This is a genomic window from Bdellovibrionota bacterium (assembly GCA_040386775.1).
Classification (GTDB): Bacteria; Bdellovibrionota; Bdellovibrionia; order Bdellovibrionales; family JAEYZS01; genus JAEYZS01.
Genome location: JAZKEU010000021.1, coordinates 1 through 44775 on the forward strand (window position 1 = coordinate 1; position 44775 = coordinate 44775).

The following is a 44775-nucleotide window of genomic DNA, read 5'->3' on the forward strand; positions in this document are numbered from 1 at the left end:
TGCTCTTTTGGATCTAAAAACATAATTTCTCCAAAGGTGAGCCGCACCTTTTCCAAACGTTTGCGTCATTTGACGCAAATCTGTGGAAAAGGTGCGGCTCACCTTTATCTTGCGTAGTCTACGGCTCTTACTTCGCGAACTACGGTTACTTTGATTTGTCCTGGGTAGTTCATTTCTCTTTCGATTTTGCGGGCGATGTCGCGGCTGAGCAACAACGACTGTTCATCGGTTACTTTTCCGCCTTCCACAAGAACTCGGATCTCACGGCCTGCTTGAAGAGCAAATGTTCGGATGACGCCATCAAAGCTATTACCAATGCTTTCTAGATCTTCTAGTCTTCTCACATAAGTTTCGTTGGTTTGTTTACGAGCACCTGGTCTTGCGGATGACAATGCATCAGCCGCTTGTACTAAATGTGCAATCACAGTCTTTGGCTGTTCATCTTCATGATGGGCTCTGATTGCGTGTACGATTCTTTCAGCTTCACCATGTTTTTTTGCAAATTCTGCACCGATGATTGCGTGGGATCCTTCGATAGAATGATCTAGAGCCTTACCGATATCGTGTAATAAACCTGCGCGTTGTGCGGCTTTTATATCAGCACCGATTTCTGCCGCCATCATTCCTGCAAGGAATCCAACCTCGATAGAATGTGTGTAGTTATTTTGTGTGTATGAAGTTCTGTATTTTAAACTTCCTAAAAGTTTTAAAATCTCTGGATGAACCCCTACTACCCCCAATTCAAAACAAGCTTTCTCACCGTCTTCTTTGATGGATTTAAATAATTGTTCTTTTGTTTTTTGCACAACTTCTTCAATACGAGCCGGATGTACTCTGCCGTCTTCTAGTAATGTTTCGATTGTACGTCTTGCGATTTCTCTTCTTACTGGGTCAAAAGATGAAATGACCACGGCTTCTGGAGTCTCATCAACGATCAGATCCACACCACAAGCGGCCTCAAGAGCTCTGATGTTACGGCCTTCTTTACCGATAATTCTTCCCTTCATCTCGTCTGTTGGTAGCGCCAGAACGTTGACCGTTCTTTCTGCTGCGTATTCACCAGAGTATCTGGCCATAGCAAGAGAGATGATTTTTTTAGCTTTTTTCTCTGCTTCTAATTTTGCTTCGTTCTCAATCACTTGAGCTTTTTTAGCGGCATCGATTTCAGCTTCGTGTCTCACCGAGTTTACTAATTCTTCCTTAGCTTCGCTGGCAGAGTATTTTGAAACTGTTTCCAATTTGTGTTGAAGGTCTTTAAGGTTGTCTTCAAGTCTAACTTCTTTTTCTTTTAATTTTTTTTCTAAAGTATCAACTTCTTGAGCGCGGCTTTGAGTTTGGCTCAATTTTTCTTTGTACTCTTTCTCCACGGTACTCAGTTTTTGATCCATGTTTCTTTCTTTGTCTTTGAGAGATCTTTCCGTATTGGCGATTTGATCTTTTTGACGTTTCAAATCGGTTTCAGTGTTTTTTCTCATTTGGATTTCTAGATCTTTGGCTTTTTGCTTAGCGGCACCTTCGATTCTTTGAGCTTCGAATTGCGCTTTACTTAAAAGACGATCTGCTTCCGACTTTGCCTTCTTATTTTTGTTGCCTTCAGCGATACGACGACCGATCACAAATATTGCGAAACCAACGATCATACCAACGAAAACATAAATTGCTTCCATCATAAAACTTTCCTTTCTTGAGTCTTTACACCCGACATCTTACTTTCATTGATAGTAAAAATGTCCTTTTCCGTAACAATAACGTCGACTGGGATATCGTGTTCTGAACTGGGTAAAGATTCGGTAATTTGAACAGAGTAGGCCACTCCAACTTTAATGCCTGAATAATTCTTAAGAGTTTTGTCGTAAAAGGCTTTCCCGGAGCCTAGACGCTGTCCCTTAAGATCAAATGCGATTCCTGGCAAAAGAATACCCTCGATATCCGAGAGTTCGATTCTTTTGGTCTGCCGGATTACTTCCTGTGAAGGCTCCTCAATCTGATATTGATTGAGAGACCATTTTTGATTTTCGTTTGAGTAAAAACTCAACACTTCGCCATCCACAACAGGGTAACACCATGAGATGTCGACCTTAAGAGAAACTGCTGCTGGATTGGCTTCTGATTTAAAAGCACGGTAAGTCGCCCAATATTTATTGGACTTCTTAGGCAGTACTTTTAATAAATTTTCGGCTATTAGATTGCCCGCTAGACCATGAGATGGGTCTTTAGATTGCGCACAGAATTCTTCACGCTTAGCTTTGAAGAGCTGTCTCAGATTATTCTTATTTTCAATACTTTCAAAATTTTTCAAAATTATCTAACCTTTGCCCGGCCTAAAATATTTTAGGTTTCAGGGGCAAACACGGCTAGTCGACTTGAACTAAGTAATCTTAGTGATCGAGTCCTAGCTGTGGTGTACGGCTAGACTCTAAGTTGGCGAGGATTTCCTGAGCTTTAATTTCAACATCCGAAAGTTCATTCAATGCTTTTTTCTTAAACACGAGCTGTTCTTCGGCTAAATTTAAACATGCCAGTATGGCTGCTGTTTGTAATGAATCTGTTTTAGTTAAAGTTAAAGATTGCTGAATTTTATTATTAACAAATTGAACAAGCTGTTGAACGGTCTCTTCCGAATGAGAAGATTTTAAACGTAAAGAGATACCACCGATTTCAACTTCATAAACATTATGTTGTGCTTTATTTTCAATTGCCAAAGCTTTCATACTCCCGCACCAATTATCAATTGTTTCCTTACGTTTTATAAGCAACAAAAGATTAGGGTCTAACCTAATAATAATTCTCGCAAATTTCCGAATTTTCGTCAATTGAAAAGCTATCGATAGAAGCTAATTCTTTGCTTGGTCCGATATCGCGTAGGCATGGTTCACCAAAAGTCCAGTTATCCGCCTGAAATCACTCAATAGATCCATATGAATAGAGCTCGTGTTGATACTCTCTTGAAGTCCCTTTTTAAGACGCTCGATGTGAGATTCTTTGAATTGTTTTTCAAGCTTTCTTAACTCTCTTTTTTTAGTGATAACGCGGTTAGCAAGGTCCCGGTCTTGAAGATGGAAGCATGTCAAAGACATCGTAGCGATCTCCATCACCACTTTATGCATTTCATTGATCTCTCTCCAACCCTCTTCACTGAATTGAAGCTTTAATGCATGTTTTTTGCGCGCTAGTTCCATGATCGAATTGTCGATCACATCGCCCGCACTTTCCAAATCACTGATATAAGTAATAAGGTTCATGTTTTCTTCGCCCAGCTCACCCGATGGTGTTGAAAGTTTGGCCAAAAAGAGTTTGATTTCTCTTTGAAGCATATCCACTTGATTATCACGGTTACGAATACTTTCAATCAGCTCGGGGTCCTCTTGCTTAAATAGATCCTTACATTCTTTTAGCATACTGATGACGATATCGCCCATTCTTAGAGCTTCTCTTCTCGCTTGTGCAAAAGCCAATTCTGTATGCTGGTAAGTTTCCAAATTCAAATACTCTGGACCGAACTCTTTTTCTTGCGCTGTTCTTGGAAAAAGCTTTTCGATGATTTTGGCACCTTGATCTATCAACGGATAGAACATGATTGCAGATATAATATTTAAAATTGTGTGCGCATTCGCAACATCACGTACAATAGAATCAGACGTTGGCATATATTGCGAAATCACGGCATCCGTTAAAATATAATAAATTGTAAATGGAATGATCTTATAGAAAAAGTGTGCCCACGCCACCTGTCTACCGACGTAATTTGACCCTATAGAGGCAATGAGGGCCGTCGCCGTGGTCCCAATATTTGCACCGTAAATCATATAAAGAATTTCTGTAAAACTAAAAATTCCTGAGCTACCCAAGCTCATCGCAAAACCCAACGTCACGGCACTACTTTGGAAGACTGCCGAGAGGACTGCTGATAAAGCTAAAATATAAAAAACGTTTTGCTTAAGATTAGTAAATACTTCCATCATGAAGTCGTACTTCTTAATAATCTCTGTTCCCTGCCCCATCATATCGAGACCTATAAACAAAAGACCAAAGCCAACAACAACACCAGCCAAGCTTTTTGGAATGCGTTTTTTAGATGCAAAATAAAAAATAAAACCGAAAATAAAAATAGGAAGTCCATACTCTGAAATATGAAATGACATGATCTGAACAGTGAACGTCGTACCGATAGCCGTGCCCACGATCAAACCCATCACTTGCGACAATGTCACCACTTGAGCTGAGCCCAATCCCACAAGCATGCTGGTTACTGCGCCTGAGCTTTGTAAGAAGATCGTGAGCGCAACACCTACGAAAATTGCTAAATACTTTCTGCCTGAGATTTTTTTGAAAAGATCTTGAATACGATTTGCTGCTAATTTTTGCAGTTGCTCGCTCACGAGACTCAGACCATACATAAAGAATGCAAGGCCTCCGAATATTAAAGCAACCGCTGAATGATTTTCCCAATTCATTCTTTCAGTCTTGCATTGTTTGGGACGTTGATCAAGGTCCTCGTTTGCTTTTAAAAGATTAAATTTCTTTTAGCGGGATACGCCTTCCGGGCTTCTCCTCTCAGGCATGAGTACATGCCTTCGCCCCATCCATGGGGACGGAAAATCCCGCTAAAAGAAATTTAATCTTCTAAATGCTTGCGACGATCTTAGAAAAAATAAAATACGGAAAAATAAAACTTATAAATTGTAGATTGATTGGGGGTTAATTTTTTAGGAGTTGGGTTTGAGTGATTTCTTTTTCGGCGTATACGTTCGGTACTAAGAGGAGGTCGGTTTTTCTATTTAGACCTTCTATGCTGAATTTTACGTAATATGATTCGTTGGCTTTTACTGGAAATTTTATTTTTAGCCCTTTCCAAGGAAGAGGTCTGCCGAAGGCGCTGTCTTTGTAATAAACTGTGGCTTCGCCTGGATCTATCTGCTGAACATAATATCCACCTAAAGATAATTTACCGATTTTGTTGTCGTTAATATAAAACCATGGGACATCGGGATTGAGCGAATCTGCTTGAGTATATGTTCTATATAAATATACAGTCGCTTTGTCTGAATTTGGTTTTTCTAAAATAAATGGTGTCGTTTTCTTAGGATACGCACAACTCGATAAAACTAAAATTAATAACCAGTATTTCAAGATTTTGCTCCAGTTAATTAAGCCGCGAGAAAGCGAATTATAGATCTCCGCTTTTTATGCAGTCTAAGTTACATACATAAACGATTGTATGTTTTGATTTTTCTAGTCAATTCTCTGATCTCGGATTGATTCATTGGTTTGTATGTCACAAGGCCATCTTCAGTTTCAACTATCAAGGTATTACCATGCTCTATCATTTCAGGTGTTAGGTTAGCCTTTTCCTTGGCATTGAGTTCGTAAGCTTTGCATGAACTAGAATTTAATTTGCCTGTGGTTAAGCTGTAATTCTCAATGTGTATGGCGCTCTCATCATCTGATACTATCAATCCAATGATATTTTTATTATTTTTTAGGGCATAAAAATCTAAATTTACTGCCCATAATAATACTCTCAATCCAAACTGCCCAGGGATGCTATCCAGTTTCCAAGCCTTATATGCAGAGTCTTTGGACGTTTGATTTTCGGTTGTAGCTGCTTTTACATTTAAACTTGTGATAATAATCGCAAATAAAACTAATAACTTCATACTTTTCTCCTAGAAGTCCGGAGCTTATTTGATAATAATGTCCAAGTATAGATGTCAGAATTTTTGACAGGTACATTTTACCTGATCGGAATTTTCTCAACCCTCATGTTTTCAAATAATAGAATTAATAAATTCTTCCGAGTTGAAAGTTCTTAGGTCTTCGACCTTTTCTCCAACACCGATAAGTTTTATATTGAGATTTAAGTCGCTAACAACACCTAAAGCTACTCCGCCTTTTGCGGTGCCGTCCATTTTTGTGATGATGACTCCTGTCACGCCGATGGCTTCGTTAAATTCTTTGGCCTGGATCAATGCGTTTTGCCCTGAATTTGCATCTAAGACCAGTAGAACTTCATGTGGAGTTCCCGGTACAGCTTTCTCCATGACTCTTTTAATTTTCTTCAATTCTTCCATAAGATGACTTTGCGTGTGCAGCCTCCCCGCCGTGTCGACGATCAAAACGTCCACTTCTGCTTCGGATGCGGCCTTTACCGCGTCAAAAGCAACGCCACTGGGATTGTCTACGCCTTCGGGCGAAAAAAATAGTACGGAGCTTCTATCGGCCCAAACCTTCAATTGTTCTTTCGCCGCCGCTCGAAAGGTATCGCCCGCCGCAATCATCACTTTTAAACCTTGCGATGCAAGTTTGTTGGAAAGCTTTCCGATGGTTGTTGTTTTACCCGCACCGTTCACCCCAATAATCATCCATACTTCTGGTTTATGTTTTAATTCTGTATTGGTAATCATGGAAAGTTCTGAAGAATTTTTTTTAAAAATATCTTTCATTTCGCTTTTCAAAAGAGATCGCAAACTCTCCGAATTGAGTTGCTCACCCTTGGCTTTGTTTTGAATCTGCAAAAGAAGCTTGTGCACGGTCTTAGGACCTAAATCTGAAGTGTAGAGAACCTCCTCAATACTCTCCATCTCATGGGATTCAAGACTGTTGTTGGGTCCTAGGGCCTGCGATAGACGGCCCCAAAAACCCTTCTTGGTATTGGCTAAAGCCTCTTCAAGACTCACCAGCTTTTCGCGTGGCTTTAAAACTACTTCTTCGGGTTTAGATTTTGGAATTTCAGAAGGAGTTGAGGTTTTTCTATTCTTGAGAGCCGCGAACAATCCTGCGCCTAGCACTGAAAGAAGTACTAAGCCAACAACGCCCAACTCAACGAGACCCCAACCTAAACTGTTGACCAAATCCATCATACAAACCTCTCAAGTCCTCAGGGGACATTTAGAATGGCCAATCTAAAAAAATATTTAAACTTTGTCACGCCGCTATTTTTATATAACCGGTGATTGCAAGAATTCGTCATAATTGCTATGTATATAGCCTCACACATCAATAAGGTATCAGTAAAAGGTTGCATGAAAGTCATTGAGCATATCCAAAAAGCTAGAGATCCGATTTTTTCGTACGAAATTATTCCACCCAATCGTGGCAGATCAGTAAAAGATATCATCGATATCGTAGAAAAATTAGCCGCCTACAACCCTCCTTGGATTGATGTAACTGCACATGCATCTAGTGCCTACTACCATGAAACTGGTGATGGAAAACTTGAAAGAAGAACCATCAAGAAGAGACCCGGAACTCTCGGTATTTGTGGAATTATTCAAAATAGATTTAAAATTGATACAGTAGCGCACATTTTGTGTTTAGGTTTTACCAAAGAAGAAACTGAAGATGCGCTCATCGAATTGAATTATCTCGGCATCGAAAACGTTTTGGCTTTAAGAGGCGACACGCTCAACTATGATAAACAACCTGCAAAAAACAGAACGGCCAATCAGTACGCCTCTGAGCTTGTGTCACAGTTGAGCAATTTAAAAAAAGGAATCTTCTTAGAGGAAATTAGCGAGAGTAGTGCTTTGGATTATTGCGTGGGCGTTGCAGGATATCCGGAAAAGCATTTTGAAGCGGCAAATTTAAAAACAGACATTATGCATTTGAAACAAAAAGTCGATCAAGGCGCGGACTACGTCATGACGCAAATGTTTTTTGACAATCAAAAATTCTTTGATTTCGTCAGTCACTGTCGCGCGGCGGGAATTACTGTTCCGATTATTCCTGGTTTAAAAATATTAAAATCGGCAGCGCAATTAAAAACTCTTCCCAAAAATTTCTACATGGATATCCCTGCGGAACTTTCGGATGAAGTTTTAAAAAATCCAGATCACGCAGTTGAAATTGGAAAACGTTGGGCCATGAGACAAACAGAAGATCTCTTAAGAGCCAATATTCCCTACGTGCACTACTACGTAATGAATGATGTGGATTCCGTAACTGAAGTCGTTAAAAAATTTAAATAGACCTTTAGAGAATAAACCAGTGAGAATAAACCAGAGGAAATACAATCCGTGAAGAAGTCTTCTTTACTTTTAGAGCTTGAACAGACATTGAAAAACAGAATCATGATTCTTGATGGAGCCATGGGAACTGTGATTCAAACGTATAAGCTGAATGAAGAAGATTTCAGAAAAGGTCATTTCGAAAATCATCCCAAAGATTTAAAAGGCAACAATGATCTTCTGGTTCTCACAAGGCCTGACATCATCAAACAAATTCATTTGGATTATCTAAAAGCTGGCGCAGACATCATTGAAACCAACACTTTCAACGGAACAAGAATCGCTCAAGCTGATTACAATCTTGAATACATAGCTCCGGAATTAAACCGCGCTGCTGCTCGTCTTGCTAAGGAAGCTTGCATTGAGTTCATGAGAGACAACCCTGACCGAAAATGTTATGTTGCAGGAGCAATGGGACCTACAAATAAAACGGCTTCCATTTCTCCCGATGTCAACAATCCTGGTTACCGAGCGATCTCATTTGATGAGCTCGTGGCAAATTATTACGAAGAGGCAATCTGTCTACTTGAAGGTGGTGCCGATATTTTACTTCCTGAAACAACGTTTGATACTTTGAATGTTAAGGCTGCACTTTTTGCAATTCAAAAAATTGAAGAAGAAAGAAAAGAAAAATTACCCGTGATGATTTCGGTGACGATCACCGATCAATCTGGAAGAACTCTTTCCGGACAAACAGTGGAAGGCTTCTGGAATTCCGTGAGACACATGAAACCACTTTCTGTCGGAATCAACTGTGCTTTAGGTGCTGAAGAAATGCGTCCTTATATGCAGGATCTTTCGAACATCTCCGAAGTGTATGTGAGCTGTTATCCCAATGCTGGTTTACCAAATCCATTATCAATTACAGGTTACGATGAAACTCCTGAATCTCTCAGTGGAACATTATTGGAATTTGCTGAGAGCGGATTCCTAAATGTTGTGGGTGGCTGCTGTGGTACGACTCCCCCACATATTGAGGCAATCAGTAGACGCCTTAAGAATATTAAACCTCGCGCGCGAAAAGACTTAGAATCTAGAACTCGTTTATCAGGACTAGAATCACTCAATCTAAAATCAGATGGTGATAGACCATTCATTATGGTTGGGGAAAGAACCAACGTCACCGGTTCTCCAAAGTTTGCCTCTCTCATTAAAGAAGGCAAATACGATGAAGCACTCACAGTTGCTAGGCAACAAGTTGAGAACGGCGCAAACATCATCGATATAAATTTTGATGAAGCGATGATTGATGGACCAAAAGCAATGAAGGACTTCGTAAACCTTGTGGCTTCTGAACCTGACATTTGTAAAGTCCCCATCATGATCGATTCTTCCAAGTGGGAAGTGATTGAAGAAGGACTTAAGTGTCTTCAAGGAAAAGGAATCGTCAATTCCATTTCACTTAAAGAAGGCGAAGAAGAGTTTCTAAGACAAGCCAATATAGTTCGCAAATATGGTGCGGCAGCTGTCGTTATGGCCTTTGATGAAAAAGGCCAAGCCGTTGAAACGGAAGATAAAGTTAGAATCTGTTCACGTGCCTATAAACTTCTTACAGAAAAAGCGGGATTTGAACCAGAAGATATTATCTTTGACCCTAATATTTTAACCGTCGCCACGGGAATGAGCGAGCATGATAACTATGCCGTAAACTTTATCAACGCGATTCCGGAAATCAAAAAAGCCTGTCCCGGAGCCTTGATCTCTGGCGGTGTTTCCAATCTTTCATTTTCTTTTAGAGGAAATAATAAAGTCAGAGAAGCCATGCATACAGTCTTCCTCTATCAGGCCATTTCTAAAGGCCTCGACATGGGAATCGTCAATGCCGGAATGCTGGAAGTATTTGAAGAAATCGATCCGATCCTTCGCGAAAAATGTGAAAATGTAATTTTAAATAAACATGCTGGGGCCTCGGAAGAATTGATCGACTTGGCTGAAAGCTATAAAAACCAAGCTGGTCAAAAAAATATTCAAAATTTAGAATGGAGAGAAAACTCTCTAGAAGAAAGAATTTCTCATTCTCTGGTCAAGGGTATTGAAACTTTCATCGATGAGGATACAGCCGAAGCTCTGGCCAAGTACAAACGTCCTCTCGATGTCATCGAAGGTCCCCTTATGGGTGGAATGAAAGTCGTGGGCACACTCTTTGGCACCGGGAAGATGTTCCTCCCTCAAGTGGTTAAGAGTGCGCGTGTTATGAAAAAGGCCGTGAAATATCTTGAACCTTACATGGAAGAAGAAAAAAAGAAGTTCTTAAAAGAAGGCCAAGTTTCCAGTCAAAATACATTCTTGATTGCCACCGTTAAAGGCGATGTGCATGACATTGGAAAAAATATTGTATCGGTAGTGCTTGCTTGCAACGGTTATAAAGTGATTGATCTCGGAGTGATGGTTTCATGCCAAGATATCGTAGATAAAGCCAGAGAACTCAATGTGGATCTCGTAGGACTCAGTGGCTTGATTACTCCCTCTCTTGATGAAATGGCAAATAACTTAAAAGAATTCGAAAGAATAGGACTCAACAAACCCGTGCTTGTGGGCGGTGCAACCACTTCGAAAGTTCATACCGCAGTCAAGTTAGATCCCCACTACTCTCAGGCCGTTTGCCATGTCGGTGATGCCTCTCTGGTGGTAGAAGTTTGCAATCAGCTCATCAGTGATAAAAATAAAAAAGCTTATATTGAAAAGACCAAAGCGAATTACAAAGAAATCAGAGAAGCCTATTTGAGCTCTCTAGACGAAAAAAATAAATTTATGCCTATCCAAGAAGCCCGCACCAAGGGCTTTAAAACTGATTGGGATAAAGTTGATATCGAACAGCCTGAGTTCAAGGGTGTTCGTGAATTCAGTTTTACTGTGAAGGACATCGAACCTTATATCGATTGGTCTCCTTTCTTTTGGACTTGGGGATTAAAAGGTGTTTATCCACAAATTTTAGAAAAATATGATGGAGAAGCTAAAAAAGTATTCGATGAAGCTCAAATATTTTTAAAAAAATTCACTTTCGAAAATACCATTCGTCCAAAAGCCATAGTGGGAATTTTTGATGCCTACTCCACGAATAAAGATTCGGTGATTATCCACGAAAATGGCAAAGAAATCGATACGCTGACCTTCATGAGACAACAGAGAGAAAAAGAAGCAGTCTCTGGCGTCTATCACTGTCTGTCTGATTTTATTGCACCGGATATTTCTAAAAAAGATTCTATGGGTATGTTTGTTGTGACCGCCGGCAAAGAAATTGATGAGATGGCTAAATCTTATGAAGATCAAGGCGATGACTATACTTCGATCTTAATCAAAGCTCTCGGCGATAGAATTGTCGAAGGCCTAGCAGAGCTTTTACATAAAAAAGTGAGAGAGGCTTATGGTTTTGGTAGAAATGAAAATCTAACAACTCAAGATCTCATCAAAGAAAAATACCGAGGAATTCGCCCAGCACCCGGTTATCCTGCTTGCCCAGATCATACAGAAAAATCCAAAATTTGGAAACACCTAAACGCCTTCGAAAGAACTGGCGCAACTTTGACCTCTCACTATGCGATGAGCCCAGGCAGTACGATCTCTGGATATTATTTCAACCATCCAGAATCAAAATATTTCCACGTTGGAAAAATCGGTAAAGACCAAATCGCCGATCTCGCTAAAAGAAAAAATATGTCAGAACAAGAATTAGAAAAATTCCTAGCCTCAAATCTCCTCTAACCAAAAAAGTACCCCCTAGTTTTCTGTACTGTCGATGCGTCATTTGTTGCGGGAATGTTGCATGAAGGAGTGACGTTTTTAAGTAGAGCTGGCCATTTTAGAGCCTGAATTTATTGTTATACCTAACCTTAGAACTTTAGATTGAGGAATTGTCTTTGCATACAGTAAGGATATGAACATGAAAAAGTACCAACTTATGACTTTATTTATTATTGGCCTGATCATCTTTGCCGAGGTCAGTTCCGCTAAAGCCTTTCGCCCCAATAATAATAGCGTAGATTTTTCTGTCGGTAATTCTTGGGACAGAAGACCACCCAATGACAATGATCTCAGTAATCCTTTAATTCTGAACTTAGTATCTAGAACCGCAAGAATTTATAGCAACACCGGCGCCAACGGAAAAAGTATTCCTGTTGGCTCAGGAGTATATTTAGGAAAATATCAGAACCAATACATCATGATGACCAACAATCATGTCATTCCTGATCAAAAATTTTGTGTTACGGTGGATTCCGTAAAATTTGAAAATCAGAAAAATTTAAAATGTGGTGAAATTATTTTTACCGATTATAAAATAGATATCACAGTATTTACTTTACAGAGCAATACCAACGAAGAGCACTTAGAAAATTTACCGCCTATGGAGTTTGAGACCCAAAAAAAATACTCGGCTGGTCAATCATTAATTACCGCAGGCTTCGGATCTTTTAAAAATAACCAAGGAAGTATAACCATTGATAACAGTCCAAATTGCATATTGATGAGAGGGTCTGATAAACTTTTGAATTTAATATTAAATAATTCTAAAACCTCTCTGCCGGGACTTGCTCATGCTTGCGAACAGTCTGAAGGAGATTCTGGTTCTGTAATTATTGATTCTCTGACTTCAAAAATCGTTGGACTGAACTTCTTTGTAGCTACAGAGCGAAATGTAAAGGTCCAAAGCGATAGTATTATTCAAAATAATGTCCTAAATCCCTCCGCGGAAATTCTAGGAAGCATATCTTATGCAATTCCCTCAGCACTAATCAAAAAGAGTTTAGATAATTCTTTAGTAGATCCTAAACAAAAGCATAAAGATATACTCTATGCTCTTTTAAGTTTATTTGATTAAATAATTTAGAACTACAAACCAATCGATTCACATGACCAAGTGGTACCATTACAAATTGGCACTTTTTTACAGTTTAAACTATTTCCACCACAGGCAAATATCACGCAATTGGGTTTGGTCGCCGCACTACATCCACCAGATCCAGATCTATTTGCAATGCATGGTGCATCTGTACCGCCACTAGAACCTAGGCACGCCCAACTCCAAGGACCTGTGCCTGTAACCGCAGATACCGCTCCTACAGAACACAAGTTTAGCGTCGGTGCAGACCCAACAGTTGTTCCGTTTGCCGTTCCACAAAGACCATTGACTGGCGGAACACCCGTACATGCAACACTCGATGATGGTGTACCAATTGTTCCAGTGCATGAATTTAAGACAGGACAATATCTAGGACCGCAATTTGAATTCGCAGGAGTAGTTGTATTCACAGGACAAGGTGGAGTTGCGCAAGTCGTATTGCATTTTCCGGAAGCATTACAGTATGAGCCCGCTTCACAAGAATTTCCGCCAACTTTGAATGCACCATATTCAAAACATGAATTGGCTGTATCGGTCGCAGAAGTATAAGGAACACCCATAAGAGTAGTGCTGTATGCTGTCGGATTTGTCGCTTGCGATCTCCCACATGGATCCATCGCTAGCATGCAATAATTATTTCCTGGCGCTTGCAAACAACCAGAGTGCTGCATCGGATCCCAACCTATAGTTGCATTTGGGCACGCACCAATTGTTGGCGTGAATCCGCCATTCACATTCGGACACAGAGAAACAACTCCGCAAGCTTTTGTAGCAGCTGTTGGATATGTGACTTGATTTTCAAAATCAGGATTTGTACCAAACACTTGGTTTCCAGCGTTAGCAATACCAATCGCGGTATTCCCATCTTTACACCAATCTTGACTGCGTGTTGCTCCTGCCCCACCACAATCATTTACAATATTCATATCAAAATCATAAGCACCATCTATAGCCGAGGCTGGAAGTTGAACAGCGCAATTACCACCCGTACAAACACAGGCAGGATTTTGAACAGTACCATTCGGTAATCTTAGAGTCGCTGTACAAGAATCTGTTACAAAACCTGAATATGCTCCTGCAGGTACAGCATATGTCACAGGAACAGAAAATCTAGGAGCGCCACTTTCACACTGATACTGATTTGCACCGAAAGGGTTAAGTGCTGTCGCATATTTCGCCTGTGAGGTGATCGTATTGTCTCGCCCAAGTTGCGTAGCAAGAGTGGTGGGAGCTATACGAAGTGTAGTTTCTGTAATGCTTCCAACGACTGGCGCAGGTGGAATTACAACAAAGTGAGGATCCGATGCAGCCGCGCAACTGTTTGGATTTGTACTGCAGAATGAAGGACCAATATTTCCTCCAGTATCCACGGCTCTCACATCAACAACGTAAGCTCTGCCCTCAGTCAAACTTGAAAGAGTGATCGTGGCATTCGTTGTGACTTCTGATCTTTCGTCGTTGTATGTTGGAGTGTATTCAATTCTTACCGTACCCGCATTTGCACCGTTATGATCATAAACGCTAGCGGTTTCACACGGCTCCCAATGATTTGGGTTGTTTGTAAACCAATTCTTTTCGCCGATCTTACATAAGAAAGAAGACCCAGGCTCTGATTCTAAACAGTTATTTACGCAAGCTGTGTTCGAAAAAGTATTAAATAAATTAAGTGCTCCCAAACTGTTACAAGCTCTACTCTCCACTTGAGATAAACACTGAGTAAGACAGCTTGATCCTGAAGAATTTTTTACAGTTTTAACTTTGAAAACTACAGGAGTAGTAGCATTGCAATGAGAAGGAAGACCATTTTTCCCTGCAGGACAAAACGCGCCTTGACCTTGCATTTCCATTAAAGTTAAAGAAGCGGCCTTATCTGCATTTTGCTTGATCGTCCCACCAGCAACGCAAGATTTGCCATTGCCAACCCCATCCATTGTTACTTTTACTTTAAATTCTGTTGGAGTACTATATGTGGATCCAGGGATGTTTGCGATTGCAAGTCTTCTGCCGGTGCATATGCTTGCCCCCGCAGGAGATTTAAAATTAACTGCCAAATCAATTGTTACATTTTTTTCTGAAATACGAAGACCGGGACGAGTTGTTGAATCATCTAAAAATCTTGTTCCACAATTTGGATTATTCATATCCAGATCTGAACAACAAAAATCACCGCTTGCGGCCAAAGCCAAAAGCCTATTCGTTGAATTTTTAATATTTAGGTTGTTGAAATATTTCCAGTTGTTGGGAATTGCCTGAGCATTGTTTGAGATACTCATACGAAAACCTGAAGGCCCCGTGAAAAGTGGAGCCGATACTCCCCCAAATACAAATCTATCCAAACCATCATCTGTTTTATCAAGACCCTTTGCGTAATTCATAGTTCCTGGAACCGGGCCGTAAGATGAAATGAATAAAGACGTTTCATCTTTCTTTATGTATTCCACAATCGAATTTGCAATATTTTGACAGCTACCAGAAAGTTCAAGTTTTACATTCTGTTGATTTTGGCTAGTTACAAAATGGGCCACGACTAAAGCAATCGTTACCACCATCCCTGCCGCCGCCAGGGCGCCGACCAATCCTATGCCATTTTCATTTAACAACTTTTTTATATGGTTTTTTTTTGAATGGTTTTTCATAATGATCATAGTCTGTTATCGGATCAAGCGAGTCAAAACTAGACATAAATCTAACTGAATGTCTCAACACGAGACAGTGCTCCTAAATCTCAATCTGTACGCCCACTTCGATCACATTTTGCGGAGGAATACTAAAGAACGCCATCGGCCTTTCTGCATTTCTCGACATCAGAGCAAATAGTCGCTGTCTCCAGCTTTTAAAGAATGACTTTTCCTTCGTTACGATTGTTTCTCTACCTAGAACAAAAGTGGTGTACTCGAGTGGAAAATGAAGACCGGCTTCTTGGCAGGCTTTTAAAATCAAATATATATTTGGCTTTTCCATAAATCCAAAATAAGCACGCACTCTGTGGAAATTAGGTCCCAGGTCTCTAATTTTAATTCGTTCATCAGGATGAACCGTCGGGACTTCTTTGGTTTTGATCGTGAGTAACATGATGTTTTCATGGAGAACTTTGTTGTGCTTCATATTGTGAATGAGAGGAAATGGAACCCCCCAAGCATCACCAGACATAAAGATGGCATAACCTTTTGCCCTGTGAGGTCTTAATAACTCAACATTTTTTAAAAAATCTTCGACCAAGATAGATCTGCTCTTTAAGATTTCTAAGAGCTGAATTCTACCTTTTTGCCAAGTCTTCATTACGACATAGATTAAACTGCCAACGAATATCGCGACCCATCCACCGCTCCAAAATTTTACGATGTTCGTAGTAAAGAAAACCAAATCAACTAAAAGTAACGGAACAAATATCATTAAAACTTTCCAAGGCTTCCAGCCCCATAATTTTAAAGCAACATCCGTTGCAAGAATAGTTGTGAGAGCTGCAGTACCTGCCACGGCAACACCGTATGCAGAAGCCAATTCACTTGAGCTCTTAAATTCGATCACGAGTAAGATTACTCCAAGCAACATTGCCCAGTTCATGAATGGTAAATAAATTTGCCCAATCTCACTTTTCGAAGTGTGCACGATCTGCATACGAGGAAAATATCCAAGTTGCATTGCCTGTTTTGCTAAAGAGAACACACCTGAAATCAGAGCTTGAGATGCAATCACCGTAGCCATCGTAGCAATGATCACCACAGGAATGAGTGCCCATTCGGGAGCTAATTTATAAAAAGGATTTGATATAGCAGATGGCGTATGAAGAAGAAGCGCGCCTTGACCAAAATAATTTATGATCAGTGCGGGGAAGGCCACAAAAAACCAAGCTTTTTGAATTGGTGGTCTTCCAAAATGTCCCATGTCAGCGTAAAGAGCTTCTCCACCAGTCACAACTAGGAATACCGACCCTAAAATAAAAAATCCTTCTTTGCCATTTTCCATAAAAAACTGAATTGCATAAATTGGATTTAGAGCTCTCAAAACTTCAGGATTATCAATGATGCCGTTAATTCCAAGTGCAGAGAGTGTTAGAAACCAAACTAAAATTATGGGACCAAAGAAAGTTCCAATTTTTGCAGTTCCATGTTTTTGAAATGAGAACAATAGTACTAGAAGACCTATGGTCAAAGGCAAAATCACATGCTCAAGATCAGGATTTAAAATTTGAAGACCTTCCACAGCGGATAAGACCGAGATTGCCGGAGTGATAATTCCGTCACCAAATAAAAGTGCAGCCCCGATAAGACCTGTGAGAAATACCCATCCTCTATTTTTTTCAGCAACAGACACGAGTGACATGAGAGATAAAATCCCACCTTCGCCATTGTTGTCTGCTCTTAAGATTAAAGTGATGTATTTGAAACAAATTACAACAATCAAAGTCCAAACAATAAGAGAAAGAACTCCAAGGATATTCATTTCATTCAAAGCCACCTGATGATGAGGCCCGAAACATTCTCTGAAGGCGTAAAGAGGACTTGTCCCGATATCACCAAAAACCACACCGAGTGCTAATAATGAAATTAGCAAACGTGATTTTTGAGATCCCTGTCCCGTGGTATGTGCTTGATCCATATTTTTATAATTTTAGGTAGCGCTGTTAATAAAATTAATAATTACAGTGCTGATACTACGCTACCCTTTGCCTCTTCAAGTGATACAGAAACCATTCTCGAAACACCTTTTTCCTGCATTGTTACGCCGTAAAGTTTTTCGTTGATTTCCATAGTGTTCTTGTTGTGAGTGACGATAATAATTTGCGAACGCTTCGCCATTTCACGAACCAGATCGTTGAAACGGAATACGTTAGCATCATCCAGCGGAGCATCGACCTCATCCAATAAACAGAATGGAGATGGTTTTACAAGGAAGATCGAGAAGATCAACGCCACTGATGTTAAGGCTTTCTCTCCACCAGACATCAACGTGATGTTTTGCAATTTCTTGCCCGGAGGCTTTGCCATAATGTCGATCCCTTGTTCGTCTTCCCCTTCGATTTCCACGAGAGTCAATTGAGCCTCACCGCCACCGAACAATACTGGAAATACCTTCTGGAATCTTTCATTCACAGATTCAAATGTTTCTCTGAAACGCTTATTGCAGATTCTATTGATACGATCAATAACGCGGCGGAGATTTTCTTTTGCTTCGGTTAAGTCTGCCTCCTGCTGAACTAAGAACTCATAACGCTTTTGAATGTCGTCATACTCTTGGATCGCAGATAAATTAACTTCACCGATTTTTTTAATTTTATCTTTAAGTTCATTCACTTCAAGCTCAGTTGCAGCTACATCACATTCGCGCGCGATGTACTCTTGGGACTTGATGGCGAGATCAAGCATGTATCGCTCTCTCATTTGATCTACAAGGTATTGTAGTTTCATTTGAGTCTGTTCGATCTTGAATCTCATTTCATTCACTTGCGCTTGTTTTTCATTTCTAATTCGTTGAATTTCAAGCACACGTTGTTGTTTCTTCATGTGTTCGTTTGAAATTTCCGTGAATTCATTGCGAAGCTCTGAAGATCTCTCTTCCGCATGTTGAGCCTGTTGAATGATTTGTTCTAATAAAACTTTTTCTTGTTCCAATTGAACTTGATTCACACTGAGCACTTCCGTGTTCAAGTCTGACTCGTTGATCATTTGATCTAATTTTGTTGATGTTTCATTGTACGAAGTCTCAAGCATATTCACTTGGCTCGTTAAACCTTGTTTCTCTTGAGAACTTTGCGCGAATTGAACTCTCGCGTTCATCGCATCTATACGAACTTGATCAATTCCAAGCTTGGCTTCTTGATATTCAACTTCAATGGTTTGAGCGCCATTTTCCAATTCAGATTTGCGATCTCTAAAGCCTGTTGCTCTTTCTTGCTCTTGATCACGTTTTTCTTCTAAAGAAAGTCTTCTGTTATCCACTTCAGACAATTCTTGGTTTTGTCTTTCCAGAGATTCCGTAACAGATTTTAACTCATTTTCAGCTCTTTCGAGATCTTTTTTGAGTTCTGCGATCATTAATTCTTTTTGAATTTGCTGAGTCTTAGCACTTTCTAATTCTTTAGCAACTTTATCGAATTGATCTTCCAATTTTTCTAAAGTCATTTGCGAAAGGGCTAGTTTTCCAGCCAATTCATCCTTGCTTTGAGAAAGTTCTTTAATTTCACGGCGGCGTTTGAGCATTCCGCTATCCGCAGAATCCGAAGCTCCACCTGTAAGAACTCCACCAGCCGTCAATACATCGCCGTCTTCTGTTACGAAGTTCCAGCCCGTGTACTGTGATCTGAGTCTTAAAGCTGTAGAGATGTTGTCTACTACTGCGATATCATCAGTGATGAATTCTACGAGAGATTTATATTTATCTGGAGCAGAAATGACTTTTGATAATAATTGTTTTACACCGTCTTCATTTGATGGATCACCCTGACGTTTCAGAGTTGAAATCATCGCCATGTCACTGGCAAAGAAGCTTGAACGCCCCCCGCTCTTGTCTTTTAAGTGCTGTACCGCTGACAATGAATCTTTCGAGTTGTGAGAAAGAAGCATTTGGAGCTTAGGGCCCAAAGCTGCTTCCATGGCAATTTCATATTCAGGTGGCACTTCAATTACGTCCGCTACGGGCATGATTTGTGAAACTGAACCATCAGCATGGATTTCAGTTTGTGCTTTTTTCCAAAGCATAACGTTTTTAACACCGTCTTCGAACCCTTCAAAGTTTGCTTGGAGATCTTCTAATCCGTACAAACGAGATGCCACTTGGTTCAATTCGTCTTTGAATTTTTGTACTTCTACACGTCTTGATTCAACTTGCTCTTCTAGGGCATTTTTGTTCGCTTCGAAGTTCTCGACATCACTCATGATCGAAAGCTGCATTTGTCTTTCTTTTTCAAGGTCATTGTAGAATGAAGTTTTACGTTTTGAGAATTCTGATTCTTTTTCTCTCAATGAACTCACAGTTTCTAATAATACATCCCTTTTTTGCTCAACTTCTTCAATTCTAGCTTCAACGCTTGAGATATTGATTTCAACTTGAGTGAGAGCCGAGTTTACCGTCATCAATTCTCTACGAATTGTGGTTAACTCTTGATCTGCTGTTTGAATGCGAGATTGCATCTTTTGGAAAACTTCTTCTTTTTCCGTATGAGATAGCTCTAGGCTTTCAACTTCCAAAGTCACAACCTGAAGTCTCTCTCTTAACTCCATCAATTGGCTCTCTAGAATCCCTTTTCTAGCTTCCGCTTCTTGCTTCATGGAAGTTTGCACAAGTTGATTTCTTTCTGCTTGTTCCACTTCGAATTTTAATCTTTGAATGATATTTTCTTTTTCACGAACTTGTTCTTTTCCATTGTTCGCCTGAAGAACTTGTATTTGAACGTATTGTTCTTTTTCTGCGATTTCTAAAGCCAATCTTTCAACGTCAGCACTTAAAGTTTCAAGTTCTGTTGTGGATTGGATGTCGCTATCTTCGCTATCAGAAAAATTAGTTTTGAGAGTTGATAACTCTTCGTTCATTTGGAGATATTGTTTAGAGCTTAGTAGTAACTCTAGATCTTCCACTTGAATTTTTAATTCACGATATCTCTCTGCTCTTTTGGCTTGTCTTTGGAGACTGTCGATTTGGCGTTTTAATTCCGCAATGATGTCTTTGAGACGAACTAAGTTTTGATCTGTTGCTACGATTTTTCTTTGCGATTCTCTTTTTCTAATTTTGAACTTTGTAATTCCGGCCGCTTCATCAATGAGTGATCTGCGGTCTAAAGGTTTTGCCGTAATGATTTTCCCGATGGCACCTTGTTCGATGATCGAAAAACCTTTTGAACCTGCTCCTGTATCCATGAAAATTTCTTGGATATCACGAAGTCTTGCTGGCTCACGGTTAACTAAGTATTCACTGTCACCTGATCTATGCAATCTTCTTGTTACCGAAATTTCTGTGAAGCTTAAGTATTTTACAGGAAACGGACCACCGTCATTTTCGAGAATCATTGTAACTTCTGCGAATCCACCTGGAGCGTAACCTTCAGCGCCACCAAAGATTAAATCTTCCATGCTTTGACCACGTAGATGTTTTGCAGACTGCTCACCCATCACCCAAGTGATGGCATCAACGATGTTTGATTTACCGCAACCGTTAGGACCTACGATCCCTGTTACGCCAGCATCAAACAAGATGACTGTTTTATCTTTGAATGATTTAAAACCAACTAGTTCTAATTTTTTAATTCTCAATGACGAACTCCCTCAGCTTTGTTCGCGATGGCAGCTTGTGCAGCAGCCAATTTCGCGATTGGAACTCTGTATGGCGAACAACTCACGTAATCTAAGCCCACCGAATGGAAAAACTCCACACTGGCAGGATCCCCTCCGTGCTCACCACAAATTCCGACCTTTAATTTTTGTTTCACTTTTCGGCCTAATTCAACACCCATTTTCACAAATTTTCCGACCCCATGCTTTTCAATGGTAACGAAGGGGTCTTTTTCGAAAACTCCAGCATTTACATAGGCTCCCAAAAACTTGCCCGCATCGTCTCTAGAGATGCCCAGCGCCGTCTGTGTTAAATCATTCGTTCCGAAGCTAAAAAAGTCAGCATATTCAGCGATCTCATCAGCGCATATCGCGGCGCGTGGTAGCTCAATCATAGTGCCAATCAAATAATCAAATTTAGTCTTCGTCTCCGCCTGAATAGCTTGAATTACTTTTTCTGCCTGGCCACGCAAAATGGAAAGCTCTTTTTGTGTCGAAACCAGGGGGATCATAATTTCTGGAATTACTTTCTTTCCAGATTTCACTAATTCGCAAACAGCCTCAGAAATTGCACGCACTTGCATTTCATAAATCTCCGGGAACGTGATCGCAAGTCTGCAACCACGATGACCAAGCATTGGATTGAATTCATGAAGCGAGTGAATTCTGTTTTTTAATTTTTCGAGAGAAATTTGAATTCTTTCTGATAAATCTTTTTGATCTTTTTCTTCTTGCGGCAAGAACTCATGAAGTGGTGGATCTAATAATCTAATTGTAACCGGAAGACCTTCCATAACTTGGAAGATTTCAAAGAAATCTTTTCTTTGAATTGGAAGAAGTTCTCTAAGAGCAACTTTTCTTTCTTCCGTAGTTTCGGCCATAATCATTCTACGAACGATATCTATTCTATCGGGATCAAAGAACATATGTTCTGTTCTACAAAGTCCAATACCTTCAGCACCAAATCTACGAGCTGTTTTTGAATCATGTGGAGTATCTGCGTTTGTTCTTACGTTCATTGTTCTGTATTTGTCCGCGAGTTTCATGATGCGTTCAAACTCACCGCTTAAATCTGCCTCGATAGTTTTTACTGGGCCTTCAAACACTTCACCAGTAGCGCCATCTAGAGTGATCACATCACCCTTTTTAAATGTTTTGCCTGCAGCTTTCATTTCTTGTTTTGCGTATGACACTTCGATATCCCCGCAACCTGCAACGCAAGATTTCCCCATTCCTCTTGCAACAACTGCTGCGTGAGAAGTCATTCCACCTCGAGTAGTGAGAATACCTTGAGATGCTACCATCCCGCTGATGTCTTCAGGAGATGTTTCGATTCTTACGAGAATTGTTTTGATTCCTTTTTCTTTTAATTCCTCTGCCTCTTCAGATGTAAAAACAATTTGTCCTGAAGCGGCGCCCGGAGATGCTGGAAGTCCTTTTGCCAATAAAATCTTTTTAGCTTTTGGATCGAGTGTTGGATGAAGAAGTTGGTTTAAAGAAGATGGATCAAGTCTCATCAACCCTTCTTCTTCCGTAATTAATTTTTGATCGATCAGATCACAAGCAATTTTAAGAGCGGCTTTTGCAGTTCTCTTGCCATTTCTAGTTTGAAGCATCCAAAGTCTACCGCGCTCGATTGTAAACTCAATATCTTGCATGTCTCGGTAGTGAGTTTCTAATTTATTCTGAATTTCACAAAGCTGCTTAAAGCATTCAGGCATTGCTTCTTCTAGAGATCTTAATCCTGTGCCTTCTGCTTCTTTTTTTGAAATCGGCTGTGGAGTTCTAAGCCCAGCAACTACGTCTTCTCCTTGAGCGTTAATGAGAAATTCACCATAGAACATTTTCTCGCCAGTCGATGGGTTTCTCGTAAAGCAAACTCCTGTTGCAGAATCTTCACCGAGATTTCCGAAAACCATAGATTGAATGTTGACCGCAGTTCCCCATTCTTCTGGAATATCGTGAAGTTGCCTGTAAGTTTTTGCTCTCAGCGTATGCCAGCTTCTGAAAACTGCTGAAACCGATCCCCACAATTGCTCGATTGGATCTTCTGGGAATTTTACACCAAGGTCTTCTTGAATTTGTTTTTTGTATTCTTTAACGAGGAATTTTAGATCGTCCACCGTCATATCCGTGTCGTTCTTGTATTTCTTTGTTTCTTTGAGTTCATCCAAATGCATTTCTAGCATTGAGTGGTTCATACCCATAACAACGTTTGAATACATCTGAATAAATCTTCTATAAGAGTCCCATGCAAATCTAGGATTTTTACTGTTTTCAGCCAAGCCTTCGACCGTAAAATCATTTAATCCCAGGTTAAGGATTGTATCCATCATCCCCGGCATACTGGCTCTTGCTCCCGATCTTACACTCACAAGTAACGGATTTTTAGGATCTCCAAACTTTTTACCGATTTCTTTTTCGATTTGTTTTAATGCTTCAAGAGCACCAGCCTTAACAAAGTCTGGGAGTTTTTTATCATTCTTATAAAACTCCGTGCAAATGTCCGTACAGATTGTGAATCCCGGTGGAACCAACAATCCCAAGGAAGACATCTCGGCAAGGTTGGCACCTTTTCCACCGAGGGTATTTTTCATTTTTGCATTTCCCTCGGCTTTTCCGGCGCCGAAAGAATAAATAAATTTATTTGTACCCGTAGCCTGATTCGTTTGCATCTGCATTGACTCCTCCGACGTTAGCCGACCGTTTTTTTATGGTCTCTTGTAATTCTTGAACGATTTTCTAATGTATGAATCCAGCTCATCAATCGCCACGCGATCTTGAACCATGGAATCTCGATGACGAACCGTAACTTTTTTATCGTTCAAAGTATCAAAGTCAATCGTTACGCAAAGTGGAGTTCCCGCTTCGTCTTGGCGACGGTAACGTTTACCGATACTTCCCGCATCGTCGTACTGAGATCTGTAGTGAGAAAGATCTGAACGAAGTTGAGTGGCGATGTTCATTAATTCTGGTTTTTTAGAGAGTGGCAAGTACGCAACCTTTACAGGAGCTAATTCTGGATGGAATCCGAGCACCACGCGAACGTCCGTCTCCCCGTCCTTTGCCACATGTTCTTCACGGTAGGCATCGCACAGAGCCGCCAGCACCATACGGTCACAACCTGCCGAAGTTTCTACCACAAATGGCAAATACTTTTCTTTGTTCGCTTCGTCGAAATATTCCAATTTCTTTTTCGAAAGTTCTTGGTGATTTTTTAAATCGAAGTCAGTTCTGTTATGAATACCTTCCAACTCATGCCAACCGAATGGGAATTGGAATTCGATATCGTAAGCTTCTTTAGCATAGTGAGCTAACTCACCGTCTTTGTGTTGATGGAATCTCAAGTTTTCAGGATTGAAACCAATTTTAGAATAATAAGCATTTCTTGTTTCTTTCCAGTAACTCATGTGTTCATTGTCTGTTCCTGGTTTTACAAAGTATTGCATCTCCATTTGCTCGAACTCACGAGTTCTAAAAATAAAGTTTCCTGGAGTGATTTCGTTTCTAAAAGCTTTTCCGATTTGCGCGATCCCGAATGGAATTTTCTTACGAGCGGTGACTTGAACATTTTCGAAGTTCACGTAAATCCCTTGAGCAGTTTCTGGGCGAAGATAAACTACCGACGCTGATTCCTCTACGGGCCCCATAAAAGTTTTAAACATCAAATTGAAGTTTCTTGGTTCTGACAATTCTTTGCTTCCGCAAGTGTCGCACACTTTGGGATCTTTCATCTTGTCTACGCGATGACGAGCTTTACATTTTTTGCATTCTACCAGGGGATCAGAAAATCCATCAATATGTCCTGAGGCTTTCCATACTTGTGGAGCCATCAGGATCGAGGCATCGATACCCACAACGTCATCACGAGAGGTCATCGCCTCCCACCACATTTTTTTAATATTATTTTTGAGTTCTACTCCAAGTGGTCCGTAATCCCAGCAAGAATTGAGTCCACCGTAAATTTCTGAGCTTTGAAAAACAAAGCCGCGTCTTTTGCAAAGTGAAACGAGTGTTGAAAGATCTGAAAGCCTTTTGATTTCCATTAATATCTCCCGTACCGGCAGCTGGATGCTGTCGCTACTCTTGTGGCACTAAGAACTGTAGTTCTTAGTATCTAATTATGCATGTGGCTATAGAAGTAACTTCAAGCCCTAGACGAGTCAACAATTGGGGCTTGTGTTATCACCGAAAATATTAAAGAATTTTGATATGGGAAACACAACTTTAAAGCTTAAACGCACAGCGATGATCATCACTTTTGTGGCCATTTTGTTGGGTGCCTTTGTAATGCATGCGGAAACACATTCTCAGAAGGACGCTCACAAGAAGGAAGCTGCTCAAAAATCTGTCCAAGAAGCAGGCAAAAAAGCTAAAGCCCTACAGCTCGAGCCCTGGGAAGCTTGGGATAAGTACCGCGATCAGATGATCACTATTTCTCGTCAATTGGGCGTGACGTGCAACCACTGTCACGACACCAAAAACTATAGGGATGCCTCTAAGAAAACCCACCAAATCGCCAAAGCTCACATGGAAATGGTGGATATGATCAATGATAAATACAAGAATTCTTTCTCCGAGAAAGTCGACTGCTACATGTGCCACAAGGGCGTTGTTAAACCTGAGTTCAAAGAAAAGAAAGAAAAATTCTAGATTTCTTTGCCCGTCAGCAGATTGATCGTCATATCTTTTGATTGTGGCTGAGAACTCTTTCCATGCTGTTCATAACCAATAATTACTTTAGGCTGATAGATATCGGCAAAGTCGAAATCAATAGATTCCATTTTGCTATTTTCAGGAAGCTTAATATCTAAAGTTTGATTCTTAGTGTAATTCCAAATGAGCACATGACCCGGATTGTGAGGCATAATCCAGTATTTTCCGGTCGTTTCCTCAAAGTAACCGACATTATTTATATTGTCGGGGAATTGTTTTTCATAAACCTTATTTCCTTGGCTCATGGCTGATTCTATCCTCACAACTTGACCTTGATAACTTGCGACTTTATTGCCATGTCTCACTAGCAAATCTCGAATGGATTGCGGATTGGGCTTAGCTCTTTCACGCGCATAATGATCATGCATCAAACCATAAAATTCATCTCGCGTAAGCTGAGTGTCTGAATACATATTTTCTGCACCTGAAAAGATGATGTCATCCACGGTGATTCTATCTGTAAAGAGTGACTCACATGTCGACGCTTGTGCGTAAGCATGAGAAGAAAATGACATGAGTGCTATTAATAAAATCAGTGATTTCATATACAACCTTTTTGTCGCAAAAAAATTTTGCGACAATCATTTACAATTTTTTAACTAAACGCTCTCACGCTTAGCTTCACCGGAAGATATATTTTCTTGGCACCTATGTATTTTAGGTCTTAAACTCGTGTCTAAAATAATACTTTAATAATCTGATCTGACTGACTTGATGTAAAATTACCATTCTTGATCAAATCTGTTTTAATTTCTGCTGCAATTTCTACCAATTTCTGTAGCGGTAAATTCATTAGAGGCCCTAGTTCACTTTGTTTATCATAAACCTTTTTCATTGCGCTATCTAAGCTATCTTTTTGCGCCTGATCTAAACTATTTAATTTTAACGAAACTTCGATTTTGGCATAAAAAGCAGCCTTAACAATGGGAAACTCATCTGAGGCAGAACGCTTAGATTCTGATATTGACAAAAATCCTACCGATCTTCCAATTACAATTTTCTCTCCGGACGCTGTATAAAACACTTTTCCATGTTCGGAGGTTGATATATCGCTCAACTTACCCATTTGCGAATTCTCAATCGAGAAGTATAAGTCACCGTTTTTTGAAGGTAGAATATAAAATTTCTCACCTCTTTTATTAATGATGACATCAAGGCCAACCAGAACTCGATTAAAGTCAGCTTCATTGAAAGCATTTTTGGCTATTAATCAACTAATACACCCATAGATTTAACAGCAAATCCATGTTTTTTAATAAAATCAGACCTAAAAGCACTAGTCTCTGAGTTTTCAACTACGGAGTTCATAGAGAGAAGTAAATTTTTTGCTTTTGCCTCATTAGAAAGCTGTAGCATACCATTTTCTATCACCATTCCAGTTCCATCTTCAGATTTTAGCTTAATCTTTGCATTCAGTCCGTAGCCCATGTGAGGAGAAAAACGTAAACTTCCCCATCGTTTTCTGTTGTTTTGCTCAAGGACCTGACCTTTTGGTGCAAAATATAGAATCGTTGCGACCGCACTACCGTCTGCCTGCAAAATCTGTGTTGTTAAAAAAGTAACAGCTTCACCATTTTCAGTTGTTACTTTCAGAGGAGATCCTACCGCCAGACTTCCAATTGTCGTAGTTGTCTGTGTTAGAATTTCAGTAATTTCATTTTTATGAGAAGCATAAAGTTCTTTGAGGTATTGCGGTATCTTTCCTGCTTTTGCGATCTCTTCAAAATATGAAGGATCTTTATTTTCTCTTGGAAATATAAAAACATTTTCGTTTTGTACTAATATTGAAATTAATTTTCCTAATCTTAAAAATTGGGAAAGAGATGTGTGAGTGAATCCAACTTTATTTTCACCAAGAACTTTATAGCCTGTACCTCTCAAATCAAATGAGTATATTTTGCTATTCAAAATAAACACGTAAGAATGGGGCCTTGCTATTCCTTCAGTAATACTTTCTGCCAAGAACACCTGGGCCTTTACGATCTCTTCCAAAGAAACCTCACCTTTCGCAATGAGGCTCTGAATAGATGATTGGTGTTTCTTTATAAAGTTCACTTTTGACAATGATAAAACATCGCTCGATTGCGTGTGATTTAAAGGCTGAAAATTTTCATGACTAAGTCTGCTAGCAATTTGAATGTAAGCACCATAGAGCTTTGATTGCTCTGTTTGTGTTAATGAATTAATGGAATTGAAAAGCTGAGCACAAGTTTGCGCACTTACTTTTAGCGAAGACATCACAGCCAACGCAATTACAACGTACCCTAGAATTTTCATATAACTACTCCAACACAAAAGACGACCCACACGCACTTCCAGTACGATAGGTGTTAATGCAATTTTAGATACCAATTTCAGCGCTTTAGGTCAAATATACGAGGGGATGGTGTACTCTTTGCCCAAAATTGTTAGTCACTACTGACTAATATATGATCATTTTTTTGAACTTTATTTACCTTCCTGCGTCTAAAAAGATTTCTAATGGATCAAATTTGTCTCCACTCTATAGATTTTTCTGTTAGTGTCCTTCGAGTACGTGGGGTACGATATGAAGATTCTGGTGGTTTTGGCTCTGACATTTTTTAGTCTACAATCCTTTGCATTGAACGCATGCGGTGCTCTTTTTATGCAACAAGGATTCGTGTTGGAACAAAAGCTCAATGTCTTAGAACTTGCCGTCACCTATCATCAGAATTACCTCAATTCACCGGAAGGCAAAGCTCAAGTTGCGCGCATGGAAGAACTCTTAAACACCAAATACAAACTCAAAAAAGATTCCAATGGAAGACCTTATTTTCAAATAGTGTTTGAACCCAAAGAACCCGTTAAAGAATCTGTGCTAGTCGCTATCACTTCTTCTATTCCTAATATGACTGTCGTTTACAATTTAAATCCCATAAAGAAAAATTAGCCTTTTTTGATATGAACAATGGCGTTGAGGGCCGCTTTTAGAAAAGCTTCGGAATCCTTGCCTTCTTTGAGGGCTCTTTCAAAGGCTACTCGTGCTTCTGGAATATTGCTGCCTGCCGGAAGACCTAAAACCTCATAGGCATCCCAAGTCTCACCGTTGAATTGAAATAGAATATTTAGAACTTTCTCATATTGATCGTTGTTTTCTTGTTTCTCTCGAAAAACAGCCTCAAATTCACCAGCTTCGATTGTGCGTTTATTTTTAGAGAAATTGAGTTTAGATGGTTTTTGAGACTTGTTGTCTCTCTTGTAGAGAATAAAAAGAATGATGACAAAGAATATGTTTGCCAGTAAAAACCACTTCATAACTTAAGATTAAAGGTGAAGTAAAGTTATGGCAAATCCTAATCCATTCGACCAGCAAAAGCCCATCCCCAACGTCAAGCATGTGATTGCTATTTCTTCCGGCAAAGGGGGAGTTGGTAAAAGTACCGTGACTTCTCACCTCGCCTTGGCCCTTGCTCAAAAAGGGGCAAAAGTTGGACTCTTAGATGCGGATATTTATGGTCCATCTATCCCCAGAATATTTGGGATCTTGAATCAAACCCCACCCGTGAACTCAAGCAACAAATTAGAGCCTATTGAGCGCTATAACGTGAAAATCATGAGCATGGGACTTCTCGTAGAGGATAATCAAGCGCTTATTTGGAGAGGCCCAATGCTCTTTAAGGCCCTTGAGCAACTCTTGCGAGATGTGAACTGGGGAGAGCTAGACTATCTACTCGTGGATCTTCCTCCGGGAACTGGCGATGTTCAACTTACACTCTGTCAAAAGATCCCTATGTCTGCGGCTATTACGGTTACGACTCCGCAAAATATTGCATTGATTGATGTGACCCGATCTATCGATATGTTCAAAAAACTGAATGTTCCAATGTTTGGATTGATCGAAAATATGTCTTATTTCCTGGCCCCAAGTGGTGAACGCATGAGTCTTTTTCCTAAAGGCGAATTGGACAAATACATCAAAGAAAATGAAATTCCCAAACTCGCAGAAATTCCATTCACTCAAAATACAGCCATGGGTTGTGAAATTGGAATTCCAATTGTGCAGTCAAAACCCGATTCTCTAGAGGGAAACATCTTCGGAGAACTAGCAGAGAAAATTCTACGTAAATTCGTCTAATATTCCAACAGCCTTGTTATTTTTTCCAATTTTGAGTCTAAATTGTGTAGTTGACGACAATATTCGTGCCATCCATTGTGGTTTTTAGCTTTACCACCGATTCTATATATAACCATGACGATGTCGACAAAGGAGGTATGTTATGAAAACAAAGACCACAGAAACTTCAGATGAAACCACTTCAAAAACTGCACCGCCACCTACAAATTCTTATGAGAATTTTGATAGCCAACTCAGCGAGTGGTCTCAGAAGCTAGATGAGTTTAAACATAAACTCACAAAAGTAGGTTCTGATATACAGAACGAAGCCACTCAAAAGATCGAAGATCTAGAAATGAAGTATAAAACCGCCTCTGAAAAAATAAACGATCTTAAGGACAAAGGACTTTTAGCGAAAGATGAAATGAAAACTGGTTTTGAAAAAGCCTGGAAAGAACTTTTACAGGCTTATGAATCAGCTAGAAAAACTTTTCACTGACCTATTTGGGTATGACGAGCTTGGTCCCAACGAGAAGTTTAGATCTTCTACTCAGATCGTTGGCAGCCAAGATTCTTGATAACGACACATTGTATTTTCTAGCAATATTTAAAAGTGTATCCCCACGTCTTACAATGATCTGCTGTTTCTTGTCTTTTTTAATTCTCTTAGAGCTTTGAGGTTTCTTTTCAGCTGTTCTAGATTCTTTAAGCGTCCTCCGTAAATCTTGAATGATCTGTTTTTGGTTTGCTTGTCCTTCTGGAACTTTTAGAAACTGACCCACCCGCAATGCGCTTTTGGAACCCAAATTATTCATAGATCTAATTCTAGAAATCGTAGTTCCGTGTTTTTTTGCAATTCTATGAAGAGTGTCACCGTGCTTCACTTTGTATCTGTAACTTTCATTTGAACGAACCATTGCGATCGCTCTTGTATTCGCCACATAACTCTTAGACATAGCCACAGTTGCTTTCTCAGTAGAGTTTGTTGGAACTCTGATCACGAGGCTTTGATTATTTAAGTTCGGAGCAAATTCCGTATTGAATTGTGGATTTAGAGATCTTAAATCTTCGTACTGGATACCCATTTCTTGCGCCATCGTTCTTAAATTCACAGTTTGGCTCGCCACAACCTCTGAGAATGAAAGAGGCTCGTGATATTCTAAATTTGTAAATCCGTACTTCTCTGGATTCTTGGCAATCATTCTTGCAGCGATATATTTTGGAATGTAGTTCGCAGTTTCCTTAGGAAGCATCTTTTTTGTTTCTGCAATTGTCCAGAAATCTCTAGAATCATGCTTCATCAATACTCTAAACATTCTGTTTTCACCGCCATTATAGCCTGCGAATGCAAAATACCAATTGCCAAATACATTGTATAAACTTCTAAAATATTTTACCGCTGCAAGGGTAGATTTGAATGGATCTTTTCTTTCGTCGATCAAGGAGTTGATTTGAAGATTGTATCTTCTTCCCGTTGGCGCGATAAACTGCCAGTATCCTACAGCTCCCGCATGTGATCTTGCTGAAGAACCAAATCCTGATTCAATCAACGCGATATAAACTAGATCTTCGGGAAGACCATTTTCTTTTAAGATTTTTTTCATCGCCGGGAGATATCTTGCAGATCTCTCGAGATATTTTTGCATGTGTACAGACCCACGTTTACTTTGGAAATAATCCAACCATTTTTGTACATGGCGATTATAGTGATGTGGAATATCTGGGTAAATTTTTAAAGATACTTTTGCATCCGGAATGTCTACACGAGCTGGCTCCGCTTGACTGGATTTCTCTAAAGATTGATCAGTTACCTCAGGTGCACTCACAACGTCTTCTTTTTTTTCTGCATCTTCAGCATCAATAGGAAGAATATTGGGTTGATCTGGGTCTACAGGGATTTGAACAATTTCATCTTCATCATGAGCATCATTTTTCGCTTCATATCTCTTGTTCAAAGAACCGCAGCCGGACAATATAAGCACGCAGAGTAAAGTGCTTAACAACGTTGTGAAATTTCTCATCTTATCTCCAATGTCGAGAGTCTACAATATAGCGCCAAAAATTTTACGTTGGGCATCTATCTAATTTAGTATAAAAAACCTTGGCGCCGCAATCAATAATCAATGGAACTCAGTTTCCAATAGGAGTACTGGACTGTGCCGTAGAATTGACCCAAACCGGATCTTTGACTTGTACCTTACTCGAGTCAATCAATTGATAAATCAGGTAATTTCTCAATATCGCTTTCACGTAAAATCTCGTTTCATTCCACGGAAGGAGATCCACCCAGACCTCATATTCTGGACTCGACGTTAATTGAGGAGAAATCCCTGAGGACTGCATCCATCTTTTTAATCGAGTTGGGCCTGCATTGTATGCTGCCAGTGCAAATGGAACGTTGTTGCCAAAATCTGTAATCATTTTCGCAAAATAATAAGTTCCCATGCGGATATTTGTTTCTGGATCAAATAATGTTGTCGGAATTTCTAGATTTTTAATTTTTAAAGCTGTAGCAATTTCTTTTGCTGTGGGTGGAATCATTTGCATCAATCCGTAAGCGCTGCTCGATGAAACTGCGAACACATTGAAAGAGCTTTCTTGTCGAATCAAGCTCATCACAAGTTTTGGATCTACTTTTCTGATGTTAGCTTGTTCAATGATCAATGGTTCAAACTCTTTTGGATAAGCTGTTTGTAGCAATGAAAAATTTCTTAAGGCAGAGTTTTCATCCCAAGCCTTGTTCAACATAGAAATCGCTTTTGGATAATTAAATGCTGCTGCATAATGTCTTGCAAGCATGGCAATTCCCTCAGGGTTTTCAGGTACCGGAATTTCATTCAACTCTAAGTTTGCCTCTTCATACCAACCGGCTGCTGATAAAGTTTGGAATCTGTCCCAGGATAATTTTTCTTGTGGGCTCAACCAAATGTCCTGCTTTTGAGTAAGTTTTTTCTTTAAACTACCAAAACTCACTTCGCCTTTGTTCAGCTCAGCAACTGCCCTTAATCCATAGTATGAAAATGGAAATTTCTGAATGAGTATTTGCACTTCTACTTGCGCTCTCTGAGAATCTGTTTTTTGCGCTGTTCTCCAGAGCCAATATCTCGCCATCAATTCTAAATCTGAATACTGAAGCTGAGATATTACTTTTTCAAAATTGGAGATGGCTTTAGAATAATTTTTATCTATGTATTGCATCATTCCTAAATAGAAATACGCATCGACGGACTCTTTTGTTCCAGAATATTTTTCGGTCACTTCTTTAAAATATTTTTGCGCTTTCCCAAAATCCTTATTATGCATGGTGGATTTTGCCAAAAGATCTACGATTTCTACGGAAGCAATATCACCTTTTGATTTTGTATAGGCTTCTTCTGCAAGATCCGCGGCATCTTTATACTGACCAGTTCGGTAAGCTCTCTTTGCCCAATCTAAAAGCCTTTTTGAATCTGCACGCTTCATCACGTTGATAAAATCATATCTTAGAACTTTAAATTGCTTTTCATCTTGTTGAGAAATCGATTGATAAGACTCACTGATTCTCTGGGTTGCCCAGTCGGCTCGAAGACTTCCTGGATATTCTTCGATCAACTCCATGCCATCTTGAGTTGCTGAGAACAAATCTCCAGATTTTAATGCACCCGTCATTCTCTCTACTATTTTTTGTTCTTCTTGACCAAGGTTCACTAGCAGTGGTTTTTCTTCGGCAGCTGTGTCTTGATCTTTATCTTTCTTAAATAAAAGTGCAGACTCGATCGCTTTCAATTTATCTCTGAGATTTACGTCATCCTTTTGAACTAAGCTTTTTAAAATATACGCTTTTGCAGTTAAAAGATTCTGCTGCAAGAAGGAAAGCTCCCCGGCCATTTGGAATGCGCGAGCTTTTTGCTCTGGATTCATCCAATCCTGAATATCCAAAAGCTCTCCCACCGAAGACCATGCCAATTGTGGTCTGTTTCTGATTTCCCACTCTAGAATTGCAAAATGGCTATCCACATAGCCGCTCTTTAATTTATCTTTATATGGGCCTCTTAAAAGCCAATCCGGTTGTCCTTTCAATAAGCCATTCAAAACTCTCAACTGAGCAACGCCAGACTTTTTTGAATTCACCCCGTTCAATTCACAATCGTACTGAACTGAAAGTATCCAGGGTCTCAAAATTTTATTAGAGGCATAAGCCGCCTTGCCTTGTGACTGACAAGCACTGAAATTTCTTGTGATTTGGGAATTCTTAAGCTGTGCCAATGATTTGTATGCGGGCTTAAGATCTTTCGCTTTTTTATCAAAAATCCAACGTGTTTGCGGAACTTCTTTTTGAAAATTCATTTGCACTGGCTGAAGACTTGCCATCACGTTGCTCGATAAAAAGACAACTGCTATTCCTAGACTTATGGATTTCGTAAAACTAAATTTCACCACGTACCTCTCTGGTCTCAATACTTGCTATGGCAAGTCCTACTTTTTTTGATCCTAACTATTCTTTTGATAGATTTCTATAGCACGAGTCAAATAACCTTTTAAAGATTTGATTTCCTCTTTAAACCTCTTGTCATTAGCAATTGGCCCTACAATTTCTTCCGGAGCAAAGCCCAATGTCTCAAAATATTTTAAACTCTGTCTAAATTTATCATCTAAAACTCTCAAAACACTTGGGGGCAATTTTTCAATCAATTGGTCAATTTGATGTGTATCTTGATCCATCGTCATTTCACTGAGCAGGAAGTCCACCAAGTTCACCACGGATACGCCCGCTTCTCTGAATTTTTTATCGCTCTGAAGTTTTGAGACTCCATTCATACGCTTGCTCATTTCTTGAACAAGCACAATTCTTTTCTCACCAACTCTAATCTCTTTGATATAAAGCCCCATCAAAGCTAACGCCGTAAGTACAGTGACTATCATCCAAATTTTATTCCACATTTCTTGTGTCATTGTGAATGAAGATTCTTTGTAAACCAAATTTGGCAAAGTGATTTTTACTTTTTCTTGAGACTGAGTCATGAATCCCTGATCACCACCCGATGGCAGTTGATTTTTACCCGCCACAACTTTGAGTGGAATTGGCTGAGTCGTTCTCTTTTCAAATTGACGAGTGTTAGGATTAAAAAAACTCACGCTCAGACCCGGAATAGTAAGTTCCCCGGTTTTTCTTGGAATCAACAGAATTTCAAATTCTTTAAAACTTGATCCATCAGTTGAAAATTTTGAATCACTCTTTGTATCATATTGCTCAAATCCTTCAGGCAAATTTAAAGCTGGAATCTCAATTTGCTTGGCGTTTCCTTTGCCTTCAAATCTCACTTTGAAGGTGAAAGGTTCATTTGCTGCCACAGTTGTTTTGTCTACAGAACCCTTGATATCAAATGTTCCAACTGCACCAGAATAATCCGTAGGCTGACCTTGAGATGGCACCGGCAACACTTCAATTTTTACTGGAGGATTTACTTTGGTGAAAGTATAGGGCTTTCCAAATACACCAAAAGCACTCGACATGATTGCTGTTGCCCTTAATTTGTAAGAATCAATTGTTGCAGTTCCTGGCTTAATTGGAAAGAGAGCGTAGGAAACGAGCAATGCTTTTTTATATGGCAAACCATTGATCACTACGTTTGTAAAATTCAATCTCGTAGCAATCTCGATATCTTCTTTCCAAAAGCTTTTTAGATCTGGATATTTCATCGGTTCAAAGTTTGTTAAATTGTTTTGCGTATAGAGATACCAGGTCGCTGTGATTTGCTCTCCGGCGTAAACTTTTTGCTTATCCACTTCTACACGAATAAAAAATGCTTCATCAGGATTGATATTCGATGGAGCTTGCTGAGCTTTAGGAATTGTCCTTTGCAACAACTGACTGAAGATCGCATCGGCTTCGTCCATGGCGTCTTGCGCATCATCTTCTCCGTAGTTTGGCTGAGGCGCCTGCGGTTGTGATGGCCTTACGTTACCAGCACTCTTCATTACTTTTAGATTTATAGAATTACTTCTTAAGGTATTTTGACCCACAACCACTTCCGCCGGCGTGATGGTGAACTCTCCAGGAGCTTGCGGCACCAGTCGATAATTAAAAATCTGACGTCTAACAAAACTGAACTTTCCATTTACGAATTCACTACGCGATTCCACCTGAGACCCACGATCAACGAGATTAAATCCACTGATATCCGGTAGCCTTGGCTCACCCACTCCACCACTTTCAGAGCTAGATACAATAATGGAATAGAGAAACGATTGCCCCATCACGATTTGGACTTCGCCATTCGCCTGGCCGTTGATTGTGGCAATCACTTCGTCTTTGGCTTCTACTTTAAGGCCTGTGAAAAGAGAAAATAATAATATTAAAGTACTTAAAGCTCCACTACCAATCTTTACCATTTGGAGTCTCCTTGCTTTTTTTATCATTCATTTTGGCGCGAATTTGTTCTTCTTGCCTTTTTAATTCATCTAAAATTCTTCTGACATCTTGCTCACTCAAATCCTGACTTTTGAAAGGCTTTGGAGCTTTTTTCTTGTTTTGGTCCTGCTTTTGTTGATCAGGTTCTTTTGGTTGCTGCTGCTGCTTTTGATCTTGCTTGTTCTGTTCATCTGATTTTTGCTCCTTATCAGAATCATTTCCCCCGCCACCATTGCCCTGGAACAATAATTCAATATTGTTTTTTACTTCTTCTGATTCGGGGCGAATATCCAAAGCCGCCTGATAATATTTTAAGGCACTTGGAATATTCTTTTGCTCTCCATAAACTCTTGCGGCGTTAAATAAGGATTGAAATTTCAAATTTTGATCTTCAGTAGAATTAGCTGTTGATAAATATTCTTTGATCGCTTTTTCTGGTTCCTTGGAATTCTCATGAACAACGCCCAAGTTATAATGAAGAGCTCCAGCCTTTGGATAATTCACCACTTCTTTTTCAAGCTGGATTTTACTATCTATAAGTTTCTCATCTGCAAACATCCCCACAGCCTTGTTATTCTTGTAAACCAACGAAGGATTTTCCGCAAAAGCACCACTCAAGAGTAACAGTAATGAAATTATCATTTTGGTTTCCTCTCCGTGATATTTTTACGTTCCGTCATCAACATCTCGATCATCAAAAGAATAAAAGCAATAAACAATGGAATTTGAAATCTCTCGTCATACTTTTTCATAAAGTCGCTTTCAAATTCCGATTTTTCTAATTTCCCAAGATCTGCTTCCAATTGCCTTACTTCATCACCAGTAAACGAAGCATGATAATAGGCACCCTTGCCCTCTGAAGCCAATTGTCTCAAGAAATCAGTGTTGACCTTAGACATAACAATTTGACCTTCAGAATTTTTTTTGTAGCCCTTCAATTGACCAAAATCATCTCTTGCTGGAATGGGCGCGCCTTGCGCCGTTCCCGCACCAATCGTGAAGATACGCACACCTTTACTTACAAGGTCTTTGGCTTGTTTCAAAGTGTCATCGTCATGGTCTTCACCATCGGAAATAAATACTATCACTTTTGTAACTTTAGTGAGCTCGTCTTCTTCAATTCCACCGCGCTTGAAAGAATCCAGGGCTGCTTTAATCACGGACCCAAAATTTGTTCCTTGATTACTGATGGAGTTCGGGTTGATCGTTTCTAAAAACATCTTCAACGCTGAATAATCAGTGGTCAGTGGGGACATGAGTGCGGCACTTCCCGCAAAACCAATCAATCCCACTTTATATCCATTCACGCGATCCAAAAGCTTGGTAATAATGTTCTTTGAAACTTCTAGACGGTTCGGCTTTAAATCTTCAGCCATCATGGAGTTAGAAATATCGAGTGCAAAAATAATCTCAATCCCTTCCATTTTAACTTGTTCCGTTGACTCTCCTAATTGCGGACGGGCAAGAGAAATCACAATGAATACGACCGCGAGAATTTCAAGAATAAATTTTATATTGCGCTTTCTTTTAGAAAGAAAGCCAGTCAAAGAATCATAAATCTCTGCCTTGAATAGTTTTTTAATTTTATCCGAGCGAATTTTGAAAGCCAAGAAGGCCAAAACAATCAGCACCGGTATTGCTGCCAAATAGTATAAATAAATCATATCTTGAAAACGGAACATCTACGGCCCCCTTCTCAAAAGTGTAAGCCTTAAGAAAAGACTTGCCACCAATAGATAAAAGGCCCACTTCAAATAAGTTTGGTAGAGCTCTGTATATCTTGTGAATTTATTCACTTCAATTTTTGTTTTTTCTAAACGGTCAATGTCTTGGAAAACTTTTTGCAAAGCCCCTGTGCTACCTGCGCGGTAGTATTTTCCACCCGTTTCACTCGCCAATCTCCCTAAAAGATCGTCATTTACTTTCGAGTGGATCGGCTGGTATGTTTTTATAGTTCTACCAAATGGATCGGTCATCGTCACCGGAAGCTGGGCTTCTCCATCTACGCCGGCACCAATAGAATAAATTTTAATTCCGTAGCCTTTGGCAATGTCTAGAGATGTTTCTGGATCAATGGTTCCAGAGTTATTTTCGCCGTCCGTTAAAAGAATAATTACCCGACTCTTCGCCGTAGAATCTTTTAATCTTGCAACAGCATTGGCCAGCGCCACACCAATCGCGGTTCCCATCTTGATGGATCTGGTGGGCTCAACTTTTCTTAAGCTTTCTAATAGAATAGGATAATCAAGGGTCAGCGGCACTCTGGTGTAGGATTCACCAGAAAAAACCACTAGGCCAATACGGTCAGAAACTCTTTTCTTAATGAAATCTTCAATTGTTTTTTTAGAAGATTCCATACGGTTCACCGGCTGCATGTCTTCAATCAACATACTGTCCGAGATATCTAAGGTCATCATGATGTCAATACCTTCAACATTTCTTTTTACTTTTGTATCAGAAACTTGAGGTCTCGCCAATGCAAACACCAAACAGATCAATGCTAAAATTTTTAATAATAATGGCAAACCAGAAAGGTAAGATCTTATCCCTCGAGGAAGCCTTGCAATCTGTCCAAGGCTTGAAAATTTTAACGTCGGTTTTTTCTTGGCTAAGTATAAAACGTAATAACCAATATAGAGCAAAATCAAAATCAGTAATGAAAAAGCCCAAGGATTATGCCAGGTCATGCACGCCCTCTCTTTTTCTGAGAAAGGGCTTCATCGATAATCTCGGTTAACTTTTGCGCGCGATCCATCAAATACAATCCATCAGATTTTTTGATGTCACTTTTTGTTTTAGCAAATTCAGAAAAATATTTTTTTATATCGTCGCCATGATCACGATAAATTTTTGGATATTTTTTTTTGATTTCGCCTAAGATCTGACGAATTCCCCAGATGTGCGCAGGGATATGCAAGCTTCGACTTAAAAATATTTTTAAATCTTTATCAATTTGATCCGCAAATCCCCTAGGAGAAATGTGCTCCACTTCCAACGCTTTTTCCATTCTGCGGACGGACTTAAAAAAACTATCTAAAGGACTCAAGGCCGCTTCTAAGTTTTTTAGATCATCAAAAGCTTTTTTGCGGTTCTTAATTTTCTTAAACTGCAAGTATGGAAGTGCAATTGTATTTACGATCACTGCCACCAGCAAAATCCAAAACCATATTGGATAAGAAAGTTCCCACATAGGAAAAGAGCCCACCGGCTGCGGAGGATTTGTTGGGTCCTGCTTCAAAACACTTTTCAAGGACCAATCAAATCCCGTGAGCGTCACTTTATTTTTTCCATCGTACATGACCACTTGATCTGATTTATGATCTCCAGTTCTATAACTAGTTACTATAAATTCAGATTTGTCTGGCATATAAGTTTGAACTTGCAACAACGTGAGCGAAGGAATTTCGTCCGTGAGCTGAGGATCTTTAATCTGTAAAGAATCTTGCGCAATTCCCTCTGTTGCCCCTTCACAAGATAGAGCGAGCTTCTCGCCCACCGTAATCTCAGCATTTTTCGAAAGCTTACAATTCCACTGGCTCATTTGCGAGACCTCATTTTGAAATAGGAAATGAGCGGATCTACAAAATCATTATTGGTTTGAACAACAATTTTTCCAACACCAGATTTTCTCAGCTCTTGGTCTCTGAGTTTTTTACTTTCGATACTTTTCTCTTTGTAATGTTTTTTAAATAGCGGACTAGATGTATCTACCGCGATGATTTGATCTGTTTCAGAATCTTGCATTTCTACTAAACCCATTGAAGGCAATTCATTTTCAAATTGATCTTCAACAACGACCGCAACCGTATCGTGCTTCTTACCCAAAAACCTCAGTGAACGTTCGTAGTTCGTGTCGATAAAGTCTGAGAATATAAATATATTTGTTTTTTTATTCAGCACTGCTCGCAGATGTTCCATCGCTTCTGAAATTTTTGTTTTCTTACTGCGAGGTTCAAAGAATAAAATATCTCTGAGGATTCTGTGCACATGACCACGGCCTTTCTTAGGAGGAACGTAATGCTCGACTGTATCCGAGAAAAGCAAGAGACCAATTCTATCGTTATTCTTCACCGCACTAAAACTCAAGAGCGCAGCCAATTGAGCAATTACATCTTTTTTTAAGTAATACTTAGAACCAAACTCTCCGGATCCACTCACATCCACAGCAATCATCAACGTGAGTTCGCGCTCTTCATCATATTTTTTTATGTATGGCTTATCGGCTCGTGCCGTGAGAGTCCAAGAGATGTGTCGCACATCATCGCCCGGAACATACTCTCTGAAATCAGAAAAAGTCATACCCTGGCCTTTAAAAGCAGAATGGTACTCTCCTGCAAAAAGAGAGTTCACTAGCTTTCTTGTTTGAATTTCAAGAAGCTTAACTTTTTTTAAAAGCTCAGGACTGAGTTCCATGAATTATGGCACCTCAATGTGATTTAAAACCTCATTGATAACTTGATCTGTTGATACTTCTTCGGCCTCGGCTTCATAAGTTAAAATGATTCTATGTCGAAGAACCAAGTAAGCAATGGCTTTCACGTCATCCGCCGTCACGTAACCCCGACCCTTTAGGAAAGCATGAGCTCTCGATGCTTTTGCAAGAGAGATTGTTGCTCTAGGAGAACCACCCACTTGCACTAAACTTTCAAGCCTCCTCAACCCCATGGCGCTCGGCTGCCTAGTCGCAAAAATAATTTCAACAATGTAGTTTTTAATTTTTGCATCAATGTAAATTTCATTGATTAATTTTCTCACTCTTAAAATATCATCTTTGCCCATCATCGCATTCACTTTGGGAATTGCATCAGTTGAAAGATTTTCTAAAATCGTAAGTTCTTCTTGGCGATTCGGATACTTCACCACCGTCTTGAACATAAATCTATCCATCTGCGCTTCTGGAAGTGGATATGTGCCTTCTTGTTCAATCGGGTTCTGAGTTGCCAAAACCAAAAATGGCATTTCGAGAGGATAGGTAGTATCCCCAATAGTCACTTGCTTTTCCGCCATCGCTTCAAGCAAAGCACTTTGAACTTTTGCAGGAGCACGGTTGATCTCATCGGCCAAAACTATATTTGTAAAAATCGGACCTTTTTTTGAAGTGAACTCATTTGTCTTTTGATTATAAATCATCGTCCCCACAAGATCTGAAGGGAGCAGATCGGGAGTGAACTGAATTCTTTGGAATCCCAGCGAAGTGGCCTTGGCAAAAGTTGAGATCGCCAAAGTTTTTGCCAATCCCGGAAGGCCTTCCAGCAAGACGTGTCCACCGGTGAGTAGGCCCATCATAATACTTTCAGCCATTTCTTTTTGTCCGATAACAACTTTAGAAACTTCTTGAAGCACGGATTTTATGTATGGATTTTCTTTTTCAATATCACGATTCAATTGTTCGATTTGCATGTCCCTTGTTCTCCCTAATGATGTGCTCTAATAGGATAGATTTTTAGAAGCTAGGGACCAACAAAAATGTGATGCATTACGAGTACTTTACGCAATTGGTCAGAGATGCTGCGTTCACAGCTAGATGCAATGGTTAGTAATGCTTTAAGTTAACAGGCGACTACAAGGCCGATACAAATGTGTTTTTTAAAAAGACTTGTATCGGCCGCGTAAGTTATAAGAATATAAAGTAAGTTTTGAGGAATTTAAATTCATTTCGCCTGTTAACTTAAAGCATTATTAACCACTGAAGGAGTCGAATGTTTATACATCATCGGGGATGGATCTTCTTAGGAATAGTTTCTTTTCTATTTCTAATTGCTGGGCAAGCTTTATTCGGAAGACAAGGCCTTCTTATGGGCTTTCTTGCTGCCAGTGCTCTTAACTTTTATATTTATTTTGTATCTGAAAAAATGATCTTTAATTTTTTCAAGGCAGAGGCCCTGACAGGACAAGACTCTTGGGGCGTGACCTCTTCTCTAGTCAAGGCAGCAGAGAATTTTCATAGCTTTCCCCCGCAAGTTTACATCACAAAAATTGATTCTCCTCTAATTTTTTGCACATCGCGTGGATGGGGAAAATCAAAAATCATTCTTTCCGAAGCTCTTCTCAACAAGCTCACTAAAGAAGAAATCCAAGATTTATTAATGATTCACATGCTATACCTTTTATCTTTAAGCGCTTTCTTTATTGGATTTAGAGCTCAATTTGCCGAGATCATCTATGTGATTACAAAATTTCTAGATTTAATTCTGTCACTTCCATACATTGTTAGCGGCCAAGACAAAAAAATCGTATTCTTTCAAAAAATTCTTCTGCCATTCGGAACAATATTTGCTGAGACTCACAAGAAAACCCTTCTTCATGTGGACGAACAAGCTGCAAAACTCATTGGCTCAAAAGAAAGATACGCAAAGCTCATCTGGAAACTTCAAGGCCTTCTCCAAACAAAACCTTTCCCCGCTCCACCATCTCCTGTGATTTTGTTTATGATCAATCCCTTGACAACTAATGGTTTAGACAAATATTTCCAAAAGCATTTCGGACTCGACGTGAGAATCAAAAATCTCGTCGGCCACTACCCTATGTAAAAGAGGATACCATGACAGACCAACAAAAGATCGAAGCAAATATTTCCACTTTAGCCCTTTCATTAGGATCATCCGCTGCGATGGCGATGGGGCTGGCCCCAAATCCAATGAATGGTAAAATCGAAAAAAATATCGAAGTTGCTAAATTCAATATCGACATGCTGATGGTTTTAAAAGATAAAACCAAAGCCAATCTCACAAAAGAAGAGGAAAATCTTCTCCACAGAATGATTGTCGATCTTCAAACTAAATTCGTACAGGTTAAATAAGACAAATAAAAAACATAAGGAGTGAATATGAGCAAACTACTCGCTTTAATTCTCACGCTAGGTTTTATTTCTTCATCCCATACGCAAGCACAAGAAGCCGCGTATACGATGAAGCTAAGCGCCCCCCTACCGGCAAATATTTTTAGCGAACTCGCTAAGAAAATCAGCCCTGCCGTCGTCAGCATTTCTGTCAGCATCAACTACAAAAATAGACTTCCCCCTGGTGCTTATCAAGATCCATTCTGGCAATTCTTCGAGCAGTACGGCCAACCCGGAGGCTCCGGAGGCATGCCTCAACCAACCCCGGGAGATCTTAAAAATTTTCAACCCGTAGGCACAGGATTCATCATTGAGTCTGATGGATTGATTCTTACAAACTTTCACGTGATCGAAAATGCGGATAGTATTTATGTTCACGTTGCAAACAACGAAGAAAAATCCTTTGAAGCCAAACTCATCGGTGGGGATAAGAGAACTGACGTCGCCATTCTTAAAATCAACGCGGGAAAAAAACTCCCCGTCGCAGATTTAGGTTCTAGCGATAAAGTGGAAGTTGGAGAATGGGTTTCGGCCTTCGGAAATCCTTATGGCCATGAGTTCAGCATGACCAAGGGAATTATTTCGGCAAAAGGTCGTAAAATCAGAGATCTTAACGCGGTTCCATTCTTACAAACCGATGCTGCGATTCATCCTGGAAATTCTGGCGGGCCACTTGTCAATATCAAGGGCGAAGTGATCGGCGTAAACACGGCCGTTGATGCAAGAGCCGTTGGCAGCATTGGTTTTGCTATTCCTATTGATCACATTAAATCTATTCTTCCGGCTCTTAAAAAAGACGGAAGAGTTGTGAGAGGATTTATTGGGGTACAGATTGATAATATTTCTCCTAGAGCTCAAGCTATCCTTCAAATTCCCACAGCACAAGGGGCACTCATCATGGGTGTGATGGAACAAGGACCTGCGGATAAAGCAGGAATTAAAGCTTATGATGTCATCACTAAATTTGAAAATGGCAACATTTCATCTGCAGAAGAATTCAGCGATGCTATCAAAGACTTTCCAATTGGGAAAACCGCAAAAGTAGAACTCTTAAGACAAGGTAAAAAACAAAATGTAACTCTTATGATTGCAAATCCACCGGATGAACCTAGAGCCTTAAGAGTCCAAAAGCCTTTGAACCGTAAGGGCGATCAAGCTCCTTTCAGCGTTGGATTCAAAGTTGTGGATTTCTCGGAGACTATTGCACAAGAATTGGGAATCGCTCCAAGAGTTCCAAGAGGCCCGATTGTAGTAGAAGTTCAAGCGGGATCACCGGCAGCACAAAATGGATTGAAAGTTGGCGATGTGATCTTAGATGTAAATAAGCGTCCCGTGAAGAGCGCAAAAGAAGTGATTTCGGCTCTTAAGAAAGGCAGCAATCATTTGAGAGTTCAAAAGAAAGCGGAAGTCTCATTTATCTTCTTAGATATATAGATTTCGTAATATACTAGGTTTTGCGGGGCTAACGCGTGCTTTTAGATTTCGTATCTGAAGATGGGCTTGAGGGCACTTGTTGACATCTGAAAAAGTATTTTCAGATGTCTTTTTTGTTCTTAAGTCTGAAGTTTTAGGGTTTTGAGGTAGGTATTGAAGGCATCTAGATATTTTGTTCGAGCCTCGTATCCTTTCTTGGATTGAATTCTGTTTG

The 44775-nt window shown here is 39.8% G+C and carries 35 protein-coding genes; 10 read left to right on the forward strand and 25 right to left on the reverse strand.

Features of this window, described 5'->3' with window-relative positions:
* Window positions 1-104 precede the first annotated feature (104 nt).
* From rny to ftsY, 7 genes are all read right to left on the reverse strand, one after another.
* Window positions 105-1670 (reverse strand): ribonuclease Y, encoded by a 1566-nt coding sequence (gene rny / locus V4596_13270; GenBank protein MES2770109.1) that lies wholly within the window; start codon window positions 1668-1670, stop codon window positions 105-107.
* Window positions 1667-2299 (reverse strand): 5-formyltetrahydrofolate cyclo-ligase, encoded by a 633-nt coding sequence (locus V4596_13275; GenBank protein ID MES2770110.1) that lies wholly within the window; start codon window positions 2297-2299, stop codon window positions 1667-1669. The genes rny and V4596_13275 overlap by 4 nt, the downstream gene beginning before the upstream one ends.
* A 79-nt stretch (window positions 2300-2378) precedes the next feature.
* The gene (locus tag V4596_13280) at window positions 2379-2711 is read right to left on the reverse strand and encodes a cell division protein ZapA (GenBank protein ID MES2770111.1); all 333 of its coding nucleotides are present in this window, start codon (window positions 2709-2711) and stop codon (window positions 2379-2381) included.
* Window positions 2712-2834: 123 nt separating this feature from the next.
* Window positions 2835-4454 carry a Na/Pi cotransporter family protein gene (locus V4596_13285; GenBank protein ID MES2770112.1) on the reverse strand — a complete coding sequence of 540 codons (1620 nt, stop codon included), beginning with the start codon at window positions 4452-4454 and terminating at the stop codon, window positions 2835-2837.
* A gap of 244 nt (window positions 4455-4698) precedes the next feature.
* Window positions 4699-5130: a DUF2846 domain-containing protein gene (locus V4596_13290; protein ID MES2770113.1), complete on the reverse strand. Its 432-nt coding sequence runs from the start codon at window positions 5128-5130 to the stop codon at window positions 4699-4701.
* 68 nt (window positions 5131-5198) lie between these two features.
* The gene (locus V4596_13295; GenBank protein MES2770114.1) at window positions 5199-5657 is read right to left on the reverse strand and encodes a hypothetical protein; all 459 of its coding nucleotides are present in this window, start codon (window positions 5655-5657) and stop codon (window positions 5199-5201) included.
* 111 nt (window positions 5658-5768) lie between these two features.
* On the reverse strand, window positions 5769-6860 hold the full coding sequence (gene ftsY / locus V4596_13300) for a signal recognition particle-docking protein FtsY (GenBank protein MES2770115.1): 1092 nt from the start codon (window positions 6858-6860) through the stop codon (window positions 5769-5771).
* A gap of 162 nt (window positions 6861-7022) precedes the next feature.
* Here ftsY and V4596_13305 point away from each other — a divergent pair, with 162 nt between their 5' ends.
* From V4596_13305 to V4596_13315, 3 genes are all read left to right on the forward strand, one after another.
* On the forward strand, window positions 7023-7967 hold the full coding sequence (locus V4596_13305; protein ID MES2770116.1) for a methylenetetrahydrofolate reductase: 945 nt from the start codon (window positions 7023-7025) through the stop codon (window positions 7965-7967).
* A 48-nt stretch (window positions 7968-8015) separates the two neighbouring features.
* A complete protein-coding gene (metH, locus tag V4596_13310) occupies window positions 8016-11708 on the forward strand; it encodes a methionine synthase (GenBank protein ID MES2770117.1) in 3693 nt (1230 codons plus the stop codon).
* Between the two features lie 178 nt (window positions 11709-11886).
* Entirely contained in the window at window positions 11887-12822 is a 936-nt protein-coding gene (locus V4596_13315) for a trypsin-like peptidase domain-containing protein (GenBank protein ID MES2770118.1), read from the forward strand.
* Window positions 12823-12833: 11 nt separating this feature from the next.
* Here V4596_13315 and V4596_13320 read toward each other — a convergent pair whose 3' ends face one another.
* From V4596_13320 to V4596_13340, 5 genes are all read right to left on the reverse strand, one after another.
* A complete protein-coding gene (locus V4596_13320) occupies window positions 12834-15479 on the reverse strand; it encodes a fibronectin type III domain-containing protein (GenBank protein MES2770119.1) in 2646 nt (881 codons plus the stop codon).
* An 82-nt stretch (window positions 15480-15561) separates the two neighbouring features.
* Entirely contained in the window at window positions 15562-17442 is a 1881-nt protein-coding gene (locus tag V4596_13325; protein MES2770120.1) for a potassium transporter Kup, read from the reverse strand.
* A gap of 41 nt (window positions 17443-17483) precedes the next feature.
* Window positions 17484-21089: a chromosome segregation protein SMC gene (smc, locus tag V4596_13330; GenBank protein MES2770121.1), complete on the reverse strand. Its 3606-nt coding sequence runs from the start codon at window positions 21087-21089 to the stop codon at window positions 17484-17486.
* Window positions 21086-23782 carry a pyruvate, phosphate dikinase gene (ppdK, locus tag V4596_13335; GenBank protein ID MES2770122.1) on the reverse strand — a complete coding sequence of 899 codons (2697 nt, stop codon included), beginning with the start codon at window positions 23780-23782 and terminating at the stop codon, window positions 21086-21088. Before ppdK ends, smc begins: the two co-directional genes overlap by 4 nt.
* A gap of 36 nt (window positions 23783-23818) precedes the next feature.
* Window positions 23819-25153 (reverse strand): glycine--tRNA ligase, encoded by a 1335-nt coding sequence (locus tag V4596_13340; protein MES2770123.1) that lies wholly within the window; start codon window positions 25151-25153, stop codon window positions 23819-23821.
* Between the two features lie 166 nt (window positions 25154-25319).
* Here V4596_13340 and V4596_13345 point away from each other — a divergent pair, with 166 nt between their 5' ends.
* Window positions 25320-25760 carry a photosynthetic reaction center cytochrome c subunit family protein gene (locus V4596_13345; protein ID MES2770124.1) on the forward strand — a complete coding sequence of 147 codons (441 nt, stop codon included), beginning with the start codon at window positions 25320-25322 and terminating at the stop codon, window positions 25758-25760.
* On the opposite strand, the gene V4596_13350 is transcribed toward V4596_13345, so the two are convergent.
* The 3 genes from V4596_13350 to V4596_13360 form a co-directional block, all read right to left on the reverse strand.
* Window positions 25757-26368, reverse strand: coding sequence for a hypothetical protein (locus V4596_13350; protein MES2770125.1), 612 nt, complete (start codon window positions 26366-26368; stop codon window positions 25757-25759). The genes V4596_13345 and V4596_13350 overlap by 4 nt on opposite strands.
* 131 nt (window positions 26369-26499) lie before the next feature.
* Complete coding sequence (locus V4596_13355; GenBank protein ID MES2770126.1) at window positions 26500-26889, reverse strand: hypothetical protein; 390 nt, start codon at window positions 26887-26889, stop codon at window positions 26500-26502.
* Between the two features lie 140 nt (window positions 26890-27029).
* Window positions 27030-28100: a hypothetical protein gene (locus V4596_13360; GenBank protein MES2770127.1), complete on the reverse strand. Its 1071-nt coding sequence runs from the start codon at window positions 28098-28100 to the stop codon at window positions 27030-27032.
* A 271-nt stretch (window positions 28101-28371) separates the two neighbouring features.
* On the opposite strand from V4596_13360, the gene V4596_13365 reads away from it, so the two are divergent.
* Entirely contained in the window at window positions 28372-28734 is a 363-nt protein-coding gene (locus V4596_13365; GenBank protein MES2770128.1) for a hypothetical protein, read from the forward strand.
* Here the strand turns inward: V4596_13365 and V4596_13370 are convergent.
* On the reverse strand, window positions 28731-29099 hold the full coding sequence (locus tag V4596_13370) for a hypothetical protein (protein MES2770129.1): 369 nt from the start codon (window positions 29097-29099) through the stop codon (window positions 28731-28733). The genes V4596_13365 and V4596_13370 overlap by 4 nt on opposite strands.
* A gap of 28 nt (window positions 29100-29127) precedes the next feature.
* Between V4596_13370 and V4596_13375 the strand changes: the two genes are divergently transcribed.
* Window positions 29128-29919, forward strand: a complete 792-nt coding sequence (locus tag V4596_13375; protein MES2770130.1) for an Mrp/NBP35 family ATP-binding protein — start codon at window positions 29128-29130, stop codon at window positions 29917-29919.
* 142 nt (window positions 29920-30061) lie between these two features.
* Window positions 30062-30397 carry a hypothetical protein gene (locus tag V4596_13380; GenBank protein MES2770131.1) on the forward strand — a complete coding sequence of 112 codons (336 nt, stop codon included), beginning with the start codon at window positions 30062-30064 and terminating at the stop codon, window positions 30395-30397.
* 1 nt (window position 30398) lies between these two features.
* Here V4596_13380 and V4596_13385 read toward each other — a convergent pair whose 3' ends face one another.
* From V4596_13385 to V4596_13425, 9 genes are all read right to left on the reverse strand, one after another.
* On the reverse strand, window positions 30399-31919 hold the full coding sequence (locus tag V4596_13385; GenBank protein MES2770132.1) for a LysM peptidoglycan-binding domain-containing protein: 1521 nt from the start codon (window positions 31917-31919) through the stop codon (window positions 30399-30401).
* A 109-nt stretch (window positions 31920-32028) separates the two neighbouring features.
* On the reverse strand, window positions 32029-34314 hold the full coding sequence (locus V4596_13390; GenBank protein MES2770133.1) for a transglycosylase SLT domain-containing protein: 2286 nt from the start codon (window positions 34312-34314) through the stop codon (window positions 32029-32031).
* Window positions 34315-34368: 54 nt separating this feature from the next.
* Entirely contained in the window at window positions 34369-36270 is a 1902-nt protein-coding gene (locus tag V4596_13395) for a BatD family protein (protein MES2770134.1), read from the reverse strand.
* A complete protein-coding gene (locus tag V4596_13400) occupies window positions 36254-36931 on the reverse strand; it encodes a tetratricopeptide repeat protein (GenBank protein MES2770135.1) in 678 nt (225 codons plus the stop codon). Before V4596_13400 ends, V4596_13395 begins: the two co-directional genes overlap by 17 nt.
* The gene (locus V4596_13405; protein ID MES2770136.1) at window positions 36928-37971 is read right to left on the reverse strand and encodes a VWA domain-containing protein; all 1044 of its coding nucleotides are present in this window, start codon (window positions 37969-37971) and stop codon (window positions 36928-36930) included. Before V4596_13405 ends, V4596_13400 begins: the two co-directional genes overlap by 4 nt.
* A complete protein-coding gene (locus tag V4596_13410; GenBank protein ID MES2770137.1) occupies window positions 37972-38976 on the reverse strand; it encodes a VWA domain-containing protein in 1005 nt (334 codons plus the stop codon). It lies immediately after the preceding gene.
* Entirely contained in the window at window positions 38973-39830 is an 858-nt protein-coding gene (locus V4596_13415) for a hypothetical protein (protein MES2770138.1), read from the reverse strand. The genes V4596_13410 and V4596_13415 overlap by 4 nt, the downstream gene beginning before the upstream one ends.
* Window positions 39827-40702 carry a DUF58 domain-containing protein gene (locus V4596_13420; protein ID MES2770139.1) on the reverse strand — a complete coding sequence of 292 codons (876 nt, stop codon included), beginning with the start codon at window positions 40700-40702 and terminating at the stop codon, window positions 39827-39829. Before V4596_13420 ends, V4596_13415 begins: the two co-directional genes overlap by 4 nt.
* A 3-nt stretch (window positions 40703-40705) precedes the next feature.
* The gene (locus tag V4596_13425; GenBank protein ID MES2770140.1) at window positions 40706-41689 is read right to left on the reverse strand and encodes a MoxR family ATPase; all 984 of its coding nucleotides are present in this window, start codon (window positions 41687-41689) and stop codon (window positions 40706-40708) included.
* A 299-nt stretch (window positions 41690-41988) separates the two neighbouring features.
* Here V4596_13425 and V4596_13430 point away from each other — a divergent pair, with 299 nt between their 5' ends.
* Genes V4596_13430 through V4596_13440 form a run of 3 tightly spaced genes read left to right on the forward strand, consistent with a single transcriptional unit; the run spans window position 41989 to window position 44561 of the window.
* Entirely contained in the window at window positions 41989-42819 is an 831-nt protein-coding gene (locus V4596_13430; GenBank protein MES2770141.1) for a hypothetical protein, read from the forward strand.
* Between the two features lie 11 nt (window positions 42820-42830).
* On the forward strand, window positions 42831-43088 hold the full coding sequence (locus V4596_13435) for a DUF1844 domain-containing protein (GenBank protein ID MES2770142.1): 258 nt from the start codon (window positions 42831-42833) through the stop codon (window positions 43086-43088).
* A 27-nt stretch (window positions 43089-43115) separates the two neighbouring features.
* Window positions 43116-44561: a trypsin-like peptidase domain-containing protein gene (locus V4596_13440; GenBank protein MES2770143.1), complete on the forward strand. Its 1446-nt coding sequence runs from the start codon at window positions 43116-43118 to the stop codon at window positions 44559-44561.
* Window positions 44562-44775: the final 214 nt, after the last annotated feature.

Coding starts and splice junctions, on each gene's coding strand:
- V4596_13430 (MES2770141.1), top strand. CDS start 41,989: ATGTTTATACATCATCGGGGATGGATCTTCTTAGGAATAGTTTCTTTT.
- V4596_13370 (MES2770129.1), bottom strand. CDS start 29,099: ATGAAGTGGTTTTTACTGGCAAACATATTCTTTGTCATCATTCTTTTT.
- V4596_13435 (MES2770142.1), top strand. CDS start 42,831: ATGACAGACCAACAAAAGATCGAAGCAAATATTTCCACTTTAGCCCTT.
- V4596_13285 (MES2770112.1), bottom strand. CDS start 4,454: ATGAATTGGGAAAATCATTCAGCGGTTGCTTTAATATTCGGAGGCCTT.
- V4596_13410 (MES2770137.1), bottom strand. CDS start 38,976: ATGACCTGGCATAATCCTTGGGCTTTTTCATTACTGATTTTGATTTTG.
- V4596_13420 (MES2770139.1), bottom strand. CDS start 40,702: ATGGAACTCAGTCCTGAGCTTTTAAAAAAAGTTAAGCTTCTTGAAATT.
- V4596_13400 (MES2770135.1), bottom strand. CDS start 36,931: ATGATAATTTCATTACTGTTACTCTTGAGTGGTGCTTTTGCGGAAAAT.
- V4596_13380 (MES2770131.1), top strand. CDS start 30,062: ATGAAAACAAAGACCACAGAAACTTCAGATGAAACCACTTCAAAAACT.
- V4596_13415 (MES2770138.1), bottom strand. CDS start 39,830: ATGAGCCAGTGGAATTGTAAGCTTTCGAAAAATGCTGAGATTACGGTG.
- V4596_13365 (MES2770128.1), top strand. CDS start 28,372: ATGAAGATTCTGGTGGTTTTGGCTCTGACATTTTTTAGTCTACAATCC.
- V4596_13340 (MES2770123.1), bottom strand. CDS start 25,153: ATGGAAATCAAAAGGCTTTCAGATCTTTCAACACTCGTTTCACTTTGC.
- V4596_13360 (MES2770127.1), bottom strand. CDS start 28,100: ATGAAAATTCTAGGGTACGTTGTAATTGCGTTGGCTGTGATGTCTTCG.
- V4596_13440 (MES2770143.1), top strand. CDS start 43,116: ATGAGCAAACTACTCGCTTTAATTCTCACGCTAGGTTTTATTTCTTCA.
- ftsY (MES2770115.1), bottom strand. CDS start 6,860: ATGATGGATTTGGTCAACAGTTTAGGTTGGGGTCTCGTTGAGTTGGGC.
- V4596_13355 (MES2770126.1), bottom strand. CDS start 26,889: ATGGGTAAGTTGAGCGATATATCAACCTCCGAACATGGAAAAGTGTTT.
- rny (MES2770109.1), bottom strand. CDS start 1,670: ATGATGGAAGCAATTTATGTTTTCGTTGGTATGATCGTTGGTTTCGCA.
- V4596_13315 (MES2770118.1), top strand. CDS start 11,887: ATGAAAAAGTACCAACTTATGACTTTATTTATTATTGGCCTGATCATC.
- ppdK (MES2770122.1), bottom strand. CDS start 23,782: ATGCAAACGAATCAGGCTACGGGTACAAATAAATTTATTTATTCTTTC.
- V4596_13320 (MES2770119.1), bottom strand. CDS start 15,479: ATGAAAAACCATTCAAAAAAAAACCATATAAAAAAGTTGTTAAATGAA.
- V4596_13385 (MES2770132.1), bottom strand. CDS start 31,919: ATGAGAAATTTCACAACGTTGTTAAGCACTTTACTCTGCGTGCTTATA.
- V4596_13405 (MES2770136.1), bottom strand. CDS start 37,971: ATGTTCCGTTTTCAAGATATGATTTATTTATACTATTTGGCAGCAATA.
- V4596_13305 (MES2770116.1), top strand. CDS start 7,023: ATGAAAGTCATTGAGCATATCCAAAAAGCTAGAGATCCGATTTTTTCG.
- V4596_13345 (MES2770124.1), top strand. CDS start 25,320: ATGGGAAACACAACTTTAAAGCTTAAACGCACAGCGATGATCATCACT.
- V4596_13425 (MES2770140.1), bottom strand. CDS start 41,689: ATGCAAATCGAACAATTGAATCGTGATATTGAAAAAGAAAATCCATAC.
- V4596_13325 (MES2770120.1), bottom strand. CDS start 17,442: ATGGATCAAGCACATACCACGGGACAGGGATCTCAAAAATCACGTTTG.
- V4596_13375 (MES2770130.1), top strand. CDS start 29,128: ATGGCAAATCCTAATCCATTCGACCAGCAAAAGCCCATCCCCAACGTC.
- V4596_13395 (MES2770134.1), bottom strand. CDS start 36,270: ATGGTAAAGATTGGTAGTGGAGCTTTAAGTACTTTAATATTATTATTT.
- V4596_13350 (MES2770125.1), bottom strand. CDS start 26,368: ATGAAATCACTGATTTTATTAATAGCACTCATGTCATTTTCTTCTCAT.
- V4596_13280 (MES2770111.1), bottom strand. CDS start 2,711: ATGAAAGCTTTGGCAATTGAAAATAAAGCACAACATAATGTTTATGAA.
- V4596_13295 (MES2770114.1), bottom strand. CDS start 5,657: ATGAAGTTATTAGTTTTATTTGCGATTATTATCACAAGTTTAAATGTA.